54 protein-coding genes, 1 tRNA gene and 10 pseudogenes (1 of these 65 cut by a window edge) are annotated in these 56,332 nt (G+C 59.8%); 32 read left to right on the plus strand and 33 right to left on the minus strand.

Annotated features, from left to right (window positions below; translation table 11 throughout):
- Positions 1-61: 61 nt before the first annotated feature.
- The 5 genes and pseudogenes from AUQ37_RS13615 to AUQ37_RS05365 form a co-directional block, all read right to left on the minus strand.
- Positions 62-1,683: pseudogene (locus AUQ37_RS13615) on the minus strand (methylamine methyltransferase corrinoid protein reductive activase).
- Between the two features lie 154 nt (positions 1,684-1,837).
- Positions 1,838-2,584, minus strand: coding sequence for a hypothetical protein (locus AUQ37_RS05355; RefSeq protein ID WP_058747718.1), 747 nt, complete (start codon positions 2,582-2,584; stop codon positions 1,838-1,840).
- Positions 2,581-3,168: a GTP-binding protein gene (locus tag AUQ37_RS05360; protein WP_058747719.1), complete on the minus strand. Its 588-nt coding sequence runs from the start codon at positions 3,166-3,168 to the stop codon at positions 2,581-2,583. The genes AUQ37_RS05355 and AUQ37_RS05360 overlap by 4 nt, the downstream gene beginning before the upstream one ends.
- 164 nt (positions 3,169-3,332) lie before the next feature.
- On the minus strand, positions 3,333-3,575 hold the full coding sequence (locus tag AUQ37_RS12980) for a GTP-binding protein (protein ID WP_255354888.1): 243 nt from the start codon (positions 3,573-3,575) through the stop codon (positions 3,333-3,335).
- Entirely contained in the window at positions 3,497-3,919 is a 423-nt protein-coding gene (locus tag AUQ37_RS05365) for a GTP-binding protein (protein ID WP_058747720.1), read from the minus strand. The genes AUQ37_RS12980 and AUQ37_RS05365 overlap by 79 nt, the downstream gene beginning before the upstream one ends.
- 251 nt (positions 3,920-4,170) lie before the next feature.
- Between AUQ37_RS05365 and AUQ37_RS05370 the strand changes: the two genes are divergently transcribed.
- The 7 genes and pseudogenes from AUQ37_RS05370 to AUQ37_RS05400 all read left to right on the plus strand — a co-directional run bounded on the left by AUQ37_RS05370 (position 4,171) and on the right by AUQ37_RS05400 (position 11,268).
- Positions 4,171-4,971 carry a B12-binding domain-containing protein gene (locus tag AUQ37_RS05370; RefSeq protein WP_082662439.1) on the plus strand — a complete coding sequence of 267 codons (801 nt, stop codon included), beginning with the start codon at positions 4,171-4,173 and terminating at the stop codon, positions 4,969-4,971.
- Position 4,972: 1 nt separating this feature from the next.
- On the plus strand, positions 4,973-6,373 hold the full coding sequence (locus AUQ37_RS05375) for a methyltransferase MtaB domain-containing protein (RefSeq protein ID WP_058747721.1): 1,401 nt from the start codon (positions 4,973-4,975) through the stop codon (positions 6,371-6,373).
- 186 nt (positions 6,374-6,559) lie between these two features.
- Positions 6,560-7,704 (plus strand): annotated as a pseudogene (locus tag AUQ37_RS05380) (trans-sulfuration enzyme family protein).
- A gap of 51 nt (positions 7,705-7,755) precedes the next feature.
- Positions 7,756-8,666 (plus strand): annotated as a pseudogene (locus tag AUQ37_RS13620) (PLP-dependent cysteine synthase family protein).
- A 137-nt stretch (positions 8,667-8,803) separates the two neighbouring features.
- Positions 8,804-10,441, plus strand: a complete 1,638-nt coding sequence (locus AUQ37_RS05390) for an MATE family efflux transporter (RefSeq protein WP_058747722.1) — start codon at positions 8,804-8,806, stop codon at positions 10,439-10,441.
- Positions 10,368-10,784, plus strand: coding sequence for a hypothetical protein (locus tag AUQ37_RS05395; protein ID WP_058747723.1), 417 nt, complete (start codon positions 10,368-10,370; stop codon positions 10,782-10,784). Before AUQ37_RS05390 ends, AUQ37_RS05395 begins: the two co-directional genes overlap by 74 nt.
- A gap of 43 nt (positions 10,785-10,827) precedes the next feature.
- A complete protein-coding gene (locus AUQ37_RS05400; RefSeq protein WP_058747724.1) occupies positions 10,828-11,268 on the plus strand; it encodes a hypothetical protein in 441 nt (146 codons plus the stop codon).
- On the opposite strand, the gene AUQ37_RS09970 is transcribed toward AUQ37_RS05400, so the two are convergent.
- The 4 genes from AUQ37_RS09970 to AUQ37_RS05420 form a co-directional block, all read right to left on the minus strand.
- Positions 11,255-11,413, minus strand: coding sequence for a hypothetical protein (locus tag AUQ37_RS09970; RefSeq protein WP_157844297.1), 159 nt, complete (start codon positions 11,411-11,413; stop codon positions 11,255-11,257). The two genes, AUQ37_RS05400 and AUQ37_RS09970, sit on opposite strands and share 14 nt — an antisense overlap.
- 129 nt (positions 11,414-11,542) lie before the next feature.
- Positions 11,543-12,274, minus strand: coding sequence for a DUF4198 domain-containing protein (locus AUQ37_RS05410; protein WP_058747726.1), 732 nt, complete (start codon positions 12,272-12,274; stop codon positions 11,543-11,545).
- Positions 12,275-12,345: 71 nt separating this feature from the next.
- Positions 12,346-12,540, minus strand: coding sequence for a CooT family nickel-binding protein (locus AUQ37_RS05415; protein WP_058747727.1), 195 nt, complete (start codon positions 12,538-12,540; stop codon positions 12,346-12,348).
- Between the two features lie 4 nt (positions 12,541-12,544).
- Complete coding sequence (locus AUQ37_RS05420; protein WP_058747728.1) at positions 12,545-13,318, minus strand: ArsA-related P-loop ATPase; 774 nt, start codon at positions 13,316-13,318, stop codon at positions 12,545-12,547.
- Between the two features lie 84 nt (positions 13,319-13,402).
- Here AUQ37_RS05420 and AUQ37_RS05425 point away from each other — a divergent pair, with 84 nt between their 5' ends.
- The 7 genes from AUQ37_RS05425 to AUQ37_RS05455 all read left to right on the plus strand — a co-directional run bounded on the left by AUQ37_RS05425 (position 13,403) and on the right by AUQ37_RS05455 (position 21,605).
- On the plus strand, positions 13,403-14,236 hold the full coding sequence (locus AUQ37_RS05425; RefSeq protein WP_058747729.1) for a sirohydrochlorin chelatase: 834 nt from the start codon (positions 13,403-13,405) through the stop codon (positions 14,234-14,236).
- Between the two features lie 25 nt (positions 14,237-14,261).
- Positions 14,262-15,623 carry an MATE family efflux transporter gene (locus AUQ37_RS05430; RefSeq protein WP_058747730.1) on the plus strand — a complete coding sequence of 454 codons (1,362 nt, stop codon included), beginning with the start codon at positions 14,262-14,264 and terminating at the stop codon, positions 15,621-15,623.
- A 307-nt stretch (positions 15,624-15,930) separates the two neighbouring features.
- Complete coding sequence (locus tag AUQ37_RS05435) at positions 15,931-17,454, plus strand: hypothetical protein (protein ID WP_157844298.1); 1,524 nt, start codon at positions 15,931-15,933, stop codon at positions 17,452-17,454.
- Between the two features lie 162 nt (positions 17,455-17,616).
- A complete protein-coding gene (locus AUQ37_RS05440; protein WP_058747732.1) occupies positions 17,617-18,729 on the plus strand; it encodes an iron ABC transporter permease in 1,113 nt (370 codons plus the stop codon).
- Positions 18,730-18,736: 7 nt separating this feature from the next.
- Positions 18,737-19,693, plus strand: a complete 957-nt coding sequence (locus AUQ37_RS05445) for an ABC transporter ATP-binding protein (RefSeq protein ID WP_157844300.1) — start codon at positions 18,737-18,739, stop codon at positions 19,691-19,693.
- Between the two features lie 237 nt (positions 19,694-19,930).
- A complete protein-coding gene (locus AUQ37_RS05450; protein WP_058747734.1) occupies positions 19,931-21,382 on the plus strand; it encodes a sodium:alanine symporter family protein in 1,452 nt (483 codons plus the stop codon).
- 1 nt (position 21,383) lies between these two features.
- Positions 21,384-21,605 carry a hypothetical protein gene (locus tag AUQ37_RS05455; RefSeq protein WP_058747735.1) on the plus strand — a complete coding sequence of 74 codons (222 nt, stop codon included), beginning with the start codon at positions 21,384-21,386 and terminating at the stop codon, positions 21,603-21,605.
- Between the two features lie 267 nt (positions 21,606-21,872).
- Here AUQ37_RS05455 and AUQ37_RS11145 read toward each other — a convergent pair whose 3' ends face one another.
- From AUQ37_RS11145 to AUQ37_RS05465, 3 genes and pseudogenes are all read right to left on the minus strand, one after another.
- Positions 21,873-22,517: a SufD family Fe-S cluster assembly protein gene (locus AUQ37_RS11145; protein WP_201013781.1), complete on the minus strand. Its 645-nt coding sequence runs from the start codon at positions 22,515-22,517 to the stop codon at positions 21,873-21,875.
- Positions 22,478-23,092 (minus strand): hypothetical protein, encoded by a 615-nt coding sequence (locus AUQ37_RS11150; RefSeq protein ID WP_201013782.1) that lies wholly within the window; start codon positions 23,090-23,092, stop codon positions 22,478-22,480. Before AUQ37_RS11150 ends, AUQ37_RS11145 begins: the two co-directional genes overlap by 40 nt.
- Positions 23,089-23,814, minus strand: a pseudogene (locus AUQ37_RS05465) (ABC transporter ATP-binding protein). The gene AUQ37_RS11150 and the pseudogene AUQ37_RS05465 overlap by 4 nt, the downstream one beginning before the upstream one ends.
- A gap of 78 nt (positions 23,815-23,892) precedes the next feature.
- Between AUQ37_RS05465 and AUQ37_RS05470 the strand changes: the two are divergent.
- On the plus strand, positions 23,893-24,303 hold the full coding sequence (locus tag AUQ37_RS05470; RefSeq protein WP_058747736.1) for a hypothetical protein: 411 nt from the start codon (positions 23,893-23,895) through the stop codon (positions 24,301-24,303).
- A gap of 28 nt (positions 24,304-24,331) precedes the next feature.
- A complete protein-coding gene (msrB, locus tag AUQ37_RS05475) occupies positions 24,332-25,348 on the plus strand; it encodes a peptide-methionine (R)-S-oxide reductase MsrB (RefSeq protein WP_058747737.1) in 1,017 nt (338 codons plus the stop codon).
- Here the strand turns inward: msrB and AUQ37_RS05480 are convergent.
- Positions 25,312-25,572, minus strand: a complete 261-nt coding sequence (locus AUQ37_RS05480) for a GNAT family N-acetyltransferase (RefSeq protein ID WP_058747738.1) — start codon at positions 25,570-25,572, stop codon at positions 25,312-25,314. The genes msrB and AUQ37_RS05480 overlap by 37 nt on opposite strands.
- A gap of 52 nt (positions 25,573-25,624) precedes the next feature.
- On the opposite strand from AUQ37_RS05480, the gene AUQ37_RS05485 reads away from it, so the two are divergent.
- Entirely contained in the window at positions 25,625-26,632 is a 1,008-nt protein-coding gene (locus AUQ37_RS05485) for a uroporphyrinogen decarboxylase family protein (RefSeq protein ID WP_058747739.1), read from the plus strand.
- A gap of 85 nt (positions 26,633-26,717) precedes the next feature.
- On the opposite strand, the pseudogene AUQ37_RS05490 reads toward AUQ37_RS05485, so the two are convergent.
- Together AUQ37_RS05490 and gpmA are read right to left on the minus strand one after the other, a co-directional pair.
- Positions 26,718-27,127, minus strand: a pseudogene (locus tag AUQ37_RS05490) (DUF6951 family protein).
- Positions 27,072-27,869, minus strand: a complete 798-nt coding sequence (gene gpmA / locus AUQ37_RS05495) for a 2,3-diphosphoglycerate-dependent phosphoglycerate mutase (protein WP_058747741.1) — start codon at positions 27,867-27,869, stop codon at positions 27,072-27,074. Before gpmA ends, AUQ37_RS05490 begins: the two are co-directional and overlap by 56 nt.
- A 612-nt stretch (positions 27,870-28,481) precedes the next feature.
- Between gpmA and AUQ37_RS05500 the strand changes: the two genes are divergently transcribed.
- The 5 genes from AUQ37_RS05500 (at position 28,482) to AUQ37_RS05515 (ending at position 35,192) form a co-directional block, all read left to right on the plus strand.
- Positions 28,482-32,849 (plus strand): MucBP domain-containing protein, encoded by a 4,368-nt coding sequence (locus tag AUQ37_RS05500; protein ID WP_058747742.1) that lies wholly within the window; start codon positions 28,482-28,484, stop codon positions 32,847-32,849.
- Positions 32,831-33,481, plus strand: coding sequence for a hypothetical protein (locus AUQ37_RS05505; protein WP_162262203.1), 651 nt, complete (start codon positions 32,831-32,833; stop codon positions 33,479-33,481). The genes AUQ37_RS05500 and AUQ37_RS05505 overlap by 19 nt, the downstream gene beginning before the upstream one ends.
- Before the next feature lie 173 nt (positions 33,482-33,654).
- The gene (locus tag AUQ37_RS05510) at positions 33,655-34,590 is read left to right on the plus strand and encodes an SPFH domain-containing protein (RefSeq protein WP_235584965.1); all 936 of its coding nucleotides are present in this window, start codon (positions 33,655-33,657) and stop codon (positions 34,588-34,590) included.
- Positions 34,536-34,739 (plus strand): hypothetical protein, encoded by a 204-nt coding sequence (locus tag AUQ37_RS12395; RefSeq protein ID WP_235584966.1) that lies wholly within the window; start codon positions 34,536-34,538, stop codon positions 34,737-34,739. Before AUQ37_RS05510 ends, AUQ37_RS12395 begins: the two co-directional genes overlap by 55 nt.
- Before the next feature lie 3 nt (positions 34,740-34,742).
- On the plus strand, positions 34,743-35,192 hold the full coding sequence (locus AUQ37_RS05515; protein ID WP_058747744.1) for an NfeD family protein: 450 nt from the start codon (positions 34,743-34,745) through the stop codon (positions 35,190-35,192).
- An 8-nt stretch (positions 35,193-35,200) separates the two neighbouring features.
- Here AUQ37_RS05515 and AUQ37_RS05520 read toward each other — a convergent pair whose 3' ends face one another.
- Positions 35,201-35,650, minus strand: a complete 450-nt coding sequence (locus AUQ37_RS05520; RefSeq protein WP_058747808.1) for a nucleoside 2-deoxyribosyltransferase — start codon at positions 35,648-35,650, stop codon at positions 35,201-35,203.
- A gap of 303 nt (positions 35,651-35,953) precedes the next feature.
- On the opposite strand from AUQ37_RS05520, the gene AUQ37_RS05525 reads away from it, so the two are divergent.
- On the plus strand, positions 35,954-36,625 hold the full coding sequence (locus tag AUQ37_RS05525) for a hypothetical protein (protein ID WP_157844301.1): 672 nt from the start codon (positions 35,954-35,956) through the stop codon (positions 36,623-36,625).
- Here AUQ37_RS05525 and AUQ37_RS05530 read toward each other — a convergent pair.
- Complete coding sequence (locus AUQ37_RS05530) at positions 36,622-37,302, minus strand: TetR/AcrR family transcriptional regulator (protein WP_058747746.1); 681 nt, start codon at positions 37,300-37,302, stop codon at positions 36,622-36,624. The two genes, AUQ37_RS05525 and AUQ37_RS05530, sit on opposite strands and share 4 nt — an antisense overlap.
- A 188-nt stretch (positions 37,303-37,490) precedes the next feature.
- Between AUQ37_RS05530 and AUQ37_RS05535 the strand changes: the two genes are divergently transcribed.
- A tRNA-Ala gene (locus AUQ37_RS05535) sits at positions 37,491-37,567 on the plus strand.
- 121 nt (positions 37,568-37,688) lie between these two features.
- On the opposite strand, the gene AUQ37_RS11155 is transcribed toward AUQ37_RS05535, so the two are convergent.
- Positions 37,689-38,432, minus strand: a complete 744-nt coding sequence (locus AUQ37_RS11155) for an ATP-binding protein (RefSeq protein ID WP_058747747.1) — start codon at positions 38,430-38,432, stop codon at positions 37,689-37,691.
- Here AUQ37_RS11155 and AUQ37_RS12995 point away from each other — a divergent pair.
- The gene (locus AUQ37_RS12995; RefSeq protein WP_255354887.1) at positions 38,431-38,565 is read left to right on the plus strand and encodes a hypothetical protein; all 135 of its coding nucleotides are present in this window, start codon (positions 38,431-38,433) and stop codon (positions 38,563-38,565) included. The two genes, AUQ37_RS11155 and AUQ37_RS12995, sit on opposite strands and share 2 nt — an antisense overlap.
- Positions 38,566-38,568: 3 nt before the next feature.
- On the opposite strand, the pseudogene AUQ37_RS13625 reads toward AUQ37_RS12995, so the two are convergent.
- Positions 38,569-38,841, minus strand: a pseudogene (locus AUQ37_RS13625) (AAA family ATPase); the annotation flags it as partial.
- On the opposite strand from AUQ37_RS13625, the gene AUQ37_RS11160 reads away from it, so the two are divergent.
- The 7 genes from AUQ37_RS11160 to AUQ37_RS05580 all read left to right on the plus strand — a co-directional run bounded on the left by AUQ37_RS11160 (position 38,734) and on the right by AUQ37_RS05580 (position 46,436).
- Entirely contained in the window at positions 38,734-39,111 is a 378-nt protein-coding gene (locus AUQ37_RS11160) for a hypothetical protein (protein ID WP_201013806.1), read from the plus strand. The pseudogene AUQ37_RS13625 and the gene AUQ37_RS11160 overlap by 108 nt on opposite strands.
- Before the next feature lie 48 nt (positions 39,112-39,159).
- Positions 39,160-39,798 carry a TetR/AcrR family transcriptional regulator gene (locus tag AUQ37_RS05550; protein ID WP_058747749.1) on the plus strand — a complete coding sequence of 213 codons (639 nt, stop codon included), beginning with the start codon at positions 39,160-39,162 and terminating at the stop codon, positions 39,796-39,798.
- A 333-nt stretch (positions 39,799-40,131) separates the two neighbouring features.
- The gene (locus AUQ37_RS05555) at positions 40,132-41,283 is read left to right on the plus strand and encodes a hypothetical protein (RefSeq protein WP_058747750.1); all 1,152 of its coding nucleotides are present in this window, start codon (positions 40,132-40,134) and stop codon (positions 41,281-41,283) included.
- 17 nt (positions 41,284-41,300) lie between these two features.
- On the plus strand, positions 41,301-42,419 hold the full coding sequence (locus AUQ37_RS05560; protein WP_058747751.1) for an iron ABC transporter permease: 1,119 nt from the start codon (positions 41,301-41,303) through the stop codon (positions 42,417-42,419).
- 4 nt (positions 42,420-42,423) lie between these two features.
- Positions 42,424-43,200, plus strand: coding sequence for an ABC transporter ATP-binding protein (locus AUQ37_RS05565; RefSeq protein WP_058747752.1), 777 nt, complete (start codon positions 42,424-42,426; stop codon positions 43,198-43,200).
- 79 nt (positions 43,201-43,279) lie between these two features.
- Positions 43,280-45,238, plus strand: a complete 1,959-nt coding sequence (locus tag AUQ37_RS13195; protein WP_394325622.1) for a nitrogenase component 1 — start codon at positions 43,280-43,282, stop codon at positions 45,236-45,238.
- 28 nt (positions 45,239-45,266) lie between these two features.
- A complete protein-coding gene (locus AUQ37_RS05580; RefSeq protein WP_157844302.1) occupies positions 45,267-46,436 on the plus strand; it encodes a nitrogenase component 1 in 1,170 nt (389 codons plus the stop codon).
- On the opposite strand, the gene AUQ37_RS05585 is transcribed toward AUQ37_RS05580, so the two are convergent.
- From AUQ37_RS05585 to AUQ37_RS05635, 14 genes and pseudogenes are all read right to left on the minus strand, one after another.
- Positions 46,431-47,537, minus strand: a complete 1,107-nt coding sequence (locus tag AUQ37_RS05585) for an AAA family ATPase (RefSeq protein ID WP_058747756.1) — start codon at positions 47,535-47,537, stop codon at positions 46,431-46,433. The genes AUQ37_RS05580 and AUQ37_RS05585 overlap by 6 nt on opposite strands.
- Positions 47,538-47,617: 80 nt before the next feature.
- On the minus strand, positions 47,618-49,420 hold the full coding sequence (locus AUQ37_RS05590) for an ABC transporter ATP-binding protein (RefSeq protein WP_058747757.1): 1,803 nt from the start codon (positions 49,418-49,420) through the stop codon (positions 47,618-47,620).
- A gap of 1 nt (position 49,421) precedes the next feature.
- On the minus strand, positions 49,422-50,204 hold the full coding sequence (locus AUQ37_RS11165) for an ABC transporter ATP-binding protein (protein ID WP_201013784.1): 783 nt from the start codon (positions 50,202-50,204) through the stop codon (positions 49,422-49,424).
- Positions 50,201-51,178, minus strand: a complete 978-nt coding sequence (locus tag AUQ37_RS11170; protein ID WP_201013785.1) for an ABC transporter permease — start codon at positions 51,176-51,178, stop codon at positions 50,201-50,203. The genes AUQ37_RS11165 and AUQ37_RS11170 overlap by 4 nt, the downstream gene beginning before the upstream one ends.
- Positions 51,179-51,261: 83 nt before the next feature.
- Positions 51,262-52,097: pseudogene (locus AUQ37_RS09580) on the minus strand (aldose epimerase family protein).
- Complete coding sequence (locus AUQ37_RS11180; protein ID WP_058747759.1) at positions 52,040-52,759, minus strand: suppressor of fused domain protein; 720 nt, start codon at positions 52,757-52,759, stop codon at positions 52,040-52,042. Before AUQ37_RS11180 ends, AUQ37_RS09580 begins: the two are co-directional and overlap by 58 nt.
- 38 nt (positions 52,760-52,797) lie before the next feature.
- A complete protein-coding gene (locus AUQ37_RS05610; protein ID WP_058747760.1) occupies positions 52,798-53,205 on the minus strand; it encodes a tetratricopeptide repeat protein in 408 nt (135 codons plus the stop codon).
- A gap of 54 nt (positions 53,206-53,259) precedes the next feature.
- Positions 53,260-53,313 (minus strand): annotated as a pseudogene (locus AUQ37_RS13630) (hypothetical protein); the annotation flags it as partial.
- A gap of 38 nt (positions 53,314-53,351) precedes the next feature.
- A pseudogene (locus AUQ37_RS05615) lies at positions 53,352-53,795 on the minus strand (tetratricopeptide repeat protein); the annotation flags it as partial.
- Positions 53,708-53,977 (minus strand): annotated as a pseudogene (locus AUQ37_RS13635) (tetratricopeptide repeat protein); the annotation flags it as partial. The pseudogenes AUQ37_RS13635 and AUQ37_RS05615, both read right to left, overlap by 88 nt.
- 255 nt (positions 53,978-54,232) lie before the next feature.
- Positions 54,233-55,240 (minus strand): ABC transporter ATP-binding protein, encoded by a 1,008-nt coding sequence (locus tag AUQ37_RS05625; RefSeq protein ID WP_082662431.1) that lies wholly within the window; start codon positions 55,238-55,240, stop codon positions 54,233-54,235.
- Entirely contained in the window at positions 55,233-55,658 is a 426-nt protein-coding gene (locus AUQ37_RS11185) for an ABC transporter permease (protein ID WP_201013786.1), read from the minus strand. Before AUQ37_RS11185 ends, AUQ37_RS05625 begins: the two co-directional genes overlap by 8 nt.
- Positions 55,589-56,083 (minus strand): ABC transporter permease, encoded by a 495-nt coding sequence (locus AUQ37_RS11190; protein ID WP_201013787.1) that lies wholly within the window; start codon positions 56,081-56,083, stop codon positions 55,589-55,591. The genes AUQ37_RS11185 and AUQ37_RS11190 overlap by 70 nt, the downstream gene beginning before the upstream one ends.
- A 10-nt stretch (positions 56,084-56,093) precedes the next feature.
- A protein-coding gene (locus AUQ37_RS05635; RefSeq protein ID WP_058747763.1) for a hypothetical protein crosses the window boundary here: on the minus strand, positions 56,094-56,332 show its 3' portion. Its footprint extends 1,027 nt past the window's final position; only the last 239 of its 1,266 coding nucleotides appear in the window; the start codon falls outside the window, past its right edge — the gene reads right to left on this strand; its stop codon occupies positions 56,094-56,096.

Raw genomic sequence — 56,332 nt, forward strand, 5'->3', positions numbered from 1 at the left:
ATCTTAAAAAAAAAAAAAAAAAAGAAACGGTTTGCCGGGGGAGGCGGTGCCTCCCCGGCCCTCAGGCCTTCTCGGCCAGCCTCAGGGTGCCGTACTTGAACACCTTGGAGGGGCACTCGCGCTCGCACCTGTAGCAGGCGGTGCCGAGGCAGTTCTTGGTCTGCACGGTGGCCACTCCGTCGTCGGAGATGGTCAGGGCCTTCTCGGGGCAGTTCCTCTCGCACTTCCTGCAGACGGTGCAGCCGTCCATCTTCCCGACGAGCTGGGTCCCGATGTCGTGGATGATCGTGAGGCCGTTCACTCCGAGGTCCTGGATGTCCCTGGTGACCATGCGGTGGACGTTGGCGTGCCCGCGGGCCTTCGGAAGGGCCTGGATGCCCTCGACGGCGTTGTTCCTGTTGTATTCCTCGAGGCTCATGCCCTCCTCCCAGAAGGAGAGCTCCTGCATGTAGATCTGCTCGAAGACGTGGTCCGACGCGAACATGACGTGGTTGGCGCGGATGCCGTTGGCGATGTCCTGCAGCTTGTCGAGGAGCTCCGGGTCCCTCAGGACGTCCTCGGCGAGCGCCAGGGAGGTGTTGCCCCACTGGTAGATCTCGGTCGAGGTCGGGGGTATGAGGCCGACGTCGCGGGCCTTCATGGCATCCACATAAGTTCCGGACGCGCCCGCCATGTACATGGTGTGCATGTCGTCGAACTTGATACCGGCATGTTCCAGGAGGGTGAAATGCCCCGCCTCATGGCGCCAATGGCCTTGGCTGCCTCGGATATGTCGTGGGAATCGACGTAGATGCCGTCCTGGAGGTGCATCCTGCCGTCGGAGGTGGTGAGCTGCCCCTTCCGCCAGAGGTGCTCGTACTGGGCGACGGCCACGGCCGCGATGACGCCGGTCCCGGTGATCCCCTTCGCCTTGCCGTCCATCGGGCCCTTCTCCATCTCCTGCTCCAGGGCGAAGTTGATGAGGTCTCCGTCCTGGGGGGAGATGCTGTCATCGAGGACCTTGCATCTCCACGAGAAATCGTATTCGAGGTCGCTGATGGCGCCGGGGGCCGCCAGCATCCCGCAGCGGATGGACTGCCCCTCCATGGCCGGACCCGCGGCGGCGGACCCGGTGTAGATGTCGTCGCCGACCTTGAGGGCCATCTCGGCGTTGGTACCGTAGTCGGTGACCATGCAGTTGGCCTTCTGCTCCAGGAATCCGGACTTGTACATCATGGCGAGGGCGTCGGCACCGATCTCGTGCCTGATCGCCGGCGGGACGTAGAGCTCGGTGCCGTCGGGGACGTCGAGGCCGACGTCGACGGCGGAGAACACTCCCGCATCCCTCTTCTGCTCCTTGATCCCCCTGGCCTTCTTGGCGTTCTCGCCTGCGAAGGCGAGGTCGTCGACGGGGATCCCCTGGAACAGGGACATCTGGATCGGGTTGCCGCAGATGGAAACCTTCTCGATCTGGTGCTTGTCGATGCCGAGCGCGTTGATGACCTTGTTCTCGGTGTCGATGAGGATCTCATGGGCCACCTGGTTGCCGTTGTTGATGCAGAAGGTGAGATGGTCCATCACGTTGGCGCCAGGCAGGGGGTGGCATTCGGTCGTGACGGTTTTCAGCACTTTGTTGTTGGACAGGTCGATGGCGTGCGCTCTGCTGCCTGATGTTCCTACATCGATGGCGATTCCTATGCTCATAGAGACTCCTTCTTGATGTGCCGCCGGTTGGCACGGAAACGGTTTTCCCCCGCGGCCGGCGCAGAGCCGGCCGAAGTCGTTTAACACTACTTAGAGGACAGTTCATCCTATTTAGGATGTCTGGCTCTTGCGGACCTGATTAGGGACTTGGCTGTCACTCGTCATGATGCTTGTGGCAGCAGCACCCGTGATGGTGCTCTTCCTCATCATCATCGTCATGGTGGTGGTGCTCGTGCTCATCATGATGGTCGTGATGGTGGTCGGGCCTCAGCTTCCCGTTCTCGTCGAGAAGGGAGCTCATGTCCTCGTCATCATGGCAGCAGCAACCGTCATGGTGGTGGTGCCCGTCCTCATCATGGTCGTCGTCATCGTCATCATGGCAGCAGCATCCGTGATGGTGCTTTTCCTCATCATCGTCATGGTGGTGATGCTCATGCTCTTCGTCCTCATCATGGTCATCGTCCTCATCCCCGTCATGGTGATGGTGGTGATGGTGATGCTTCAGCGATTCCGGGTCGATGGCGTAGTCGAGCCCGGAATCATCGATGGCATGCAGCATGACATGGGTGAGTTCGTGCTCGTCGACGTCGAGGACGGCGCACATGAAGTTGAACTTGACCTCGTCCTGGCGGGCCATGGTGCCGTGGTGCTCGACCCCGTTGTCCATGTCGATGAGGTTCAGGGTTATCCCGGTGCCGTCGTCCTTGTAGACTGCGGCCTTGATGTGGCCGAGGAGGCAGCCCGACTCGCCCTGGACGTACTTTCCGACGGCCATCAGGGCATCGGCGAGCCTCGCTTCGGCGTCGGTGTTGAAGTTGAAGATCTTCCCGGTGAAGCCGGCGGCGGCGCCCCCGGCCTCCTCGATGGAGTTCTCGTGATGGTGCTCGTGCTCCTCGCTCATTCTATCATCTCGTAGACCTTGTCGAGGTTGTCCCCGGTCTTGACGGACACCGGGATGACCTTGGTCTCGGGGAAGCGCTCATGGAGCCAGGCGGAGGCCTCCTCGATCTGCCCGGGTTTCGCGAGGTCGGACTTGTTGATGAGGATGAAGTCCGAGGCGCGCATCTGGCCGGTGAAGAAGTCCTCCCTCTTGGTGACCAGGTCGTGGAACCTCTGCACATCGGCGATGCCGATGACGACGTCCTTGTCCTCGTCGATGCAGGAGGAGCGGACGAGGTTCTTGACCTTCCCAGGGAGAGCGAGCCCAGTCGGCTCGATGATGATGATGTCTGGGTCGATGTCGTTCTTGATGTTCCTGAGCGCGTTCTGGAGGGTCCCGGCGAGGGTGCAGCAGATGCATCCCTGCGGGAGCTCGATGGCATCGTATCCCTGGGCCTTGAGGGTCGCCCCATCGACGCCGATCTCGCCCGACTCGTTGACGACGATCGCGACCCTCTCCTTCTTCTGGCCGAGCATGGTGGCGAGCCTCATGAGCAGACTGGTCTTTCCGCTTCCGAGGAAGCCGCCGATGATGTAGACAATCATACCCGAAACTAATAAAAAGAAGTATAAATAGAGTTTTCTGACCGCATAACAGTGGTAGTACGGGATGCAGGACGGCCTGCGATCCGGCCGTACCTGGCTGTTCCCATACCTCCTATATTCTATTCTTATCCTATAAGTAGGGAGGAGGGGCAGGGCGGGACGGTTCAGGCCATCAGTTCATAGACCCTGCCGAGGTTCTCGCCGGTCTTGACGGACACCGGGATGACCTCGGTCTCGGGGAAGCGTTCTGACAGCCAGGCCATCGCGCTCTCCATGTCCCCGGGCCCTGCGAGGTCGGATTTGTTGATGAGTATGAAGTCCGAGCCCTTCATCTGCTCGACGAAGAATCCTTCTCTCTTCTTGATGAGGTCCTTGAACCTCTGAACATCGGCGATGCCGATGACGATGTCCTTCTCCTCCCCGGCGCTGTCTGCTCCGCCATCTCCTTTACCTTTCCAGGCATGGCGAGCCCGGTGGGCTCGATGATGATGACGTCCGGCGACCTCTCCTTCTCGATCTGCCTGATGGTGTCCTGCAGGGACCCCGCCAGGGTGCAGCATATGCAGCCCTCGGGGAGTTCATAAGAATCATACCCGCGCTGCTTCAGGGTCTCGCCGTCGACCCCGGACGATCCGGACTCGTTGACGATTATGGCAACGTTCTGCCCTTTCTCCGTGAACTGGGCGGCGAGCCTGATCAGAAGGCTGGTCTTCCCGCTGCCCAGGAAGCCTCCCAGGATGATTATCCGCATGCATCCGATTAGGCAGACCGATTATTAATCAGTTGACGGCGGGCCGGTGCCTGTCGTTATTTAACTGTTTCTGTTTCGAACGCAGTCCGAATCAATATACAATTTATGATTGGATGTATATTCCACTAATCTATTATTTAAATCTATTCTAAAAATACGGTGTTGGATATCCATTAGGAAATAGAATTAAATACCGAAATCAGCATGTTTTACACATCAGGACAAGAAGCGTCCTGTTGGAGGAAGAAGAATTGATCAGCATCGAAGGTGTGGATTTCTCTAAAATCCTGACCCGCTACGATCTCCAGCTGGAGAACGACCTCTCTCCCGAAGAGATGGCCAAGAAAATGCTCCCGACCGACCCCATACTGAAGAACGTGGCCGAGAAGGTCATGTACATGAAGTTCAAGGAGGTCATGCCCGCTGTGTCCGATGCTCTCGCCAAGGGCGTCGACCCCCTCGTCATCATCAACGACGGACTCGTCGCCGGTATGGACATCGTCGCCAAGCTGTACGCTGAGCACGTGTACTACCTCCCCGAGATCATGATGGCCGCCAAGACCATGGAAATGGGAATCAAGGTTGCCGAGAAGAAGATCCAGGGCGGAAGGCAGACCAAGGCCCTCTGCGTCATGCACGCTGTCGAGGGAGACCCCCACGACATCGGAAAGAACATCGCTGCCGTCATGATGAGGGCCGCCAACTACACCGTCGTCGACATGGGACGTGACGTTCCGATCACCGACGTCGTCGCCAAGGTCCAGGAGCTCAAGGACGCGGGAACCCCGCCCATCTTCGTCTCCGGAACCGCTCTGATGACCACCACCATGTCCGCTTTCCCCAAGGAGGCGGCCGAGTTCGTCAAGAAAGGCTGGAACATCCCCCTGATGGGATGCGGAGGAGCAGTCAACAGGGAGTTCGCGAACAGCTACGACCTCGGAATCTACTCCAAGAAGGCGCCTCAGACCCCGCTCATCGCCCAGAAGATCCTCGACGGATACGACTGGAAGAAGATCAGGGAAGACTGGGACAACATCGTGGGAGGAAACTGAAATGGCATCGATCAAATACACCTCAATGGCTTACAAGAACGCGGACGACATGGTCATGGGAACCGCCGTCCACCCCTCTCCCCAGGGATACGGCCTCAAATTCGGAGCCGGCATGGTCATCCCCGAGATCAACCACGCCCCCAGGCCCGGAAGGGAGAAGGATCCTGAGACCCTCAGGAAAGAGTACTGCGACTACATCACCACCGACGAGCTCAACAGGGCGATCACTGCCGGTATGCCTGCTCTCTTCATCGAGACCGAGTGGGTTTCCCAGATGTCCGACCCCAAGCTCTCCATCCCCGTCGTCGAGGGCCAGAACGAGCTCTGCGAGAAGTACCACGAGGAGTACGGAATCGCGACCGGAACCAGGCAGACCATCCCCGACAAGAGGGAGCACGACCACGGACTCAGGACCGGCATGGACACCGTCCACGCCTACCCCGAGGACTTCTGGTCCTGCTGCGACATCGCCTGCGAGAACGGTGCATCCAACCTCTCCGTCGAGTCCGTCGGCGGAAAAGAGTGCGCTGACTACGCCGTCACCCAGGGAGACGTCGTCGCCTTCCTGTACGGTGTCGGATACCTCGCCTGCTACGACATGGAGTACGTCTGGAACGGAATGGTCGACGTCGCCAAGAGGAACAGGGTCGTTCCCGGCGGAGACACCGACTGCTCCGGAGCGAACGTCGCCATGTTCATGGCCGGCGGAATGCTCGACCAGGATGTCCAGAAGACCTTCTCCGCGGTCACCCGCGCCATCTCCGCTTCCAGGTCCCTTGTGGCCCGCGAGTGCGGTGCGCTCGGACCCGACAAGGACTGCGGATACGAGGGAGTCATCTGCAAAGCGATCGACGGAAAGCCCATCACCTGCGAGGGTAAGAACTGCCAGTGCGCCCACTGCGACCTGCAGGGCAACCTGATCGCCGCCTGCTGCGACGCCTGGTCCAACGAGTCCGTCGAGTACCACCCCGAGTTCGGCGGATCCTCTGTCCAGTGCTGGCTCGGATCCCTCGGATACGAGTGCGCTCTGATGAACACCGCTATCCAGACCAAGCAGGCCAAGACCCTGAGGGACCTCTACACCATCACCGACCTGACCAGGTCGCCTGAGGCCTTCATCCTCGCCTACAACAACGCTTTCGAGATCGGAAAGGCCATCGCTGCCGAGGGCAACGACTACTACCTCAGGTCCAGGGCCGCTGCGCTCAAGGCCATCGAGCTCATCGAGGGCGGATACAACTCCAAGCTCCTGCCTCTCACCAAGAAGCAGTACGAGGTCCTCGAGAAGTGCAAGACGGACATCAACGCCCTGCCCACCGAGACCGACAAGTTCGCGGAGCAGTGCGCGGCCAAGTACGTCGGCACCATCCCCAACCTCAACCTCAAGAACTACGGGTTCTGAGCACTGAGCGAGAGTTGATTGCCAAAACCCTTTACCCCCGGCTCAGGCCGGGGGGCTGTTTTCTCCCCTTCTAAATCGGCCGTGTCATTCCTGCACGGCCGTTCCTGTCCCTGCTGCGGTTAATCTATTGTTAAATTATTAATATGATTAACAATTGATAAGCCTGAGGAAACTCAGGAGATCATATTGAGGGAAGATACCCAGCTGATCCACGGATACGGGAAGGAAGACCCCCTCACAGGGGCCGTGAACGTGCCTATCTACCAGACCGCCACATTCAGGCAGCCGGAGCTGGGGCGCTGCTTGGGATACGAATACTCGAGGACCGGCAATCCGACCAGGGCCGCGCTCGAGAGGGAGATCGCCGTTCTGGAGCACGGCACCGCGGGCTTCGCGTTCGCCTCCGGGATGGCGGCCATCGCCGCCGTCCTCTCCCTGTTCCGGAGCGGGGACAGGATCCTCATCTCCTCCAACGTCTACGGAGGAACGTTCCGCATCCTCGACAAGGTGTTCAGCAACTTCGGGATCACATACTCCATAGTCCACACCGAGGATGCGGAGAGGTTCGAATCAGAGATTACGGCAGATGCGAAGGCTGTCCTCATCGAGAGCCCCGCGAACCCGCTGATGACCGTCACGGACATCGCCGCGGCTGCGCAGGCGGCGAGAAGGCACGGGCTGCTGACCATCGTGGACAACACCTTCATGGGGCCCTATCTGCAGAAGCCCCTCGATCTCGGCGCCGACATCGTGGTCCATTCGGCCACCAAGTACATCGGAGGGCATTCCGACGTGGTCGCCGGGCTCGCAGTGGTAAAGGACAAAGGACTGGCGGAGCGCCTGGCGTTCATACAGAACGCTTCGGGAGGCGTCCTGGGACCCTTCGATTCCTACCTGCTCATCAGGAGCCTCAAGACCCTGGGGGTCAGGATGGAGAGGCACTGCTCCAACGCCCAGTACATGGCGGAGCATCTCGCCGCCGACCCGAGGATAGCCAAGGTCCACTATCCGGGGCTCCCGACAGACCCAGGGTATGAGGTGAACCGCCGCCAGGCACGCTCCGGCGGAGGGATGATATCGTTCGAGCTCGCGCCCGGTTACGATTACCGGAAGTTCCTGAACTCGGTGAAGCTCATCGCCCTGGCGGAGTCCCTGGGCGGGGTGGAGTCCCTCATCTGCCATCCTGCGAGCATGACCCACGCATCGATCCCGAAGGAGATCAGGGAGAAGGTCGGGATCACCGACGGGCTGGTCAGGCTGTCCGTCGCATCGAGGACAGGGACGACATCCTGGAGGACATCGGCCGGGCGCTCGATGCCTCGAAGATCTGAACTGTTTCGGAAACAGGAAGAGAAGGGGAGCATACGAGATACCTCAATTCGATACAGGACGGGATCGGGAACACCCCGATCCTGAAGATAAACAACTTCGATATCCCGAACGGGAACAGGATATTCGCCAAGATGGAGCTGTTCAACCCCGGAGGTTCCGTCAAGGACCGCGTCGGGATGCGCATGATCGCCGACGCGGAGGCGCAGGGGGCCCTGCACAGAGGGGACACCATCATCGAGGCGACCGCCGGGAACACCGGCATCGGCATCGCCCTCGCGGCGCTGAACCGCGGTTACAGGGTGGTGTTCGTGGTGCCCCTGAAGTTCTCCAAGGAGAAGCTGGCCATCATGAAGGCGCTGGGCGCGGAGATCGTCCACACGCCGAGGTCCGAGGGGATGCTCGGGGCCGAGCGCAAGGCCAACGAGATCGTCGCCGGGGACCCGGAGCATACCCACATGATGAAGCAGTTCCGGAACATGTCCAACCCCGCCGCCCACTATGCGACAACGGGGCCGGAGATCTACCGCGACCTCGACGGGCGCATAGATTACTTCGTGGCGGGCGCGGCTCCGGAGGGACCTTCACGGGCGTGGTGAAGTACCTGAAGGAAAGGAAACCGTCCGTCGAAGGGGTCCTTGCGGACCCGGTCGGGTCCACTATCGGCGGCGGGGAGCACGGCGACTACGACATAGAGGGCATCGGCAACGACTTCATCGCCGACACCATGGACATCAGCCTGGTGGACAGAGTGATCAAGGTCAGGGACTCCGACGCCATGGACACCTGCCGGGAGCTGGCGAGGCGCGAGGGCGTCATGGCCGGGTCGTCCTCGGGTGCGGCGCTCTGGGCCTCGCTGAAGCTCGCGGAGCAGGTGAAGGACAGCGACATCGTCACCATATTCCCCGACCGCGGGGAGCGCTATTTCTCCAAAGGCCTCTGGGGAGACCTGGACAGTGACTGAGGTCTGCGGCCATCGGCCCGTCCTCCGGGCCGGCCGCGCTCCCTGTCGCTCATGAAAAACGATATAGTTCCGAGCCCTTAGGTCTGCTGGAGGGACTCGAAACGGCCGAAAAACAACTGACACAGGATGCCAAGACCATGCTTGGCGACTACCGCAAAGCGATAGTGGCCATGGCACTGCCGATGTTCGTGTCCCTGATGGTGGCGCAGCTCAACACCTTCGTCGACACCTTCTGGTGCTCGTCGCTCGGCGAGACCGCTCTCGCCGCCGTCGGCATAGTGGCCTCGTTCTACCTGATCATCGTCGGAATCGGTTCCGGCGTCGGAATCGGAATTTCCTCTACCATAGCGGCCAAGATCGCCCGCAAGAACAAGGAAGGGGTGGACAGGGTGGCCACCGTGTCCCTGAAGTTCATGCTCGCGGTCGGCCTGATCTGCGTCCCGGTGTTCCTGCTGATCGGGGACCCCATACTCCAACTGGTCGGAGGGGACGATACCTATGCCGAAGGAAGCGACTACGGGTTCCCGTTCTACATCTGCGCCTGGATCCTCGTGATGCAGGGGGTCTGCGCCGGTATCCTGAGAGGGGAGGGCGCGTCCCGCAAATCGATGTACATCCTGGTCATAGCCGCCCTGCTGAACATAGTGTTCGACCCCCTGTTCACGTTCGTCTTCGACTGGGGGATCGCCGGCTTGTCCTGGGCAACCGTCATGGCCACCGCCATCTCGCTCATCCCGTTCATCTACTGGTACTTCGTCAAGCCCGAATCGGTCTATGCCGATGTGAAACTGAGGAAATACCCGGTGAAAAGGGACGACCTCGACGACTTCCTGGCCGTCGGCATCCCGAAGACAGTGGAGCTCGATGTGATGTACAGCGTCAACTTCCTGCTCAACTACTTCGTGGTCTACTGCTGGGGCTCGTACGGTTTCGCTGTCTATGTGACCGCGTACAAGTATGTCGACCTCATCCTGGTGCCGTCGGTGGCCCTGGCCGGCGCTCTGGTACCGGTGGCCTCAGCCGCATTCTCCGCCCGCAACTACGAGAAGCTCAGAGCGGCTTATGCCTACTCCATGAAGGCCGCTGCCGCAATCACGCTGGTCCTGGCCGTCATCTTCTTCGCTGCCATGGATTGGGCGGTGATCCTGTTCACCTACGATGACAGCACCATCGGCATGCGCGGGGACATGATCCACGTGGCCAGGATCCTCCTGGTGGTGGCGGTGCTGTTCGCCGGCATCAACATATCATCAGCGCTGCTGCAGTCCATAGGCATGGCGAGGGCCTCGCTGTTCAGCACCATCATCCGCAACATGCTCATCATCGTGGCATTCTGGTTCGGCGGGATGGTCCTGGTATCGCCGGACGCCATCTGGTGGGGGTTCGACCTCTGCGAAGTGTTCGGCGTGGCGCTCATGGCCGCCTGGGCCGAATACGGCATACGGCTGAGGACGGGGGGAGAAGGGCCCGGCGAACCATCATCACCGTATCTCGGAATGAACTTCGCCGGACGCTGTCCTGCAGATGTGCCAGATGTTGGATTCCAATCTGTTCCGCACATCCCCCGCCGGATGGCAGGGAGATTATCCATCTCCCCGCCGTGTGTTATCCGGAAGAATGCTGCGCAGCATGACCCAGCCGACATCTTGTTTATACACAGTTTTATAAACGGCGGTTACCTAAGGAACTCCGGAGAGCTATATGTCAGAGATTACCGAAGGAACATGGTTCGCATACCAGCTGACCGCATCCCGCGGCGGGAGATCGCACAATGAGCCCTCCATCGAGAAGTACACTGTCGCCAAGATCGACGGCGACAGCGTAACGGTCAAACTGGAGGTCAACGCTGTTCCCAAGGGAGAGCTCCATACCACCAAGGACTGCGGCTCCTACATCTTCAGCCTCGAAGGCCTGGAGAAGAAAGGCGCGGAGAACATCAAGACCCAGTTCGGGCATGTTTATGCCAACATCTACGAGTTCAACGGGGGTGGCAGGTCCGAGAGGGTCTTCCTCGGCAAGGACAACGTCGTCTTCAGGGATGTCAGGACCGTGATGCAGGAGGACGGTTCCCTGTACACGGAGAACCGCGAGCTCTGCTGGACCAGCATGAAGCTCTGAAAAGCGTCCGATGCAGAATACCCAGTATGCCGGACTGGCGGTTGTGGTCGTTATCCTGAGCATGGGGGTGGCGCTCATGGGGTACATGATGCTGTCGTTGACGGATGACGGCGATGACCCCGAGTACTCCCTGTCGGACACTGCGGTATATAACGGGACGGAAACCGCCTGCAGCGGCACCGTCGGGTACAAGAACTATAATGAATCCGACTGGGAGGACTTGATCGGATTCACGCTGAAAGCATCGTGCGGGGATGACTCGGTGGACGATGAGTACGTTATCATCATCAACGCCGAGAGCAAAGTGCCGGAGAGCGGCTATACCCAGATCGGCACCGACGGGAACCTCAGCATATGGACGGTATCGGACCCCTCGACAAGCAGCGAGGACGGCACCGCGACATACTGGGTCGATTCTGACGGAGCGGTCGCGAAGATGACTGTCCTGCACAATGGATACACTTACACTGTCAGCAGGGTATGAGAGGAGGCATTTGCTCCCTTTTTACGCCTGAGATCAGGAAGGTTCTCTTCAGCCAACCGTATTCTTCGTAGCGCTTCCGCTTGAAGACCTTCTTCTGTACATTTTTCAGGATCCAGACATCCGAGAAACCTGCTGCCTCCATCATGCGGAGGCCCTCGGCAGAGCGGCCCTCATTTCCAGACTGCAGTGATTTAGGGCCCCGTCGGCATTCCTTTCTTTCTTTGAAGTTTCTGTGTTGAAGATGCAGGAACGGGGGCATGGCCCCCGAGATGTTTCACTGGGCGTAGACGAGCAGGGTGATTTCGTAGACGGCCTCGTCGAACTCGTCCTCGACGGCCTTGGACGTATCGGCGTACTTGGCGGCGATCATGTAGGTGCCGGGGGAGTCCACAGGGAACTCGAACCTTCCGTCAGCGTCAGTAGTGAACTTCACTGTATCGGAGGCGCCCTTCTTCACGACGTTCACTCTGAGGTTCGCTTTGGGTTTCCCTTCATAGAATATCTGGGTCTTCACTTTCGAACCTGCCTTGGGCTTAGCGGTATCGACGGTGATGTCGAGGTCGGAGAAGAGCACATCGGGTGCTTTTCCATCATCCGAGACGATCGCCTTGCACGCCAAACTGTAGGCTGCGGAGTATTTCACGTTCCTGAAGTCCCTTTTGATACCGCGGGACCAGCCCTCGTCGTTCTCGATCCACGGCACGGAGTCCGAGGTGTAGTAGACGGTGTACGGACCGGCCCCGGCGTCGGGGAACTTCACGCGGAGGCAGTTGTCCTCCGGCCCCTGCTCATATTTGATGTCGGCCTTGCCTTTGGCGTCGAAGATGGCGACGTGCGCGTAGTCTATCGGCATATGCCTGTCGTTGACCATGTGGTGGCCGTAGTTGCCGTCTATGACGATCTTCCCGTCTTCTTTTCTAGGGTTCTCCAGCCAGGTCTCGTGGCCGTAGAGCATCCTGCACTGGCTTCTGACGAACTCTGGGTCTTGATCGTAATAGGGGTCCATGTGCGGTAATACTAATTTTGAATAAATAACATTCTTCGCTCCAGGCCGGGGCCCGGAGAGGAAGCAGTTTCTCAGGCCCTGGTCTGCAGCCAGAGCTCGGTCATGATGGTGTCAACCTTGGTGATCTCTGCGCTCGGGAACTTGTAGGTCTTCCCGGAAGTGTCCATCAGGGTGATGTGATCGGGTTTGGATGTCACTTTGATGACCTTCTCGGCCACTACGTTCTCATCATCATGTCCGTCCAGGTATACAGTGAACTCGCACATTTCCTCACATCCCTACAATGGATTCGATCCTCTTCTCGACGGCGGTCAGATCTTTCACGGCATTGCTGTTCGGATAGGCATCCAGCAGAGTCCTGTTGTCCCAGTCGGCCTGTATGACTGCGCGGTCGTAACTGATGCGGACGGTATCTTCAGGACCTACTCCGACCATTTCAGCCATCCTGGCGGCATCCGCCGGGTTCTCGGACTTGTTGACCACCAGCAGATTCCTTCTGACATCGAGGTCCCTGGCCAGTTTCATAACCTGCCTGGATACCTCGGCAGACTTCGGGGTGGGCTCCGACAGGATCATATTGAGGTCGAATTCCTTTGCCAGTCCGCGCCCGAAGATCTCCGGCCCTGCCTGGGAGTCGACGATGGCGATATCGTACTTCTCCTCGCAGGCGTCCGATTCGAGATAGTTCAGCAGGACCTTCACCAATGCTATCGCAGAGCATAGACACCCGCTGCCGCCCTCGGGTACGGCGCCCATGACCACCACTCTGATGCCGTCAGGATTCACCCGCGAATGCTTCTCTATGACTTCTTTCCCGATCGCTTCGGCACCCTCTTCTTCCAGTTCATCGCTGATCTCTGCCTTATCATCCGTTATGGTAGGGGTCTCCAGGAAGGGGATGCCCAGCGTCATCGCGAGGTTCATGCTGGGGTCTGTATCGAAGACGATGACCTTCTTCCCTGCACGGGCCATGATGGTGGCCACGGTCGACATGGTGGTGGTCTTTCCCACTCCGCCTTTCCCGGTCGCGATGATCTTCTTCATTGTCTCTGTCTGGTAATAATTATGATTAATTTAAAACATACTAATTGCGATTGATTTTTCAATTCGTAATCGATAGCGCCGCCGATGATTACAGGGGTCATGGTCCTGGGCTTCGATTCAGAGATACCAGAATGCCGCAGGGTCACGGAAGAGTGCGTTCGCAGATTGGCGGAAAGGGGGCATTCCAACGTGGTCAGGGCCTTTTACAGAGGGCATCCCTCGGAAACGGAAGCATTGGATGAGCTGACCGCCCTGCATGCGGACCCTATCGTCGTCCTGCCGCTGGTAGTTTCGGAGGGAGAGCTTTCGGTTCACAGGATGCCGAAGGCGATGGGAATGCCGGATAACTGCTGCTCGTTCACCTATGATTCCGAAGGGCACGAGGCGGCCGTCAGGTTCTCTACCTCATTCAACTGGCACATCAAGGTGACTGAACTGTTGGAGAAGAGGATAATGGAGGCCGGAGGCCGTTCCGGGGACGGAATCCTGCTGATCAGGCACGGTTCTTCCATGTCATACTCCGCCAAGGATTCCGCTAAGCATGCCGAGAGGCTGAGGGAGAAAGGGTACACGGTCGAGGAAGCGTCGCTGTCGGGGCCTGAGAGCATCGGGAAGGCTCTGAGCAGGCTTAGAGCGGAGGTTGCAGGCAGGATCATCGCAGTTCCGCTCACGATCGTATGGACGGAGCGCTCTGCACGGATACTTGTCGGAGCTTCGGAAGGGGAGGAAATGACGATGGCCGCCCCGCTCGGAGCGGACGGCCTTATGATAGAGGTCATGGAATCTAAGATCCCCGAAGGATGGCGACGGACTACCGGATATGCAGGAAAGGCATTGTGCCAGATCTTTGTGGAATATCTCGCTATTGCATTATACGGCGGCGATGATTGTTACGATTATTTGATTTCTTATTATTAAATACATGAAGCCGATACACAAAGGAATGGATGATCGCGATTCGAACCTTCAGCTGATGCTCGGCGAGCCGAAGAGGGCCATCCGCAGCATGTTCGTCGCCTTCATCATCGCCGAGGCGGTCATTCAGATAAACCAGTTCGTGGACACCTTCTGGGTCTCAGGATTGGGGACCGCATCCGCTTCCGCCGTATCGACCGTCGTGCCGATCTACAATCTGATGACGGCTGCGGGCATCGGCATCGCACTCGGCGCCACCACTACGATCGCCTTCCGTCTCGGCCGGGACGAAAGGGAGGCTGCAGAAAGGCTTGCCGGGGCCGCAGTGTTCTTGGGCCTGCTGCTTTCTCTTATTGCTTCGGTTCTCACAGCCGTCTTCCTCAAGCAGGCTGTCCGCTTCATGGGGGCGGAGGACGTCATGGATGAGGCCGTGCTGTACATGCTGCCTTACATCCTGCTCTCTCCGGTCCTGCTTTCGGAAGCGGTTCTGGGAGGGATCCTTAGGGGAGAGGGGGCCGCCCGCAAATCGACCCTCATGCAGATGAGCGCCGCCGTTTTCAACATGGCCCTCGATCCGCTCTTCATTTATGCTCTGGGATTGGACGTCATGGGAGCAGGCGTTGCAACTGTCGCCGCTACTGCGTTGTCCCTTTTGATCGGAATATACTGGTACAAAACCAGGAAGACTGTTGTGGGGATCTCCCGCAGGAGCATCCTGCATCCTGCCAAGGCCGATTTGAGGGAGGTCTTAGGGGTCGGCGGTCCGAAGACGGGGCAGCAGATCATCTCCGATCTGACCGATCTCCTGCAGAGAGTGTTCATCATCATCGCAGGCGGGACGAACGCCGTGATGCTGTACAATTATCCATGGAGGTACATGGGCCTCGCGCAGCTTCCCGCACACGCTTTGGACAGGTCCATGGTGCCGGTCTGCTCTGCCGCCTACGGCCAAGCGCAGACGGACAAGATGCGCGCTGCTTTCCTTTATACTATGAAACTGACGCTGTCGGTCTCGCTGGTGATGCTGGTGCTCATGTATGTGTTCGCGGAACCGCTGATGTCCGTCATGACCGTCGAGGAGTCCATGAGGGAAGTGCGCCCCGATTTCGTGAAGGCGCTGAGGATCTCGGTCTTCGTCCTCCCGTTCGGCGCCATGATGGGCATGGCCTCGTCACTGCTTCAATCGATGAAGAAGGCGAAGATCCCCATGGACTTCTACTTGGTATGGGGTTTCATCAAACTGGGGCTTTATGCCGTGGCGTGCCAGTATTCGATATGGGCGATCCTCTGGTGCATGGTGGCAGTGCACGTCTTCGGAGGGGTGTGCCTTATGATCATCGCGTATGCAGAATTCAAAAGGGTCTCTTCAGCGAAGCCCAGGCCGGAATGAATCGGCAGATCGGGAGGACTGTTCATGGCGATTGCGGACATTCGGGCGATGATCTGGACGGCTGCTGATTCAGAATCGTCACTGAACGGAGGACCGACAGAACCAGAATCAGCGGAGCAAGCAGCGGTCATCGGTCAATCGGGATTGGGTGTGACTCATTTTCCGTTGGTATGCGTAGCGTGTTACTATTTACAAGAAAGTATTATTAACGAGCGTCTGATACAAGGTCCCAGTTCGGAGAGGCCGCACGGCCGCATTTCCGCTGTATGCGCGGCTGCGGAAGGGGTGTCCCGAAACAGGTGAAATGATGGACAACAAAATTCTCGCGATCATCGCCGTGGCTGTGGTCGCTGTGGTGGCCGCAGGGGCATATTTTGCCCTCAGCGGCGACGACGATGACGACGGTGTTAACCTGAGCCTCGATGCCTACCCCGGCACGTATCTCACGGTCCTCGGCAACGCCGATCTCGATACCGAGTTCTCATCTGCAGATGCGACAGCCATCCAGAAGTTCATCGATGACAAGGTGGACGAATCGGACTCGTACAAGTATGAGAACTACTACATGTACGATGCCAATTACGACGGCAAGATCGACTCTGACGACGTGGACAAGGTCAATGCCATCCTGTCCGCCCTCACAAGCGGCGACTGGTCCGAGGTGGGCGAGGTCCATTACGTGAACGTCGACTACAATGTGGTGTCCTATGATATGACCCACAACAACAAGGTCATAACCCTTATCGCTCCTCCCCTGGACACTGTTCTCGCCATGGGCGGCCAGGATCTGATCGTCGGGACCGACAACAGGATCACCACCGGGAAGTACCATGAGGAGTACAAGAGCACTCTTGACTTCAGTAGCCTCGTCGACGTCGGCAGCTGCAATGAGCCAGACACCGAGAAGATCCTGAAGGCCTCCGATGACAACGGCGGCGTCAATGTTGTCTGCGGGACCGCGGACAGCTACGGCTCCAGCATGGAGACTGTGTTCAAGGGCACCGATGTCAGCGTCATCCGCATCGGCTCGTGGGAGTACGGCGCTACCCTCTACGGCCTTATGACCGCCGGGTTCCTGCTCAAGAAGACGGCCGAGAGCCAGTCGTACTATGAATGGTATGAGGGCGTCCACGATAAAGTGGTTGATATCGTCAACAGCGTCCCTGATGAGAAGAAATCCGCAGGGAAGATCGGATCCACTGCCTGCTACGGCTACCTCGACGAGCTGTCGATCCTCGGCGAATATTCCGGCGAGTACACCAACCTGATGGTTCTCGACCCTTACGATTCCACCGAAGCGTTCCTCAACGGAGGAACCACCGGGGGCCATGGGAACACGATATCTACGGAAGAGGTAAGCACTATGGTCGAGAAGTACAACCTCAAGCACCTGATCCTCATGATCGGAACGCCCTTCCAGGTCGTCACCAAGGCCACCGGGTCCGATAATTACCAGTCGTCCCAGGCATACATGAAGGAGATCTACAGCAAGTGGCTGGAGAGGATAGCCGGAACAGAATCCGCTGCGCAGGAGGAGTTCCTCAGCAAGTGCGACATATGCATCACCGGCTACTCGTTCAGCAGCGGTGTATCCGAGGTCCTGAACCAGCTCATCATGTGCTACTACCTGTACCCTGATGAGTTCAAGGCGTACTTCGGCTGCAGCGACGACGCGGCCGCCAAGGAGAAGATCGGGGAATACGTCGATGCTTACTGCCAGAAGATCGGTATCAGCGGCTCCTGGGCCTTCGAATCTTCCGACGGCGTCTACGGGATGAACCTCCTCTACTGCGGAGAGGATGATGCCAGGAACATCATGAACGGGATCTGAAACTTCCAAACTCCTTCAGAGGGGCCCGTGTCCATGCGGCACGGCCCCTCCTCTCGATATGGTCTATGGTCTGCCGGCGGGGACGAAGTGGATCTCGTTGCCCGCTGTACCGCGGGGAAATGCCGCGGACCGGAGCCGAAAAGCATGAAAGTATGGGAAAGAATGAAGATAATCAAGGAGAACGTGAGCCTATCGAGCATCTCCAAACGCGCAGTGAGCGAAGGCGATGCTCCTGCAGAGACTGCCTTCAAGCAGTACAAGGCATTCCGTTACACCAAGATGCTTTTCCTCATAGGGTCGGCGGTCATCCTGCTCTTCCTCATCGGGATCAAACTGGGGATCGGCTCCTACCCTATATCATTCGGCGATGTGTACAGCACCCTCTGGCACCATCTCAAGGGAGATATCGAGAACTATTCTTACGATAACGTTGTCTGGAACCAGCGCATGCCGAGGCTCCTGACGGCCATCTTCGTGGGCGTCGGTCTCTCGGCGGCCGGTGCGGCCATGCAGAGCATGATGAAGAACCCCCTGGCCGATCCGTACACCACCGGTATCTCCGCCGGCGCCCTGTTCGGCGCCACGCTGGCCATGACGATGGGGATCACCATCGTGGGCGGATATTACGGCCGCATCGTCAATGCCTTCGTGTTCGCTATGGTGCCGGCGGCAATAATCCTCATCCTGGCCAAATGGAGGAGGCCCACTCCTGCCATGATGATCCTCGTCGGGATATCAGTCATGTACATCTTCAATGCCTTCCAGGCGTTCATGATGCTCACCGCCGATCCCAACTCGGCATCTTCGGTGTACACATGGAGCGTCGGGAGCATCGGGATGACCACTTGGGAAGAGGTGCCCATGCTGGCCTGCATCGCCCTCCTGGGCGCGGTGGCATTGTTCTTCTGCACCAAGGTCCTCAATGCCCTCAACTCCGGGGATTCCTACGCCAAGTCCCTGGGGATCAATGTCGACCGCGTCAGGATCGTCATCATGGTCCTCGTCTCCCTGATAGCGGCGGGTACCGTCAGCTTCACCGGGGTCATCGGATTCGTCGGTCTGGTCTCTCCTCATATCGCGCGTATATTCGTGGGCTCGGACAACCGCATCCTCCTGCCCGCTTCGGCGATGATAGGTGCCAGCCTCATGGTGCTGTGCGATATCATCGGCTATACGGTCGCCGGCTACAGCCTGCAGATCGGCATCATAACCGCCATGATCGGAGGTCCGCTGTTCCTGATCCTCATCGTCTCGCAGAAGAAAGGAGCGTGGTGAAATGGTCGTGCCGATAGTCACTGAGGACCTGTCCGCTTCCTACGATGGCAGGACCAACGTCTGGAGCGGCATAAACATCACCATCGACCGTCCCGGTCTGGTGGGGATCCTCGGCCCGAACGGGGTCGGGAAATCCACTCTCATGTACACGATCAACAAGATAATCGACCCCAGCGGCGGCCATGTGTACCTCGGGGGCAGAGATATTGCCGAGATGGACTACAAGGATATAGCCAGGTTCGTCGCCTACGTCCCTCAGGTGTCCAACGAGACTTTCTCGATGAGCGTCATGGACACCGTCCTCATGGGGCGCTATCCGGTTTCCGGCTTCAACACCTCCGACGATGACATCAGGATCGCCGCCAACTGCCTCGATCTGATGCACATGTCGGAATTCGCGATGCGTCAATTCGACGAACTGTCGGCAGGGCAGCATCAGAAGGTAATGATCGCCAGGGGACTGGCCCAGGAGCCGGACATCCTTATGCTAGACGAGCCGACCGCGAACCTCGACGTGTACTACCAAATGTACGTCATGAAGATCCTCCGCGAGATCGCCCACAGGAACGGCATCATCGTGCTGACCATCTGCCACGACCTCAATGTGGCCTCGAGGTTCTGCGACCGCGTGATACTCCTGTCCGATGGGCATGTCCACTCGGACGGAACGCCAGAGCAGGTCATCACCGAGAAGAACATCCAGGATGTGTACGGGTCAGGTCGGAGGTCCGCAATGTGGACGGAAGGCCGTATATCATCTTCCACTCAGACGATGCGGCCGAACTTGACAGGGATCCCGGGACGATCTATCGGGTGGGGAACTACAAGGGGAAGGAGGCGAGGATATCGGATGCCAAGAATCATTCATCCGCCTTTCTCAGTGGCCGCTTCGGGAAAAGAACAGGACGCAGAGAAAATGAGGATGAAAGGAAGTAATGGCCTTCCTGCCTTGATTTTCAAATAAACTGCGGGGCGAATGCCCCGGGAATTGCAATTTTCGTTTCGGGATTACGCATTTTATCGTAAGTAATTCATTTTAGGCATGGCATAATATCAAAAATCTACGAAATCCGCAGCAATTTTTTCGGATACTTTTATTTACGAACATCTGTTTTGCCCATCCAGTCGTGTGATTGCATTCGACTCGACCTGCACGCTCTGACGCCGAGCGCTTGACGCGCAGGTTTCGGTGTGATAGCTAATGTCGGGATTAGATTCGTTTATTGACAGTTTAAGTGATAGCGTCAATGACGGCATAGCCTTCCTCAACGATTATTTCTGGGGAATTTCGTTCGTTTTCCTGATCGGCCTCGGCCTCATCTTCACCTATAAGCTGAAGGGGCTGCAGATCGCCAAGATCAGGGAGACGTCGAGGCTTGCCCTCTCTGGCGTCTCGGAGGGGAGGAAGACCAATAAGATCTCCTCATTCGAGGCCTTCTGCATAGGAATGGGCGCGCGCATCGGCGTAGGAAACATCGCCGGTGTTGCCACCGCAATAGTTACCGGAGGGCCCGGAGCGGTCTTCTGGATGTGGATCTTCGCCATCATCGGATCCGCGAGCAGCTTCATGGAGTCCACGCTCGCGCAGATCTACAAGGAGAGGAAGGGGGACGGCCACTTCTACGGCGGCCCGGCATACTATGCTTCTAAGGGACTGGGCAACAGGAATCTCGGTATCCTTGCCGCAATTCTCCTTGTGCTCACTTTCGGGATCGGCTTCGTCGCCGTCCAGTCCACGAACGCCTCCAATGCCCTCTGCGGGGCCTTCGAATTCGACAATAACCACATCGTGTTCGCGCTTATCATCGCGGCCATAGCCGCGCTCATCATCTTCCGCGGGCTCAAGGCCGCTGCCAAGTTCTCTGCGGGCGTGGTCCCTTACATGGCGCTCCTGTGGCTCGTCTTCGCCGTCGTTCTCATCTGCTTCAACCTCGGCGGAGTGCCCCACGCGTTCAAGATGATATTCGAGTATGCCTTCACCGTGCCCAGCGCTCTCGGCGGAATGATCGGGACAGTGGTCCTGACCGGGCTCAAGAGAGGAGTGTTCTCCAACGAGGCAGGTCTCGGTTCGGTCGCCAATGTCGCGGCCACCGCGGACGTGAAGCATCCCATCAAGCAGGGGATGATCCAGTCCTTCGGCGTTCTGGTTGATACCCTCATCGTGTGCACCTTCACCGCTGTCGTCATCCTCTCCTACGGGAACTTCGAAAGCATCCTCGCATTCGGCGAGAAGGGGTCCGTGCTCGTCCAGAGCATCGCCTCGGAGAGCGTTGGCAACGACATCACCAACTACATCATCGCGCTGTTCATGTTCATCTTCGCGTTCACCAGCCTCATCGGATATTACACCATGAGCGAGTCGAACGCCAGGTTCATCAAGGATGACAAGAGGGTCATCAACTGCATCAGGCTGCTCGTCATCGCGGTCGCATTCTGCGCCGCGTGCGTTGAGGACGTGTCCCTGGTCGACTCGTTCAGCGATACCTTCATGGCGGCCATGGCGGCGGTCAACATGACCATCGTGGCGCTTCTCAGCAGGAAGGTCTTCGAGGCCTACCGGGATTACCGGAAGCAGAAGGCGGAGGGCGTGGAGGAACCGGTCTTCCACAAGGATGCCCTGTCGGACAGCACCGGCGTGACGGAGTGGGATTGAGATGGGTTCCGAGCTCACGGCAGAGAAGTGCACCGCGTACATCCGCGCCTGCATCATCATCACTTTCATCCTGGGAGTGATAACGGGCTACCTGTACCACGGCGGCGAGAACAACGCGATGTTCGTGCCCCTCATCATCGGGTTCGTCTCGATCTCCTTCGCCTATTATTTCATAGAGAAGCGCGGAGACATCATCGCCGGCAAGAAGGTCGAGGAGGAGTGACCTCCTTCCTTCCGGCCGCGTAAACCTTTTCCGATTTTTCTCATCGGCCCGGAAACCCTCCGGGCCTGACCTTTTTCTTCAGTTCTCATCCCCGAATGCCGGCGTCGGCCGGCATCCATAAGTCCCAGGCAAGCCGGGGCGCATTCCACTTTGAGCGGAAGAACGGACAGGGCCTGCAGCGGCCGGATTCTCGAAGGGGTGCGCGACAGGAAAAGACCCAGATGTAGGAAAAAGCAATGGGCGGACCGGTTCCCGCCCGAAAAGGTTTCAGTTCCCGGCGCTGGCCTTGTCGATGGCGGCGTCGATCTCCTTCTGGAGGTTCGACGGCAGCCCTTTGATGCCGCCGACCAGGAAGCCGCGGACGATCATCGAGACCGCCTGGTCCTCGGTGAGGCCGCGGGACATGAGGTACTCGATCTGATCCTGGGCGATCTTTCCGACCGCCGCCTCGTGGGTCATGTCGACGTCGGCGCAGGTGGCGATCAACTCGGGGATAGCCTGGGTGGAGCCGCCGTCCTTCAAGATGATGGACTTGCACTCCAGGTGGGCCTTGGCCCCGGGCGCGTTGCCCTCCAGCCTCCCGCGGGCGATCATCTTGCCTCCGTAGGTGATGTTCCTGCTGAGGATCTCCGCGCCGGTGTTGGGAGCGTTCATGACCGCGCATCCCCCGGTGTCGATGTTGGAGTTGCCGTGCGCGATGCACATGGTGTTGAAGCTGCAGGTCGCCCCTTCGCCGTCGAGGTAGGCGGTGGGGAAGGTCTGCACGGTGCCGACAGGGTCCAGGACGATGTAGTTGTTGACGTACCTGGCGCCTTTCTTCAGCATGACGTTGGTCCTCGGCCTGACCGCGGTCTGGGTGTTCCAGCTGTGGATCATGGTGAAGGACATCGAGGAGTTCTCCCCGACGTACATCTCGGAGACGCGACGTGGAGGGCGTCGTTGGCGTGATGGACCGAGGTGCACCCGGTTATGATGTCGAGGGACGCGTTGTCGTCGACGATGATGATGTTGTGCAGGTTCTGTATGGACTTGTCCTGCCCCAGCATCATGCAGGTCTGGACGGGGTATTTGAGGTGGTATCCCGGCTTGACGTAGATGAAGTACCCGTCGGAGTCCTCCTCGTAGGTCTTGGCGGTGTACTTGTCCTTGGCAGGGTCGACGGCCTTCCAATAGTAGTCCTTGACCCAGGGGTAATGCTTGAACGCCAGCCTGGTGGGCTCGATGATGACCCCCTCCTGCGCCCTGTTGGAGCAGTGGGTCATGCCGTTGTCCATGAACAGGATGGTCCCGGAGCGGGCGGAATCGTCGGTGTCCACGCCGACGTTGATCATCTTGAGCTTGAGGTCGTCGGGGGCATCGGCCAGGTTCTCTATCGGGGCCGCCTTGTCCCTCTCGCCCTCTTCGTAGCGGTCCAGGTCGATGTCCGATCCGAACGCGGCCTTCTTGCCGAGTGCCTTCTTTATCTCAGAATCATCGCGCTGGGTCATTCGTCGTCAACTCCGTATCCGTTCTTCTTGATCTCGCCGAGGATCTTGTCGGGGTCGCCTTCGCGGACGACCTTCCCGTGGATGAGCACGAACGCCCTGTCCGCGCTCATGTAGTCGAGGATCTGCCCGGTATGGGTGATGACGAACGCCGAGACCTTCCTCTTGCGGACGATGCCTGTCTCCGTCCCGTAGATGAGCTCATGGACCTTCCTGCCGATGAGGCCGATGTTCTCCAGGTCGACCCCGGACTCCGGCTCGTCGAGCATGACGAAGTCGGGCTCCTGAGCGGCGAGCTGCAGGAGCTCGGACCTCTTGATCTCCCCTCCGGAGAACCCGACGTGACGTCCCTGTCCATGAAATCGGACATGCGGAACTCCTTCTCGCGCCCCGTGGTCCCCTTCCCGTTGGCGGCGGTGGCCTCCACGAGGGTTCCCAGCTTGACGCCGATGACGTTGGGGGGCCTCTGCATCATGATCCCGATGCCGAGTTTCGCACGCTGGTCGACGGTCATGTGCGTGATGTCCTTGCCCTTGAATATGATGGCCCCGCGGGTGACCGTGGTCTGTCCGAATCCCATGATCGCGCTCATGAGGGTCGATTTCCCGGAACCGTTGGGTCCGAAGAGGACGCAGGTCTCTCCCTCTTCGACCGACAGGTTGACACCTTTCAGGATCTCGCGCTCCGGCGGAGACATGCAGGTCCTTGATCTCAAGAAGTGGCATGTTTGAGTGAATTTCGGTCATCCCTAAAAATACTTCTATCGCCACGCGGACTTTTTGTCATCGGCATCAAGCGAAACCATGATTACCGCGGCCGGCATAGGCTGGGTCATGGAAGGGGAGCGGTCCTGCATCAGCGGCATGCCGGCGGATTCCGTCCGCACGCTGATCTCGCCCGGGGGCAGGGGGCGCATCCTCCTCGGCAGGCGCAGGGTGCCCAAGGAGGAGCTCCTCGCCGAGGTGAGGGACAGGATCGCGCAGGAGGCTCCGGGCCTCCCGACGGCAATGTGCGGCCGGGGCCACCCGTTGGAGGAGGTCCTGGCAGGTGCAGAAGGCCCGCTGGCCGTCTGCGTGGAGGACCCCGCCTGCCTGCTGGGCGAGGAGCGGTTCATCGCCTCGTTAGACGATTCCATAATGGTCTTCTGTTGCCAGGAGCTCTGCCATCAGGTCCCGGTCGTCTTCAGGGTCCGCCGAGACGGGACGGCAATGTAATTATCGCCGGCAGACGGTACATCGTCCGATGGAGAAGGAGATCTGGTTCGCAGGGGGCTGCTTCTGGGGGACCGAGAAGCTGATGTCATCCGTCCGCGGCGTCGTGTCCACCGAGGCCGGATATGCCAACGGGGACCCGTCCGTGGAGCCCACCTATGAGGCGGTCTGCCGCAGGACCACCGGCTACCGGGAGACCGTGCACGTGGTCTACGATCCCGCCGAGGTCAGCCTGGACTTCCTCGTCTACGTGTTCTACTCGTCCATAGACCCGACCCTGAAGGACAGGCAGGGCGGGGACTACGGGCCGCAGTACCAGTCATGCATATTCTGGAAAGAAGGGGATCCTGAGTCGGAGGAGACCGTCCGCAGGATATCGGCGGTCGAGGCACGGAGGCACAGCCCGTTCATGACCGTGCTCGAGCCGCTGAAGAGGTTCGTCCGCGCCGAGGAGTACCACCAGAAGTACCTGGACAGGAACGAGCACGGCTACTGCCATGTCGAGCCTTGGACCATCGATGCGGCCGCGGGCAGGAAATTCGATCCGGGCGATTACCGGCGCCCCTCCGAAGAGGAGATCAGGGAGAGGCTCACGCCGGAGCAGTACGAGGTGACCCAGCATGCCGCGACCGAGCCTCCTTTCGATAACGAGTACGATGCTGAGTTCAGGCGCGGGATATTCGTGGACAGGGTGAGCGGGGAGCCCCTTTTCGTATCCTCGGACAAGTTCAACTCCCACTGCGGATGGCCGGCCTTCTCGCGCCCGATAGACCCGAGCGCGGTCGTCATCCGCGAGGACCACTCCCTCCCGGTGACCAGGCTCGAGGTCCGCGGGAGGGTCTCCGACAGCCATCTGGGACATGTTTTCTACGGCGACCGCTCATCGCCCAACGGCGTGAGGTACTGCATGAACAGCGCCTCCCTCATGTTCATCCCGATCGAGGACATGGAGAGGAAAGGCTATGGGAAGCTCATCCCGCTCGTCGGCCCGAAGAGGGAGATGTGGCGAGTTTACTTCCCGCCGTCCGCCAGCCTCTTCGCCGCGTAAGAGCACGAGGCCGTCAGCTTCAGGCCCTCCTCGGCGGCGAACGATTCAGCGCGGTCGACCATCATGCCGGCTATGCCTTGCCCCCTGCATGCGGGATCGACCACGGTATGCTCGATGTCCATCCTGCCGTCTTCGATGGAATAGGTGAGGTATCCGACCTCCTTCCCGTCCGTCATCGCCGAGATGCGGCAGCGGCAGCGGTCCTGGGTTATTTCAGGCTCCATGGCAGAGGATGGCATGCGGAAAAGATAAGCGTTTCAGAAGCGTCCTCTGTTCATGGAACCGAGGGAGCGCATCATCAGAGCATTTTCGGACGGGGACGGAGAGCGGCCTCCTGCCGCCATCTTCACCCAATCGGCGACCGTCTCCCAGATGGACAGGTGCGGGGCCGCCTGGCCGGAGGCCAACTACCGGGCCGATCTTATGGCGAGGCTGGCGCTGGAATCATCGATGTCGTTCGGGTTCCCGACCGTCCGCGTGCCGTTCTCCATCACTGCGGAGGCCCAGTCGCTGGGATGCGGGATAAGGGACTGCGGGAAGAGCAGCCAGCCGATGGTCGTCGGATCGCCTTACAGGGACAGCGGGGCCGTCCCGGACGTGCCCGACATGCCTTCTCCGGAGGAGTTCGCCGCCTCTCCCCTGATCAGATTGGCGCCGGAGGCCCTGCGCCTGGCCGGGAGGGAGCGCCCGGACCTCTTCTCCGTATCCGGCGTCGCCGGGCCGGTGTCCGTCGTCGGCCTCCTGCTGGGCATCGAGAACCTGGTCATGGGGACCATGTCCGACATGCCGCTGATCGGCAGGTGGATCTCGGCGGTGCAGCCGCTCATAACCGCGGAAGCGAAGCTCTGCGCCGAGGCCGCCGACTGCGTGCAGGTGACGGACGGCCTCGCATCCCCCGACATCCTCCCCCCGGATGAGTTCGATGCCGTGTGCGGGGACCGCCTGCGTCCGATATATTCGTCCCTGAGATGCTACAAGACGCTGCATATCTGCGGGGACTGCACGGAGACCGTCGGCAAAATGGCCCGCATCGGCGCCGACGGGATATCGATCGATGTGCAGACCGATACCGCAACGGCGGTCAGGGAGGCGGAGGGAAGGACGGCCCTCATCGGGGGCGTAGGGCCCGTCAGCCCGCTGTACACCGGGACACCGGAAGAAGTGAGGGATGAGGCGCTTGCATCGGCGGAGGCGGGATACGGGATCATCGCTCCGGGGTGCGGGGTGCCGCCGTCGGCGTCCGATGAGAACCTCCGCGCTCTGGCACATTACCCGGATGCGTGACGGTCCTTCCGCCTGAAGGCGCGGCGCCGTTCAGAATAAAAAGTTGAAAAGCAGGGCGCATGTGGTAAGGCGCCCTGCCGGGAATTCATTCGATCTTGAACTCCACGTTCCTCTTGAGGCCGAGGTCGGCGGCCACTTCGAGGGCCTTGTTGAAGGCGCAGGGGACGGGGCATGCGGCGTGGGGCAGCATTTGGCCGCCGCCTGGTAGAAGGGGTTCTCCAGCATGTTCTTGCCCATGACGTCCATGTACTCGACGGACTTGACCTCCTGGGCGAGCTTGTTTATGTGCGGGCAGGCGGACTCGACCTGGAAATCCACATGCATCATGTCATCGCTCATCTTGGCGTTGATGACGGTGCCGAGCTTGCATACTCCGGGGTCGACAGTGACTTTGACATCGCTCATATGAACACTTCGGATGCCCATCCATGAACGCAGGTTATATAATGTTCGCAGCCCGGGTCGGCATCGTGTGGCCCGGACCATGATCCTCATTGTTTTTGCCCTGAGCGGCGACGGCCGCCTGCTTGGCGGCCAGCGCCTCCTGGTCCCCGAGGTACCTCTTCGAGACAACCTTCATCGCATCGTCGAATGTGTAGACGAGCGGCACGCCGGTCGGTATGTTGACCTTGGTGATCTCCTCGTCGCCCATGCCGTCGAGGTACTTGACCAGGGCGCGGATGGAGTTCCCGTGGGCGAAGACCACGACCTTCCTGCCGTTCTCGATGTCCTTCTTTATCCTGGACTCGTAGTAGGGGACCGCCCTCGCCACAGTATCGGCCAGGCTCTCGGTGAGCGGATGGCCCTCGGCAGGAGTGCCAGCATACCTGGGCTCGCGGGCTGGGTTCCTAGGGTCGTCCTCGGCCAGGGCAGGCGGCCTCACGGAATAGGAGCGCCTCCAGATCCTGACCTGCTCCTCCCCGTACTTCTCCGCGGTTTCGGACTTGTTGAGCCCCTGAAGGGCGCCGTAATGGCGCTCGTTGAGCCTCCAGGACTTCTCCTCCTCGATCCACTCGAGGTCCATTTCGGCAAGTGCCAGATGTGCGGTGTGGATCGCCCTTTTCAGGTATGAGGTGTACACCTTATCGAAGGCCATGCCCTCTGCCTTCATGAGACGGCCTGCCTCGGCGGCCTCTTTCCTTCCCTTCTCGGAAAGGTCCACGTCGGTCCAGCCCGTGAAAAGGTTGAGGCTGTTCCACTCGCTCTCTCCGTGTCTGACAAGCACAAGCTGCTTCATGGTACTTCCTGCCCGCGGGGGCTACGGAAGAGCGATGGTCTGCTTTTAGATAAACCAAGCTATGAGAATACTGCGAGAATAAGAGGATCAGAAGGGCTGTCCGGGAACCGCCGGCGGGCCCGATATTGATCTCTTGCCTGTATTGTTCCGACCGCAATCATGCCGCAGAAAGGAATCAGCGATACGGGAAACGGCATTCATGCGCGGTTTCAGGGGAAGTTCCGGGGATGTCGCAGATCTGTGGAGATGTACTGGTTTACAATTGTTTATAGGGATAAATTGCTTAGAAAAATATGGCGATTGTAAACCGAATTATAACTTCTGGATGTTATCCGTCGAAATATTAAATTACTCTAGGTTAGATACTTTTGCCAGGTAGAGGCCGAAGAGCCGCTGGCCTGTTCGTTCAGTTTCTCTGGGTTCGGGAGGCGGCTGAGTCCGACCGCAGGCCGACAAAGGCCTGCAGCCTACCTTGAAACAAGGAATGGTCGTTTATGGGGACTGACTGCCGCAATGAATCGTTCGCATGCGCGATGGCTCATGCGGTAGCGGCAGGCTGTGTTACCTCAGACCTTTATTCAACACCTGAAGAGCACCTGTACATCTTCTGTGATGGGCGGGAAAGGCAGGAGATGCTCCGAAGATGCAGAGTATGATAATATGAATGCGAAGAAACTAGCGATCCTGTCTGCGATCGCCGCGCTGGCGATGGTTTTCGCCGCGGCTGCGGTCGTACAGGGCTCTGAGGATTCAGCTGCAGATGATGCATACCAGACCCTCGTTGTGGGCGACGGGGACGGAGAGTATGTGACCATCGCAGCCGCTCTCGAGAAAGCAGGGAATGGAGACCACATACTGCTTGCCAAAGACGTCGAAGAAGACGTAACGATCGCTGCTGGCAATGTGGTCCTCGACCTCAACGGCCACAAGCTGACCAATGTTTCGTCCGATACGATCACCGTCGCGCTCGGGGCCGAGCTTATCATCACGGACAGCTCCGATGGCAAAGGGACCGTGGACAACGTCACCGACGGCAAGGCCGCTGTGTTCAACAACGGCACCGTCACGATCCAGAACGGCAAATTCATCCGCTCCCTCGAGACCGGGGTCTCTCCCAAAGAAAAAGGAGACAACAGTTTCTACACCGTCCTCAACCATGGGATTATGACCGTCGAGAACGGAACCTTCGAGAACAGCGGAAAGTTCTCCAGTCTATTCGAGAACGGCTACTATACTTATGCCAGCACCGATTCCAGGAGCGGTTATGTCGAGAGCACCAACCAGACCGCGCCCTCGCTGACAATCAACGGCGGTTCGTTCTCCGGCGGAGTCAACGCAATCAAGAACGATGACGGAGGAGTCCTCGAGATTACCGGCGGCACCTTCGAGAACGTGACGCAGTTCTGCGTCATGACCTACTCGAACGCCTCTATCACCGGAGGAACCTACAAGATCTCCGATTCGGCCTCGGCAGCCATCTACTGCGAGGGCGACAAGACCGCTCCCACCGACCTCGGCAAGCTGGGGATCTCCGGAAACCTCGGTAAGATCATACTGGCGAACGACGCCGACGTTACCCTCTCGGGAGACGTCACTACCGATGTGATCGTATGCGGCAGCGGCGCCGCCACCATCGACCTGAACGGCCACAAGCTGACCAACGCCTCCGATGACACCATCACAGTGGCGCTCGGGGCCAGCCTTACTATCACTGGGAACGGCACCGTCGACAACCTCACCAACGGGAAGGCCGACGTCTTCAACAACGGCACTGTCGTCATCGAGAACGGCAAGTTCACCCGCTCTCTGGAAGCAGGCACCATCGGCGAGAATCACACCAACGGTTCCGCCAACGGCAATTCCTACTACACCGTCCTCAACCACGGCATCATGACCATCGAGAACGGCACCTTCGAGAACAGCGGAAGCTTCTCCAGCCTCATCGAGAACGGATACTACAATTACACCAGTACCAACTCCAGGGAAGGTTATGTCGAGGGCATCAACGCGGCTAACCCCGAGCTGACCATCACCGGAGGCTCATTCACAGGCGGTAAGAATACCGTCAAGAATGACGACGGAGGAATCCTCAAGATTGCCGGAGGAACCTTCTCCAACGTCGCCCAGTACTGTGTCATGACCTACGGGAATGCTTCGATCATTGGAGGAACCTACAAGGTCTCCGATTCGGCCACGGCCGTTATCTACTGCGAGGGCGACAAGAACGAACCCACAGACCTCGGCAAGCTGGAGATCTCCGGGGCTATCGGAAGGATCATCCTGACGGACGACGCCGACGTCACCCTCTCCGGCGACGTCACTGCCGACATCATCGTGGCCAAGGACTACGGAGGCTCTGTCACACTCGACCTCAACGGTTACAAGCTGACCAATGTATCGTCCGACACGATCGCAGTAGCGTCCGGGGCCGAGCTCACCATTAAGGACAGCTCGAACGGCAAAGGAACAGTGGATAACGTCACCAACGGCAAGGCCGATGTCTTCAACAACGGCACCGTGACCATCCTGAACGGTACTTTCATCCGCTCTGCAGAAGCAGACAACACGAAAGAATCCGGCAATGGCAACTCGTACTACAACCTGGTGAACCACGGCTCTATGACAATCATGGATGCCACTGTCTACTCCACTGGGCACTTCTCGAGCCTCATTGAGAACGGATACTACGACTACCCCGCCACTGATTCCAGGAGCGGTTATGTCGAGGGCACCAACCAGGCCGCTCCCTCGCTGACCATCGCCGGCGGTTCGTTCTCCGGCGGCATCAACACCGTCAAGAACGACGACGGCGGGGTCCTCGAAATCAACGGAGGAACCTTCGAGAACGTCACGCAGGCTTGCGTTCTGAACCACAACATTGCAACCATCACCGGCGGCATCTTCGATGCGATCGCAGACGACGGCAAGGTCTACCGCGCAATCATCAATTGCGGATGCGATGCTGCCACCGATATCGGAAAGCTGACGATTTCGGGCGGAGATTTCAAGGGCTACTTCCTCAGCGTTTCGGATGATAATGGCACCATTGAGATCAACGGCGGAACCTTCAGCGAATATCCGATTCAGTACGATGGCAATGCAACAATGAGCAAGGCCGCTGATGTGAAGCTGCCTGCTCCTATCGGCTATTCCTGGAACGATGACGGAAAGCTCGTCATCAACCAGTACAAGGTCATCTACCTCGTCAATGGCGAGGCAGTCGGCGAGATTGAGAACTACGATTACAAGTCAGAAGTTTCAGTCCGCGAGGCTCTTGAGGAAATCGGATATACGATCACCCCGTGGTCCACCGATGATATCGAGGTCACTGACGGCAAGTTTATCATCGGCGCTTCCGATGTCACTTTCAAGGCCACTAAGACTCCTAACAAGTACGGTTACACCATCAACTATCTCGACAAGGACAATAATGTTCTTGCTGAGGCAGTCAGCGGCACCGCTGATTTCGGTGCGACTTTCGAAGCCCCTCTTGCGGCTGTTGTCGGTTATACCGCGCCTGAGATTCAGAGCCTTACCATCACGGCTGACCCTGAGAGCAACGTTGTGACCTACGTCTACACTATCAACACCTACGGGTACACCGTGAAGTACGTGGACGCCGACGGCAACGAGATTGCTCCTGACTTTACCGGCAAGGCAAACTATGGAGCCACCGTCGAAGCGCCTATCATCGCTGTCGATGGCTACACTGCGCCTACGGTTCAGGTAATCCTCAAGATTACTGAGAATGAGGCCGACAATGTCTTCTCTTACCCATACACCATCAACAGCTACGGTTATACCGTGAAGTACGTGGATGCTGACGGCAAGTCCATCAAGGACTCGACCGCTGCAGAAGCTGTCTTCGGCAGCATTGTTACTCCGGAGATCCCTGCAATCGACGGATACACCGCGCCCGCACAGACCCAGACGATCACCATCGCCTCCGATGTCTCGAAGAACGTCGTGACCTACACCTACGCCATCAATAGCTACAAGGTCACCTATCTGGTCGACGGAGTGGCTCTCGAAGGCGCAGTCTCCTACGACTACAAGTCCGCGGTCGCTGTCGCCGAGAAGTATGCGAAGACCGGCTACACCGTCTCCGATTGGTCATCCGACGATGTCGCCATCGAGGACGGCAAGTTCACGATGCCCGCGAAGGACGTCGAGATTGAGGCTACCACCGCCGTCAACCAGTACTCCTATACTGTGAAGTACGTGGACGCCGACGGAAACGAGATCGCCGATGCCGCCACCGGCAAGGCAGACTACGGAGCCACCGTCGAAGCGCCCATCATCACTGTCGATGGATACACTGCGCCTGCAACTCAGGGATCCGTCAAGATCACTGAGGTCGAGGCCGAGAACGTCTACACCTACACCTACGCTATCAACAGCTACGGATACACCGTGAAGTGCGTGGACGCCGACGGCAACTCCATCAGGGACGCTGTCGCTGCAGAAGCTGTCTTCGGCACCGATGTCACCCCCGAGATCCCCGCGATCGACGGATACACCGCGCCCGCACAGACCCAGACGATCACCATCGCCTCCGATGAAACGAAGAACGTCGTGACCTACGTCTACACGATCAACAGCTACGGTTACACTGTGAAGTACGTGGACGCCGACGGCAATGAGATCGCTGATGCCGCCACCGGCAAGGCCGTCTTCGGCACCGATGTCACCCCCGAGATCCCTGCGATCGACGGATACACCGCGCCCGCACAGACCCAGACGATCACTATCGCCTCCGATGAGACGAAGAACATCGTGACCTACACCTACAGCATCAACAGCTACGTCCTCACCTACCTCACGGCGGGCGATGTCCTACTCTCCGAGCTCACCGTCGAGTACAACTCCTCTGTGACCGCGCCCGCCGACCCCGTCAGGGAAGGCAGCTACGTCTTCGCAGGATGCTCCTCAACGGCAGTGCCTGCACCTTCCCGTTCGAGATGCCTGCCCACGATGTGACCCTCGTTGCAACTTGGGACGTTGTCATTCCCGATGCCGACAGTGAAACTGACATCATTTCCGTCAATGTTGACGCGGATGGTGCTCCGATCTCCTCCGACAGCATGCAGGCGATCGTCAGCTCCGCCGAATCCGACGAGAACGTTACCCTGGAGGTCTCCATCGGCAGCGGCATCACTGTTGTGTTCGACAATGCGGCCATCAGGAACTTCGGTACCGGGGCTGCAGAGCTCACTGCCGATGAGATTCCCACCGACGAACTGACCGATGCGGTCAGGAACATCGTCGGAGACGGAACTGTGTACAGCATCAGTTTCGGCTCCAACACCAACTTCGGTGAGGGAACCGCGACCGTCACCCTCCCCTACGCCCTTGCCGATGGAAGGGACGCAGCCGGCCTATACATCGCATACATCTACGACGGACAGGTGGCTGAGACCTTCGACTGCGACTACTCGGATGACGGAACGGTTACCTTCACCACCGGCCACTTCTCGACTTACGCAATCATGTACGAAGAGCCCTCCGACGACAATGATGATGAGTTCATCTTCGCGCTCATCGTCGCGGTGGTCATTGTTATCGCCGTCTTCGGAGCGGTCTTCCTCGCACAGCGCAGCGGGAAGTACTGATCAAACCTTTTAACCGGGAGCGGGGGAAACCCCGCCGGCCCCGGGATTCCCGGGGCCCGGCCATCTCCCTTTTTGTTCATCTTCCCCATGATGTCAATCATCGGATCGCCGGTCCGTAACATCGAATCAGTATAATATGCGCAGATGCATACATTTCCATAGGTGTTTAACCGATGGACGCAGCGACCGTAATATCGATTGCAATCGTGATCCTCTTCGCCATTGTCGTGGCAGTGGCGAGCGGAGTGAAGATCGTGCAGCCCTATGAGCAGGCGATATACATGCGCCTGGGGAAGTTCGTGCGCGTACTGAACCAGGGACTGAACTTCGTCTGCCCCCTGATCAACCAGGTGGTCAAGCTGGACCTCCGCACAGAGGTCCTGGACGTCCCCAAGCAGGAGGTCATCACCAAGGACAACTCTCCTGTCTCCGTGGACGCAATCATCTACATCAAGGTCATAGACCCGGAGAAGGCGTTCTTCGAGGTCACCGACTACCACATAGCGACTGTCAACCTCGCTCAGACCACACTGCGTTCCGTCATCGGCCAGATGGAGCTTGACGAGATCCTCTCCAACAGGGAGAGCATCAACGTCCAGCTCAGGGACACCCTCGACGAGGCCACCGACAAGTGGGGCGTCAGGGTCGAGAACGTCGAAATCAAGGAGGTCGACCCGGCCGCCAAGGTCAAGGACTCCATGGAGGAGCAGACCTCCGCAGAGAGGAAGAGGCGCGCAGCCATCCTGGAAGCGGACGGCCAGAAGAGAGCCGCCATCCTGGAGGCCGAGGGTAAGAAGAAGTCCAAGATCCTCGAGGCCGAGGGTACCAGGCAGTCGATGATCCTCGAAGCGGAAGGCAGGAGGACGGCGACCATCCTGGAGGCCCAGGGAGAGGCCCAGAAGCTCAGGATCATGTCTGTCGGTGCCGCCGCCATGGACTCCAAGGCCTTGTCCGTCCTGTCGATGGACACCCTGAGGCCGTCGGCGAGGGCCAGTCGTCGAAGTTCTTCTTCCCGATGGAGCTCACCAGGCTGGTCGAGGGGATCTCCGATTACATGGGGTCCGCCCAGAGGGTCCCGGACCGCGCCGTGTCCGACACCGACAGCGTGAAGAAGGCCGTCGGCGACCCGGACGAAGTGCTTGGGCCTATCCCGACCCAGGAGGACATCAGGCACGAGACCGACTCCTTCAAGAAGAACGTGCAGGACGACCTTGACGAGTCATCCGCCATGGCCGCGCCTGAGATGCCGAGGGTGTGAGCCATGGAGGAACTGGTCGTCGCCGCGGCCATCCTGGCCTTCGGGCTGATCCTCCTGACAGCGGAAGCGTTCTTCCCGGGAGGGTACCTGCTCATCCCGGGCGGAGTGCTCGTCATCGTCGGGGTGTTCGGGCTGGCCGACCGGGACGACCTGTTCACATGGGTCACCGCGGCGGTGGCCATAGTCGCGGCCGTGCCGGTGACCGCCGGCACGGTGTACCTCTACAAGCGCCTGGGGGCCCCGGTGCCGCCGTCGACGACGGTCTCCGAGTCCCTGATCGGGAAAGATGGCGTCGTGACGGCCGAGGTCACTCCCGGGAACATCCGCGGCAAGGTCAGGATCGGCTCCGATACCTGGAGCGCGGACTCTGACAGCCCCATCCCCGTCGGGACCGAGGTCACCGTCGTGAGTTCCGAGGGCGTCCACGTGCATGTGGCCCCCAAGAAGGGCTGATAAACCTCTTACCTCGGGGCCTCAGGCCCCTCTTTTTCAATAAGTGCCAGGAGCTCTCCGACGCTGCGGGCGGTGCGCCCGGCCAGGGGCCCCGATATCATCATGTTGTCCGTCCCGTACTCGGCAGTGCGGACATCGGTCTTGATCCCGAAGCAGGGCTTACCGCGCGCCAGTGCATAGCCGAGCTCGACGCATGCCCCCTCATCGGGAACCCTCCCGTCGAGGTTCAGCACCAGTCCGTCGCAGGATTCCAGGAGCTTTATGTCCTCGCGGAACACCTCGGCCGCCTTTGAGGAGGCGTATTCTGCATCCGCCATGCGTGCCGGGTCTATCTCCGCCTGGCATTCCTGGGGGAGGACGAGCTCGAGGCCTTCCTCGGCGAACGCCTCCCTGAGCTTCAGGTTGTAGGTCCTCTCAGAATTGCAGAACAGCGGCCCGGCCAGGTAGAATCTCTTCATCGGTATTCCCATTCCATATCTCCGAACATGGGTATAGACATTTGCGGAGACTGGGCTTTCCTGCAGTCTGGCACATATCAGGGCTTCTTTCAAGGGCTCGATCTCTGCAGATCCGTACCGATGGATGGCATATGCCTGAGCATTCGTTTTCAATTCATAAGTGCCAGACATTCTTTTCATCACAGGCGGTCAGTTTCCATCTCCTTTCCTGAAACATGCAAAGCTATATTTATCAGACATAGTGTTGTGCAAATCGCACAACACAGTGTTGCATAAGTTGATCGCAACAAGCGAGTGATCTTCATGGAAAGCGAATTCAAACACTACGTCAAGAGGTATTTTCTGAGGCTGCGCCCGATAATCGCAGTTTCTCTGATAATGGGCTGCTTCCTCTGCCTGTTCGTGAACAACATCGCAGTGTCGATGACGAACTACAATGCCGGTATGGGGTCCATGTACAGCCGGATGTACTTCAAAGCCACAGGAGTGGTTCCGGCGATGATCTGCGGGTTTGGGTCTGTGGCGTTTCTCGAGATCATACCGAGGATGAGAGGGCGGCATGTGGTTGCAGACAGGACCAAGTACAGGCTGGCTGCCATCGCCCTTGCGGCAGCAATAATAGAGACCGTCCTGCTGGTCGTTCACACGGTGCTTGTCCTTCTGAAGAACGGGGACCTGGACGGGTATGCGTTCCTTCCTGTAGGATACATGGGGATGTTCCTCCTTGCGATGGGATTCGCGAGCATCGCATATCTGGGGGTGAGCCTGTTCTCAGAGCCGAAGAAGATGCTGATGTTCGGCGGAGGGCTGTCGGCATTGAGCATCCTGTCATCGATGCTTGGCATCCTCAGTTTCCCGACGATGGTCATGGCAGGAGCAGGCGCGGATTGGTGCGATTACTTCTATTGCTTCTCGCTGACGGGATTCGTGGACATAGACTCCCTGGTCAGCATAGGGACATCTTCCCCGGATTAAGGATGCTTAATCGGATACGCGGGGCTGCTGGCGTTCTCGGCCGTGCTGCTGGCTGCTGCGCACTTCATCTCAGTCAGGAAGAATTCTCCTTCATCGCCCGGAGCTCGATGGCCGTTCTTGATGTACTGCCCGATGCCGTTGAGCATGAGCCCGTGGGCCTTTCTGAACATGGCGGAGAGATCGGTGCCGGAGCTGATGTCGAAGAGGTTGTAGGACGCACCCATGAGAGCGGACATGATGAATGACATGATGAGAAGCTCATCCTCTTTGGGGCATTCGATTTTATAAATTTCGAAGACCAGCGGTTTGAGCGTGTCCCTGAGCTTCGGAAGGAACTCGGGGACAGCGCCGCTTCCGATGAGGAATATGACTTTCCTGCTGAACTTCTGGAAGAACTTCGTGATGAATTCCTCGAAGCCCGGAGGCTCGGCCATGATCTCCTCCTCGATGATCTTCTTCCCCTCCTCCCTGATGAAGGCGAGGATGTCCTCCGAAACCTTCTCCATAAGGTCCTGGATGCTGTCGAAGTGCTCGTAGAACGTGGAGCGGTTCATGCCTGCGCGGGCCATGACCGTCCTCACGTTCGCCGTGTTGAGGCCCGACTCGAACACAATGCTCCAGAAGGCGTCGATGATCTTCTGCCTCGAGATCTCCGTGAGCTCCGCGTTGGTGGCCATTATCCTTTCTCCCGCGAAGCATGAAGGCACCGGGGGAAATAACTTTATTGAAACTTTCTGCGGCCGTCTCGTTCGATTCTAAGAACTGCAGCTGGCACTTATGGGCCGGCTGGCAGTCAGATCCCGTTTGCCTGATTGAAAGTTTTATATCCTTTGCTCTGTTAGCAGGCTTCGCCGGGATTTTCCTTGGGCAAGTAGATCAGCCCGGTAGATCGCTGCCTTCGCAAGGCAGAGGCCGCGCGTTCGAATCGCGCCTTGTCCACCATCATATCGCTCCGACCGAGCACATCTCCGAGTTCCTGTATTATCGATCCTCTGCGGCGGATCGCTGCATATTGAGATGTGACTGAAAATCCACTGCAAGTTGCAGCGGATTTTCATTTGCTTTACAGCGCGGACATGATGGTCTCGTCCAGCAGGAAATCCCTGATCCCAACGATGAGGATTCCGTTGTCATCGGTCCACGGACGGACGTCGTCTCCGACGACCAGTATCCTTCTGAATGTGTCGGGAACCTTTCTGAACGGCCTGATCTCCTGTTCCATCTTATCGCCGTCGGGGATACCGTAGGCTGATTGGATATACCATCTGGAATCGGCCCTGTTCACAACGAAATCGATCTCCAGCTGACGGTATTCCTGTTTTCCGCCGACCATCGTCCTGGATTCGACGACGCCCACATCCACGCTGTAGCCCCTCGACCTCAGTTCATTGTAGATGATGTTCTCCATCAGACGGGTAGGTTCCTGCTGTCTGAAGTTCAGTCTGGCATTCCTGAGGCCGACATCTGCTGCATAGTACTTGCACGGCGTATCGAGGAGTTTCTTTCCCTTTATGTCATATCTTTCTGCCCTCTCGAAAAGATATGCGTTGCACAGCAGATCGATATAACGCCCGACCGTGTTGTTGGCCATTTTTGAACGGTTGACCGTTGCCATCATGTTCTGGATCTTCGTCGGATTGGTCAGAGATCCGACTGAGGAGCACAGAAGATCGAACACCGCGGAGAGTTCTCTCGGCATCTTCACCCCGTCGTGCTCCCCGATATCCTTCAGATAGACTTCCCTGACGAGGCTGTCGAGATAGGATGCCTTCTGTTCTTCGTCCGGTCTGCTGAGGAGTTCGGGCATGCCCCCGAATGTCATGTACTCCTTCCAGAGAGAATCGATGCTCCTGTTCGGATATGCTGAACGGAATTCTCCGAGGCAGAGGGCGGACGCGGATTTCGTCGCCTCTTCCGCGGAACTCGGTGAGGATGTCTGATGAGAGGAATTTTGAATTGCTGCCGGTGATGTAGATGTCCGCATTGTCCAGGTGCCTCAGGCCGTTCACCGTATCCTGGAAGCCCGGGACCATCTGGATCTCGTCTAACAAGATGTAGCAGGGCCCGTTGACAGATCTCATCTCGGAGACTATGTGATCGTACAGGGATTGAGCATCACGGAGATGTTTGTTCGAGATGTCGTCCAGGGCGATGCCTATGATGTTGGATTCAGGGACGCCCTCGGACAGGAGATGATCTTTGAACAGTTTGAACAGAAGATAGGACTTGCCGCACCTTCTGATGCCGGTTATCACCTTCACGGAACTGTTCCATTTCCTTTTGATCACTCTGTTGAGATATCTGTCGCGATTGATTTCCATGACGGCCATCCCCAAATGAAAACCTACTGCAAGTTGCAGTGCATTTTCAGTAGATTATCATTGCGGCGGCAGTTGACGGGCCTCGGCCTGCCATCTATCAATCATGCGATTGCGCATCATCCCGCTGCGTCTATCGCAGTACGGGGCGGAGCTGCATATTCATAATCCCTGTCCCGTTACGTTTTTATCTCTATCAAACTAATCTGTGCCCCGATGAAGGATTTCATCCGTGCTAGGACTGCTGAGCAGATCGCTGAGAGGCGTAACGAGATCGTCAACGCCTGCGAGCAGATCTACATGGAAGGAGGATTCGATGCGGTGACCTTCAAGGCCATATCGGAGAAGACGTCCTTCACCCGTCCGTCCATCTACAACTATTATGCGACCAAGGAGGAGGTCATGCTCGACCTCTTCGAGCGCTATTTCGTCAGATGGTACGGCGAGATCTTCGCGGCCACTGATTCCGCGCCTTCCCTGACGGCGAACGCCCTCTGCAAGATCATAACGGATGTATCCGACCGCTATCAGAACCTGTTCCTCATGTTCAGCGATCTGAGGAACATCGAAGAGGGCTGCAGGATCGAGAGGATAGCGGCCTTCAAGAAGAAGTACTTCGAGTTCAACGACCGCGTGGCGGACCTCATCGCCCGCAGGTTCCCGAACACGTCGGCGAAGGTCGCGTGCTGCTTCATCGAGGGGCTGCTCATCCTTTTCCACGGAACATATCCGATAAGCTATCTCTCCGATAAACAGAAGGAAGCGATCAAAGCGGCCGGCGGCACCGTCCCCTGCAGGACGTTCAGGCAGATATTCTACGGCCAGATGGTCCGTCTGACCGGCATGCTCGAATGATACGCCCGCTCCGATCCCCTGTTGTCTTTTCCTGCCCTCAGCATCCTCGGGGATGTCTTTCCAATCCATTGCTCCCGTCTTCTGTAATTGTTTTACTCTTCGGATTTCGTTTTAATAATTGGATGAGTCATCCAATATTGGTGGTATAATCCAAAGCAAATCATCATCGCCGCGGCCGCCGCGGTCATAATCGCCGTTGCCGGGATAGCGGCCATCGCCGTCCTCGGGAATGACGACGGCCAGGATAAGACGTTCAATCCCTACGACTCGGACAGCGTCCGCCTCAAGATCCTCGGCAACGCCGACGGAAGCGACGCCATCGACTCCGATGATGTGGACCTGATAAACAGGATCATCGAGGCCAACAGCGACGAGGATGAGACCAAGCACATCGACTGGAAGACCCAGTACCCGTTCGCCGATGCCGACAACGACGGCGATGTGGATGCAGACGATGCAGCGCTCGTCCAGAAGTTCATCAACAAAGAATCTGCGAAGATGTATTATCTCAACTACTACGGGAATGTGACCTACGTCAATTATCCCATCGGGCAGCACATCGGGGCGGAGTACCTCCAGCTGCAGATCCTCCCCATCATCCATTCCTACAGCATGCTGACCGCTATCGATACCACGACGCCCACCATGTACGGCGACAGCATGTTCCCCGGTATCACCAAACTGGAATCCCTCGGCAACTGGAGGGAGATCACCGTCGAGACCATGACCAAGCTCAACAGCGAGGGCAAGCTGGACACCCTTCTCCAATGGACCGGAGGCCAGAACAGCGATTACCTCTGGGACAAGGCCTATGAATCGGGCATAGCCGATAAGGTGTCGATCGTCATCGTCCCCTGCCAGGGGCCCAGGTGCATCGAGGGGATCCTCGAGGTCGCCTGCATGCTCGGAGACCAGTCCCTCTCGGACGACTACCGCGAGTGGTACGACAACATCATCGACAGCTTCAGCGGCATCACCGAGAAGAAGACGGTGACCGCGGTCAGGGGATACAGCACGGACCAGAGCACCATCGCCGCTTTCGGGTCCGATCAGGGACCTGCTCTCTGGTTCAACGAGATCATCAACTTCCAGGAAGCCTACGTCGGGAAGACCAACTTCACCAGCCTCGGCTACGAGGGATTCTCGTCGAGCGCGACTGATGAGGTCATCGTCATGTTCCAGAAGCCGGCGAGCGTCACCTACGAAGGCTTCAACAGTTATGTCGAGGAGATATACAAGGCACTGTTCCCCGAGACGAGCCAGTACAAGAACCAGACCCTGTACGCGATCTCGTTCGAGATCATGCCTTATGCCGCCGGGCCGGCAGGATGCTACATCCTCGCCTCGTACCTGTACCCCGACATGTTCGACACCGAGAAGGCCCTCGACTGCCTTCAGGAGTACCTGGACAGCTTCGGAATCCGCTCGGGAGCGGACGCCAGGCAGGGATACACGTACACCGGATCCGGATACGGGACCTCCTGAGGAGATGACGGCGGGGCATGGACATGTCGGACGACGACCCGGTGGTCAGATCGGCCAAGCTCTGGTGCGACGGCACCGGGGAAGCTGCGGACATCTTCCGGGCGGTGAAGGAATACCGCACTTCGGCGCTCAGGAAGCTCGGCTTCATGTTCGTCTGCGTCGCCGCGGCCGTAGCGGTCGCCGGGCTCTCGCTCGGATACGGGACGATGAAGATCCCGTTCTCCGAATGCTACAGCATCCTCTGGGACCACATCACGGGGGACATCGGGGACACGCAGCTCGACTACATCGTGGTGAAGGAGCGCCTGCCCCGCATCGTCACCGCCCTGGTGACCGGATGCGCCCTGGGGGTCTCCGGATGCGCCATGCAGACCCTCCTGAAGAACCCTCTGGCCGACCCTTACACCACAGGCATATCGAGCGGGGCCGGCTTCGGCGCCACCATCGCGGTGGTCGCCGGAGTCTCCCTGGTGGCGGGGGACTATGCGATAGTGGTCAACGCCTTCGTGTTCTCCCTCATCCCCCTCGCTGTCATACTGACCATATCCAAGATCAAGGGCGCGGACCCGACGACCATGATCATGGCGGGGATCGCCGTCATGTTCATTTTCAACGCGTTCACCACCCTGTTCAAGCTCAACGCCGACCCCGACTCCCTGGCTAAGATCTACGCCTGGACGGTCGGAACGGTCAGCGACGCCAAATGGAACAGCATAGCGCTGATGGCGGCCGTGACCGTCGCAGGCGTCGCAGTCACCCAGATGTGCGCCGCGAAGCTGAACATCCTCTCCGCCGGCGACGACTCGGCCAAGTCCATGGGGATAGACGTCGAGGACTTCAGGATCGTCCTGCTCCTCGTCGTCTCAGTGATGGTCTCAGTCGTGGTGAGCTTCACCGGCCTCATCGGGTTCGTCGGATTGGTCTCGCCGCACATCTGCAGGATATTCGTGGGGGCGGACAACCGCTACCTCGTGATCTCCTCGGCGATGTTCGGCGCGGTGCTGCTGGAGGTCGCCGATTTCGTCGGCAGGACGATAATCGCGCCTGCTGAGCTCCAGGTCGGAGTGGTCACCGCTCTCATCGGCGGCCCCATGTTCCTGTACCTGATCGTCAAGCAGCGCAGGAGGGCATGGTGATAAGATGCAGGTGAAGATGGAGGATGTCGACATCGGCTACGGCGGGAAAGCGATCGTCCGCGGCGCCGATTTCACGCTCGAGGGCCCGGGGCTGAACTGCATTATCGGGCCCAATGGGGTGGGGAAGTCCACCCTGGTCAAGTGCATCGACGGGCTCCTCCCGCCGATGAAGGGGAAGGTATCGATCGACGGCGCCGACCTGTCCTCGCTGAGCAGGAAGGATATCTCCGCCAAGATCGCCTACGTCCCGGTGCAGGCGGAGGACCTCTTCTCGATGACGGTCTTCGACACCGTGATGATCGGCCGCTCCAACAAGTACCGCTGGAGGGCGAGGGCGGAGGACATCGCCAAAGTGAAGACGGTGCTGGAGGTCTTGGGGATCGGCGATCTGGCCCAGTGCAGGTTCAACGAGCTCTCCGCGGGACAGCGCGAGCTTGTCGCCATCGCGCGCGGTCTGGTGCAGGAGACCGAGATAATCATACTTGACGAACCCACTGCGAACCTTGATCTGGGTCATCAGCTTTTCGTCACCTCTCTGCTCCATGAGATCGCGATGAGGAAGGGCGTCATGGTCATCATGATAAGCCACAACGTGAACATCGCCTCGATGTTCGCCGACAGCATCCTGCTCATGGCCCCGCCCGGGACGGTCAAGAAGGTCGGGACTGTGGGGGATGTCATCGAGGAGAGGACGATCTACGACACCTACAGGGTGAGGTCCACGGTCATCACCCACGAGGAACGCCCGGTGATCCTCCTAAACCGCCGCCTGGAGCCGTGAACATGCCGTCCGCAGGATTCTCAGTGGCCGTCTACGGCAAGGGCGGGATCGGCAAATCGACCGTCTCATCCAATCTGGCATATGTCCTGGGGAAGAGAGGGGAGAAGGTCACGCTGATCGGGTGCGACCCGAAGCACGACTCCTCCCGCTCCCTCCTCTCCGGGAAGGGCCTGCGCACGGTCGTGGGCTACCTGGCCGAGACCGCCCCGCAGGACAGGCGCCTGGAGGACGTTTCCGCCGTCGGGGACGCGGGCGTGACCTGCATAGAGGCGGGAGGCCCGGACCCGGGGGTAGCTGCGCCGGGAAGGGAATAATCATGATGTTCCAGGCGCTGGAGATGATGGGCGCCGACAGGTCGGGGATCACCATCTACGATGTCCTCGGGGACGTCGTCTGCGGAGGCTTCGCGGTCCCCATGCGCAGAGGGCGCTCGGACGCCGTCTACATCGTGACATCCGGCGAGGCGATGTCCCTCTATGCCGCCAACAGCATACTCCGCGGAGAGAAGCGGTTCGAGGAAGGAGGAGGCAAGATCGCCGGCCTGGTCCTCAACCGCAGGGGTGTGCCGGGGGAGGATGCCCTGGTCGATGCGTTCGCCGAGGCTGTCGGCGTCCCGGTGGCCGTCCGCATTGGCCGCTCGCAGCTGTTCGCCGAGGCAGAGAGGGCCGGGAAGACTCTCTGCCGCATGTTCCCCGGATCGGAGGAGGCGGCGGAGTTCTCCGCACTGGCGGACGACCTGACAGCCCTCTCGTCCGGGCGCAGGGCGCTCAGCACGCCTTCGCCTTTGACCGATGCCCAGCTCGACAGGCTGCTGTCGGAAGGGAGGATCGAGGGGAGGGGGGAGTACGTCCCGGCGGCCGCGAAGGCTCCCGCATCCGGGATCCGGATGGTGCCTCCGAGGATCGGAAGAGGGCCGATGTCCGCGGTGCTCGAGGCCGGCATGGTGTCCGACATCCCGGCCGTGGTGCACGGTCCGCGCGAATGCTGGGTCTCTATGATGGGCGAGTTCAGGGGCCGCCGGCTGTACGGAGGGCCCCCTGCCTCCGGAGGATGGAACATCATCTCGTCATCGCTGTCGTCCGCCGGCCTCGCCCTCGGAGGCGCGGACAGCCTCAGGGCGACCTTGGACGGGCTGGCGTCCGAAGGATATCCTGCCGCCATCGTCCTGACGACGTGCCAGACCCAGATGTCCGGGGATGATGTCGCTGCCGTTGCCTCGGAGACAGAGAGGGCCCATCCCGGCATGCATGTCATCATAGCCGACGGCGGGGCCGCCAAGACCGAAGGGGACGCCCACATGGACGTCCTGAGGGGCCTGGCGGACCTCATCGATGCCGACGTATCGCCCGACATGTCATTGCTGGCGGTGATGGACGACACTTTCGAGAGGCTCGGCAGAGGCGACAACCTCCGTTTTGCGGACCGCATCATCGCAGGCACCGGCATCAGGCGCACGGCGGGCTTCCTGGAGGACTGCAGTTCATACACAATCAGGAACCTGAAGCGCGCAGGCATCGCGGTCATGGGGGAGGACAGGACCGGATGCAGGGAGCTCCGCGGGATCCTCTCCGCCAAAGGCATCCGTTTCATGGACGGTGCCCTGCCCAGCGGGTTCTCTGAGACCCTGCGGTGGCTGGATTCCCTGGAGAGGTTCTCCGGGCATGATACCTCTGTTGCAGCCTCGAGAGCGGAGAAGGAGTACTCCGGGGCCCTGGAGAGTTTCGGGAAGGGGGTGTCCGGGCGCAGGGTTGCCGTCGCCACCGGCCACAGGGACGAGGTCTCCTGGATCGCCGAGGCGCTCTCCGACGCCGGCGCGACCCGCTCGTGTACCTCGCAGGCTCGGGAGGGACGGGGGACGGAGGGTTCGCAGGGAGCCCGGAGCAGATCAGGGAGCAGATCGCGGCGGATGAGCCGGACCTCGCGGTCTGCCCGTTCTGGGCGCGTCCCGGAGCGGGGATACGCACCATGGGCCTTCCGGAGACGTTCGTATCGCATCTCGCCTCGGCAGGATTCCTGGAACGTGCCGGGAACGTACTGAGGGCGGAGACAGATCTCGGATGGAGGAGATGGAGATGACAGACGGATTGGGAGGGGCCGGAGGATGCGCCCCGGGAGCGTACGTCGGAGGGGTGATGGCCGCCCAGGGGATACCCGGAGCGGTGCTGGTGCTGCACGGGCAGAACGGATGCAGGAAAGGGCTGTCGCTCTGCAACCGCCTTTATCCGAGGAAGGACTCGCCGAGGGGCCCGGACGGGCACCGCTCCGTAGAGTTCACGGGGGTCACTGCAGCGGATTATACCAATGGGGCCTCCTACAGGAAATTGGAGGAGAAGCTCTCCGCGCTCAGCGGAAGGTACGGGATGTACCTGCTGTTCACGTCGCCGGGGCTTTCGATAGTCGGCGACGACTGCCTCCGGGCGGCCCGTGCGGCCGGAACGGGGGACAGGGTGGTCTCCTTCGATCCCGATCAGCTCGGCACCGGATGCCCGGAAGGCTTCGACACCGTCGTGAGGGAGGTCCTGAGGCGTACCGTGCCGGACAGGGAGGAGGCGATCCCCGGAACGGTCAACGTCCTCGGGCTGAGCATCATGCACAAGGACTGGAGGTGCGTGAAGCAGGAGGTCGGGCATCTTCTCGGGAAGGCGGGGCTGAAAGTGCTGAGCTTCCCGGGAGCCGGCAGCTCCCTGGAGGAGCTGCGCGCATCGGCATCGGCCGAGTTCAACATCGTCCTCTGCCCCGAGCACTGCGCGAAGACCGCCGCCTTCTATACGGAGATGTTCGGGACCCCGGCCGTATCGTCCGGGGAGTCGCCCGTGGGGTTCGATGCCTTCGAGAGGTTCTACTGCCGGGTCTCGGATGAGACCGGGCATGAGACCGAGCACGGCTTCCAGATGCTGAAGAACTCCCGCCGCCGGGCCTACGAGTGCATACTTGCCTCCGACACGGACCTGACGGGGCTGTCTTACAGGATCGATTCCGTTCCGTCCACGGCGGATCCGCTGGGCAGATGGCTGGAATCGTCCCTCGGCATGGTGCCCGCCGCCGGCAGGCCCGACGTTCTCTTCGCGCCGGGGGATGACGCCCTCTTCGCCGAGCGCTCCGGGCGTTGCGGGACGGGCATCGACATCGGGTTCCCGTCATCCGCGTATGTGGACTTCTCAAAGGCCCCTGTGATGGGCCTCGACGGCGCCATGTACATCCTCGGGTCCCTGTTCAATAGGGCCGGGCGCTCATGATTTGTCGAACTCGCCTTCCCTGAGCATCTTCAGGAGGTTGTTCCCCCTGCGGATGCTCTTATCGGTGAGGCTGGCGAGCGATCTGAGCTCCCCGTCCTTGAGCAGGAAGCAGCAGTCGGGGCGGACGTCCTCGCCGGCGATTATCTCGGGGTTGTGGGTGACGAATATGCACTGGGTCTTGTTGCCGGCGATTATCCTCTCGATGAAGCTGTCGGATGTGCGGTAATCGAACAGGTCGTCGAAATCGTCGAGGAAGACGAAGCCCCCGCGCCCGCGGGAGCGTTTCCACCAGCAGTACAGGCGGCAGATCAGGGCGGTCCCGCGGGACGCCGTCTCGAAGAACGGCAGCCTCTTGCTGCCTTTGACGATGTACAGCCTCCCTCCGTCGGAGACGAGGTCGGCCTCTATGGCGCACACGTCCCTGAGGAACGACCGGAAGTCCCCGACGAGGCCGTTGGAGATGATGTACTCCTCGTTGTCGTTCTCGGTGCCGGTGAGGCCGAGATGGAAGTCGTGCTTCCACATGGCCATGTAGTACATCGAGCTCCGGGCGGTCTCGCGCATCCCCTCGGTGACGTCGTCCCTGCTGAGGGAACGGTCCAGGATCCTCCTGAGCAGGGACTCGGAGCCGTCCAGGCCTTCTGTGCTCACGTTCCCGGCCCCGATCGACGCCAGGCTGAACGAATTGCCCGAAGGGTCGTCGAGATCGTAATCGAAGACCGTCCTCCCGTTCACAGAGTACATCTCGGAGGCCAGGAGCGACGGGGATTTCCTCGAATATTCATAGACCGCGGTGGACCCGCCGAAGGCGAACTCGTAATGGAAGACCGCCCGGTCTGACGTTCCGTAGCCGTTGATGAAGCAGTCCGGGTCCTTCTGCCCGACATTATTGTCGAGTCCCGTCAGGGTGGTTATGATGTCGCAGAGGGCATACCCGAAGCTCGATTTCCCGGACCCGTTGTTGCCGATGAGCACTATCTTCCCGAGAAGGTCGCCGCGGACGTACATCTTCCCGAAACGGTAGTTCTTCTTGTCGGTGAAGTCGAGCTTCGCCCTCCCGCGGAAGCAGCGGTAGTTCTCGACCCAGAACCTGATCAGCATCCGAAGCCCATATGAGGTAGGTGTTTTTAGCCGTTATTGGGCAGATGACCCAGTTGGATTCATCTGCGCAGCGGACGGCCTCAGTCGCACCCTTCGAACTGGCTGTCGTAGAGGCTGCGGTAGAACCCGTTGAGGGCCATCAGCTCCGAATGGCTTCCCTTCTCCACGATGCTCCCGTCCCTCACCACGAGGATGATGTCGGAGTTCACGATGGTCGACAGGCGGTGCGCGATGACGAACGACGTCCTTCCGCGCATCAGGTGGTCCATCGCATCCTGTATCCTGCGCTCGGTTATGGTGTCCACCGAGCTGGTTGCCTCGTCGAGGATGAGCAGCGGCGCGTCCTTGGCCATCGCCCTGGCGATGGATATCTGCTGCCTTTGGCCCGAGGACAGCGATGAGGCAGCTATCTTCGCATCCAGGCCGCCGGCGTGCGACTCGAGGAACGGTCCCAGGCCGACGTCTCCGAGGATCTCCTCCAGGCGGGAATCCGATACACCGCCGCATCCGTAGGCCACGTTCTCCCTTATCGTCCCGTCGAAGACCCAGGAGTCCTGGAGGACCATGCAGAACAGGGAGCGCACATCTTCGCGCTTCATGTCGTATATCGAGACGCCGTCTATCCTGATGTCGCCGCTGTCGGCGTCGTAGAAGCGCAGCATGAGGTTCGCAAGAGTGGTCTTGCCGGCCCCCGTCGGGCCGACGATGGCCACCTTCTCCCCCGGCCTCACGGAGATGTTGAGGCCGCGGATGACCTCCCTCCCGGGCACGTAAGAGAACCTGAGGTCATCGAACTCCACCTCGCCCCTGACCTTCCCGGGGCGGGCGGTCTTGGTGGACTCGTCGGGCATGTCGGGGGTGTCCAGGAAAGCGAAGATCCTGTCCGCCGATGCGGACACGGACTGCATCGAGGTCAGCGATTCGGACAGCATCATGAGAGGCCTCGAGAGCATGCCGGAATAGACTATGAAGGCGACTACCACCCCGTACCCGATCTCGCCCTCGACGACCAGCATCGAGCCGAAGACGCAGACCGCTACGTACGAGATGTTGGAGGCGAAATTGATGGCGGCCGGCATTGTCCCGCCCATGGTCCTGGCCAGGAAGGAGCTCCTAAACAGGTCCCTGTCGACCTCGGCGAAGCGCTCCATGGCGCCCGCTTCGCCGTTGTAGGTGCGGACGATCTCGTGCCCGTAGTAGTTCTCGTCCACGATGCCGTTTATGAGGCCCAGGTCCCTGCTCTGCCTGCTGAAGTACTTCCCGGAATGCCTGATGATGAACAGCATGAACAGCAGGCCGGCGGCCGTGGGGAGGGCGGAGAGGGCGGCGAGCTTCCAGTCGGTGTACAGCATCATGATCACCGCGCCGACGGCGATCGTCACCGAAGAGACCGCCTGGGTTATGCAGTCGGCGCTCTGGTTCCCGATGATGTCGGCGTCGTTGGTCATCAGGCTCATGACGTCGCCGGTCGTGCGGCCGTCGTAGTAGTTCAGGGGGACGGTGTTGATCTTCCTGCTCAGGTCCCTCCTGACCAGGTTGGCTATCTTCTCGGAGGCGGCCGGGATGAGATAGTCGCTGGCGGTCATGAACAGCATCGACAGGGCGTAGACGGCCAGCAGGAAGAAGGCGGTGCCGGCGATGAGGTCCGTGTCGATGTCCCTGCCCCCGAGCACGGCGCCGGAAATCTCATCGGTTATGGCCTCGAGGTACTGGGGCCCGATGAGAGAGAAAACAGTGGACAGCACCGAGAATGCTATGCCTGCGTACACCTCGCGGCGGTAATCTCCCATGTAGCCGATGAGCCGGCGCAGGGTCCCCCGTATGTTCTTCGGCCTCTCGCCGGAGGCCGCCCACCTCGGCGCGCTGCCCGGGTTCCCCGGCACGTCAGGCCCCTCCTGCGAGCTGCGATTCAGCTATGCTCCTGTAGATGGGGCAGGATTGCATCAGCTGGTCATGGGTGCCGAGGCCCACGATCCTCCCGCCGTCCACCACGGCGATGCGGTCCGCGTCCATGATGGTCCCCACCCTCTGCGCGATGATGATGCGGGTGGCCCCCTCGGTGCTCTTCCGGAGGGATTCGCGCAGAGCTAGGTCCGTCTTGAAATCGAGCGCCGAGAAGGAATCGTCGAAGACGTAGATCTCCGGGCGCATGCACACGGCCCTGGCGATGCAGACCCTCTGCTTCTGCCCGCCGGAGATGTTCCTGCCGTACTGGGATATGCGGGTATCGAGGCCGTCGGGGGAGGCGCTGACGAACTCCGACGCCTGCGCGATGTCCAGCGCCTCGCGTATCTCTGCTTCTGACCTCTCCCCGCCGTTTCCCCCATACCCGACGTTCTCCCTTATGGTCCCGGTGAAGATGACGGCGTCCTGGGGCACGTAGCCTATCCTGGAATGCAGGGCGGTCTGCCGGAACTCCCTGACGTCCGTCCCGTCCACCAGCACCTGCCCGGAATCAGGGTCGTAGAGGCGCGGGATGAGCCTCGCGATGGAGCTCTTCCCGCTCCCGGTGGGGCCGATGAAGGCGATGGTCTCCCCCTTCCCGACGGAGAAGCTCACATCGCTCAGGGCGGCCGTGTCAGAGCCGGGATAGGTGAAGGTGACGTGCCTGAACTCGACGGTGCCCTCCCTGCCCGGCTCGCCGGATTCCCTGGGCCCGTCCTTCACAGAGGCTCGTGGCCGATGACCTCCTCCACGCGCCGGGACGCCACCATGGCGCGGGGGAACATCCTGACCACGCCGTTCATCATCATGAACGCCGAGATGATCTGCGATGCGTAGGAGGTGAAGACCACCATGTCGGAGAACTCGGACATCTTGGCCGCCGTGCCGGACGACGATGCGATTATCCCTGCTCCGATCCAGTAGATAGCCAGGGTCAGGAAGTTGCTGACCGAGCTGAATATCGGGTGCATCGGGGCCATCGCATGGACGACGGAGAGGTTGTTGTCCAGGAGCTCGTCGCTGGCCCTGTCCAGCTTCTCCCTCTGGACGGCCTCCGTACCGTAGGCGCGTATGGTGCGCAGGCCCTCCAGCTCTTCCCTGGCGGCCCGGTTGACCCCGTCGGTGAGCCACTGGATCCGCTTGAACCTGGGGACTATGAAGTACGTGGTGAAGACAGTGACGCAGATCAGGACGGCGACCGCGGCGGCGGTGGCGGCCGTCCATTCCCAGTGCTTGCCGGAGATCATCACGATGGCGAAGGCCGCGGTGAGGGGCGCCTTTATCATCAGGGTCAGGCCCCTGGCCGTGAACTGCATCAGCTGGTAGACATCATTGGTCGAGCGGGTGGCCAGGCTGGCGGCCGAGAAGGTGTTCATGTCCTCCTCGGAGAAGGACTGCACCTTGGCGAACTCCAGACGGCGGAGCGTGCTTCCCAGGGATGCGCCGATGCGGGCCGCGACGGTGGAGGAGAGGACGGCCAGGATCAGGCTGAGGAGGGCGGCGGAGACCATCTTGATGCCGTTCTCGGTGACGGCGGAGTTCGAGGTGTCCCCGGACACCACCTGCTCCTGGATGGCGTCGGTCATGTCGTTCATGTAGCCGGGGATGCTGATGTCCAGGTACGCCTGCCCCATTATCAGGCATGCCAGGACGGCGATGAGGGCCCACCCTCCTTTCCCCAGGTATCTGAAAATCATGAAACGCCCTGCCGGTTCGGTCGGGCATCGCCCTGCCGATAATTATCCTTTCACAGGAACAACAGGATTGGATTGGAAAAACCTCATCTGAAGGAGAAGGAGGCGTAGTGGCGGTACTCCTCGCCCGCATGCAGGACGCAGGAGGGGAAGTTCCCGTGGTTGGGGGAGTCTGGGCAGAACTCGGTCTCCAGGCAGAGGCCGCTGCGTCTCCCGTAGGAGGCCCCGTCCTTCCCGGTGCAGGGCTTCAGCCCCTCGGCCGTGTAGAACTGCAGCGCCGGGAGGTCCGTCCTCAGCTTCATCGTTATCCCGGTGTCGCCGCAGGAGACCTCGGCCGCATCCTCCCCGTCCAGGAGGTAGCAGCAGTCGTAGCCCCCGTACTTGCGGAGCCTGGCCCCCAGCGAGCGGGGCTCCCGGAAGTCCATGGGCGTTCCGTCCACGGCGACGATCTCCCCGGTGGGGAGGGAGCGGTCGCCGGACGGGAGGTAGCGGGAGGCACTGATCCTCAGAGTGTGGCCGGAGACATCGCCGTTCCCCTGGCCCGCGAGGTTGAAGTAGGAATGGTTGGTCAGCGAGCAGACGGTGTCGGCATCGGAATGTGCCAGATAGTCGATCCTGAGCCCTTCCTCGGAGACGGTGTAGCGGACCGAGGCCTCCAGGTTCCCCGGGTAGCCCTCCTCCCCGTCAGCGCTCCTTATCGAGAGGACGGCGTGATCCTCCCCCGACTCATCGATGTGCCAGATCCTCCTGTCGAATCCCCTGAACCCGCCGTGGATGTGGTCCGGGCCGCGGTTCTCGAGAGCTCCACGGTCCTCCCTTCGAAGGGGAACCTGCCGTCAGCGATGCGGTTGGCGAACCTTCCGATCACCGCCCCCATCCGGCCGTGCCTGTTCTCGTATTCCGAGGCCGTCTGGTACCCCAGGGCGACGTCGGGTGTAGAAGCCTTCGCGGTCGGGAACGGTCAGCGACTGCAGGGCGGCCCCGTAGGTGATGACCGAGCAGGATACCTCCCCGGCCTCCAGGTCTATCTTGTCCGCGGGGCCCTCGGAGGTCATCCCGAAGGGGGAGATCATGCGCCTCTCCTGGCCAGGAACATCTGCGGGCGGACGCGTCGTGGGGATAGAACCTCTCGTAGAGGGCGTCCCCGAGGTCGGCCTCGGAGGCGGTCACGGGCATCACCTGCAGGAACGTGATCGTTTTCCCGAGGCCCAGCCGCAGCTGGAGGATATCCGTGTCCTCTATGGCCTCCGGGAACAGCAGGGTGGCGGCGCTCATGGGCTGGGTGCGGTCCTTGAAGTCGAGGATGTCGGTGGCGACCACGCCGGTCTTGTTGAGCTGCGCGAACGAGGCCGCCCTCCACAGGTACTCGGCGTACCAGTGCCAGCCGTTCTTCCCCTCGCTGAAGTCGATGCCTGGGGGGACGAACATCATGTACTCGTTGTGGAAGCTGGCGGTCTCCCCGTAGCGCACGCCTTCGCGCTTCGGCATCTTGTAATCGGAGGCACCGACGGTGCAGATCTTCCAAAAATCATACTTCCGGTCCGGGGCGTAGATGAGCATCCCGTAGGACGGATCGCTCCCCACCGTCGTCTTCCTCTGCGGCTCCGCCCCGAAGCAGTCGTTCAGGTGCTCTTCGATCTTCCTCGCTGTGCCTCCGTTCGTTCTCTTACCTCCTTACCGTACATGGAGACGTCCTTCCCCATCTTCCTGAGCTCCTCGACCGCCTCGGGGCAGCCCTGCTCGGCAGATTGGCGGTAGTATCTCTCCGCAGTCTCCGGGGACTTCTCCACGCCCTCCCCCAGGCGGTACATATCGCCCAGGCTGCAGGTGGCTAGCCCGCTCCCGTGCTCGGAGGCGATGCCATACAGCTTCTTGGCGACTTCGTAGTCCTTTTCGATGCCCCGGCCGTTCTCGTACATGTCGCCGAGGTTGCAGACGGCGTCGCTGCTCCCTCCGATGGCGGCCACCCAATACCATGAGATGGCCTTGCCGTAGTCTATCCCGACGCCGACTCCCGTCTCGTAGGCCACCCCGACGTTGAACTGAGCGTCGGTGTTGCCGTTGTCGGCGGCCTTGCTGAACAGCTCGAACGCCTTGGCCTCGTCGATCGGGACGCCTCCCCGTCGGAGTACATGCAGGCCAGGAAATACTGCGCATCAGGCAGGTCCTGATCCGCGGCCTCCGTGAAGAGCTCGAACGCCTTGGACAGGTCGCGCGGGACGGTGTCCCCCGAATAATACAGCAGTCCCAGACGTTCCTGGGCGGGGCCGAACCCATCCTTCGCGGCCCTGCTGAGGAGCTCGGCGGCCTCTCCGCGGGCAGGCCCCTTCTCCTCCTGCAGTATGAGCTCGGCGAGCAGCAGGGCGGCCTCCGGGAGGCCCTGCTGGACAGCGGACCTGTACCAGGCCTTGGCCATCGCGGTGTCCTTCTCGGTCCCGTAGCCGTTCTCGTACATGATCCCCAGCTGGGCCTCGGCGCGGTCGTAGCGTGGTCGGCCGCTTCCTGCATCAGGTCGAAGGCCTTCTTCCGGTCCTGCTTGACGCCTTCGCCGTAGAGGTACATGATGGCCAGGTTCAGCCTCGCAGTGTCCATCCCTCCTGCCGCGGCCTTCGTGTACCACTTGGCGGCCTTCGCGTAATCCTGCTTCACTCCGTTGCCATCATAGTACATCAGGCCGAGGTTGAACATGGCTTCCGCCACGTTGCGGCGGGCCAGCCTCCTGAAGATGCGCCCTGCTCTGCGGTGATCGCCTTCCGTGATGTACTTCACACCCTCGGACAGCTCCTGGTCGGCGTTCTTCATGGTATGTTCTATTGCGAGCACCGATAAGATGGTATCGAACGGAACGTCGGAAAACTGGAGAAAGGGGTCCGAGCGTGCGCATACCTTGGACGAAAAGACTGCGTCCGTCCGGGCCCGAAATGATGCTCACACCGCTTGGCTATATAACGGTTGCCAATCGAAAGCCGCAGCGAGCCCAGAATCGATGGAAAATAGTCCTCTCCCGCCGATGGCGGCGGACGGGAGAGGCTATTTGGTAAAATGTTTCGCAGGGTTTCAGTTCTGTTTTTCATTCAGACTCGGATCTGTCGCGGAAGTTGCACTTTCGGAGCTGACCTTCGGCTCTTCCTTGCTCTTGAACATGCTGAGGCCGAATCCCTTCTTGGGCTTCTTCCTGCTCACGATGCCCGCGTCGTCGGACATCACGTTCTGGTTCTCCAGGTAATCGAGGATGTCCCGCCTGAGCTTGGTGAACTCCGGAGACGCTCTGTCCCTGGGTCTTTCCCACGGGACGTCGATGACCTTGTAGACCGTCGAAGGCCTCTTGGTCAGGATGACCACGCGGTCGGACAGGAACAGCGCCTCGTCGACGGAGTGGGTGATGAAGATGATGGTCCTCTCGCTGTGCATGAGGATCCTCGTCAGCTGCTCCTGCATGATGTTCCTGGTCTGGGCGTCGAGCGCTCCGAACGGCTCGTCCATGAGGGTCACCGCCGGGTGCATGACCAGAGCGCGGGCGATGCCCACCCTCTGCTTCATGCCTCCGGAGAGCTCATAGATGCGGGAGTCCGCGAAGTCCTCCAGGCCGACGGCCTTGATGTACCGCATGGCCCTCTCCTCGCGTTCCGCCTTGGGGACGCCTGCGACCTCCATCCCGAACTCGACGTTCTGCTTCACGCTCCTCCAGGGGAAGAGCGCGAAGTCCTGGAACACCATCCCGCGGTCGGAGCCCGGCGCGGTGCACGGCTTCCCGCCCATGGTGATGGTCCCGGATGTGGGCTGCAGGAGCCCCGCGATGCATCTGAGGATGGTTGTCTTCCCGCATCCTGACGGACCTACGATGGAGACGAGCTCCCCCTTCTTCACGTCAAGGCTGAAGTTCTCCACCGCGGTGGTCTCCGACTCGTCGGTCTTGTACACCACGTGCAGGTCCTTGATGGACATCAGGGTCTCGCCCTCGGGGATGTCCTTGTAAAGCAGGTCGGTGCGGTCCGCTCTCACACGGTCCCTGGACCTGTACCTCGGGCCTCTGTCTTTATCCCGTCGTTGGCAGCCATCAGACATCCATCCCCATTCTCTTCGATATGTACTTGTGTATGTAGTCGGCGAGCCCGGAGGTGAGGATCCCCAGCACTGCGATGATGACGATCGCGGCGTAGGCGGAAGGCCAGAAGCCTGCTGTCGCCTGCTCGGAGAGGTAGAACCCGATGCCTCCGAGAGGAGAGGCGTACAGCTCCGCGGCAACGATGCACATCCAGCCGATGCCGAGCCCGACCTTGATCCCGTTCATGATGTAGGGAACGGTGGACGGTATCATGACCTTCACGAAGATCTGGGCGTCGGAGGCCCCCAGCGTCTTGGAGGCATCTATGAGGTTCGGCTCGATCTTCGAGACCCCGAAGATGACGTTGGTCAGCAGAGGGAAGAAGATACCGACGAAGACGACCAGCATGGGCCCGGTCTCGTAGTCGATGGCGACCATGAAGATAGCGCCCATGCGATGGGCGCGATGGGCCTGAGGACCTCGATCATCGGAGTGGCGAACTCCCTCAGGGTAGCGAACTTGCCGAGGACCAGGCCCAGGGGTATGGACACCACCAGGGCGAGGATGAATCCCTCCAGGTAAGTGGACAGCGATGAGCTGATGTACGACCACATGGACTTCCCGCCGGACATGGTGTCCCCGTTGCTGTAGAAGTCCACAAGGGCGTCCCAGGTGTCCGCGGGGTTGGGGATGGTGTACGAGTTTGCGATGATGGATATGACCCACCAGGCCTCCACGAACATCACCAGCGATATCGCGGTGATCAGGAGCTTCCTTCCTGCCCGGTGGTATTTGTTGTGTTTGTCGTATTTGAAATGCAGGACCGCGTCCGCGATCCCGCCTTCCCTGAACTCCAGTGCCAATCTATCGCCTTCAGACCGTCACGAGCTGCCCGTTGACGCAGGTTATGGTCGCAGGGGGAGCTCCCATGAACCCGAAGTCCGCAGAGCCGTTCTGCATGGCGACTGCAACGCCGGCGCCGTTCGACTCGTTGACCTGCTGGATGTTGATCCCGTAGTGTGTGAAGAATCCCTGCGCCACTCCGACCTGGAGGGCGATCTGGTGGATGTCTCCGGAGATGACGGCGACCGTCACGGTGGTGCTGGTCCCGT

Origin of the sequence: Candidatus Methanomethylophilus sp. 1R26, assembly GCF_001481295.1 — an archaeon.
Lineage (GTDB): Archaea > Thermoplasmatota > Thermoplasmata > Methanomassiliicoccales > Methanomethylophilaceae > Methanomethylophilus.

Coding starts and splice junctions, on each gene's coding strand:
- AUQ37_RS05375 (WP_058747721.1), top strand. CDS start 4,973: ATGGCATCGATCAAATACACCTCAATGGCTTACAAGAACGCGGACGAC.
- AUQ37_RS09970 (WP_157844297.1), bottom strand. CDS start 11,413: ATGATGGAGGCAGCAGGTTTCTCGGATGTCTGGATCCTGAAAAATGTA.
- AUQ37_RS05425 (WP_058747729.1), top strand. CDS start 13,403: ATGATTACAGGGGTCATGGTCCTGGGCTTCGATTCAGAGATACCAGAA.
- AUQ37_RS05485 (WP_058747739.1), top strand. CDS start 25,625: ATGGAACCGAGGGAGCGCATCATCAGAGCATTTTCGGACGGGGACGGA.
- AUQ37_RS05430 (WP_058747730.1), top strand. CDS start 14,262: ATGGATGATCGCGATTCGAACCTTCAGCTGATGCTCGGCGAGCCGAAG.
- AUQ37_RS05530 (WP_058747746.1), bottom strand. CDS start 37,302: ATGGCCACCAACGCGGAGCTCACGGAGATCTCGAGGCAGAAGATCATC.
- AUQ37_RS05435 (WP_157844298.1), top strand. CDS start 15,931: ATGGACAACAAAATTCTCGCGATCATCGCCGTGGCTGTGGTCGCTGTG.
- AUQ37_RS11155 (WP_058747747.1), bottom strand. CDS start 38,432: ATGCCCGAACTCCTCAGCAGACCGGACGAAGAACAGAAGGCATCCTAT.
- AUQ37_RS11170 (WP_201013785.1), bottom strand. CDS start 51,178: ATGATTTTCAGATACCTGGGGAAAGGAGGGTGGGCCCTCATCGCCGTC.
- AUQ37_RS05510 (WP_235584965.1), top strand. CDS start 33,655: ATGGACGCAGCGACCGTAATATCGATTGCAATCGTGATCCTCTTCGCC.
- AUQ37_RS05395 (WP_058747723.1), top strand. CDS start 10,368: ATGTCAGAGATTACCGAAGGAACATGGTTCGCATACCAGCTGACCGCA.
- AUQ37_RS05440 (WP_058747732.1), top strand. CDS start 17,617: ATGAAGATAATCAAGGAGAACGTGAGCCTATCGAGCATCTCCAAACGC.
- gpmA (WP_058747741.1), bottom strand. CDS start 27,869: ATGAAGCAGCTTGTGCTTGTCAGACACGGAGAGAGCGAGTGGAACAGC.
- AUQ37_RS05625 (WP_082662431.1), bottom strand. CDS start 55,240: ATGTCTGATGGCTGCCAACGACGGGATAAAGACAGAGGCCCGAGGTAC.
- AUQ37_RS05360 (WP_058747719.1), bottom strand. CDS start 3,168: ATGATTGTCTACATCATCGGCGGCTTCCTCGGAAGCGGAAAGACCAGT.
- AUQ37_RS05505 (WP_162262203.1), top strand. CDS start 32,831: ATGCCTGCCCACGATGTGACCCTCGTTGCAACTTGGGACGTTGTCATT.
- AUQ37_RS05420 (WP_058747728.1), bottom strand. CDS start 13,318: ATGAAGAAGATCATCGCGACCGGGAAAGGCGGAGTGGGAAAGACCACC.
- AUQ37_RS05565 (WP_058747752.1), top strand. CDS start 42,424: ATGCAGGTGAAGATGGAGGATGTCGACATCGGCTACGGCGGGAAAGCG.
- AUQ37_RS05455 (WP_058747735.1), top strand. CDS start 21,384: ATGGGTTCCGAGCTCACGGCAGAGAAGTGCACCGCGTACATCCGCGCC.
- AUQ37_RS05470 (WP_058747736.1), top strand. CDS start 23,893: ATGATTACCGCGGCCGGCATAGGCTGGGTCATGGAAGGGGAGCGGTCC.
- AUQ37_RS05515 (WP_058747744.1), top strand. CDS start 34,743: ATGGAGGAACTGGTCGTCGCCGCGGCCATCCTGGCCTTCGGGCTGATC.
- msrB (WP_058747737.1), top strand. CDS start 24,332: ATGGAGAAGGAGATCTGGTTCGCAGGGGGCTGCTTCTGGGGGACCGAG.
- AUQ37_RS05580 (WP_157844302.1), top strand. CDS start 45,267: ATGGAGATGACAGACGGATTGGGAGGGGCCGGAGGATGCGCCCCGGGA.
- AUQ37_RS05450 (WP_058747734.1), top strand. CDS start 19,931: ATGTCGGGATTAGATTCGTTTATTGACAGTTTAAGTGATAGCGTCAAT.
- AUQ37_RS05550 (WP_058747749.1), top strand. CDS start 39,160: ATGAAGGATTTCATCCGTGCTAGGACTGCTGAGCAGATCGCTGAGAGG.
- AUQ37_RS05525 (WP_157844301.1), top strand. CDS start 35,954: ATGGAAAGCGAATTCAAACACTACGTCAAGAGGTATTTTCTGAGGCTG.
- AUQ37_RS05415 (WP_058747727.1), bottom strand. CDS start 12,540: ATGTGCGAGTTCACTGTATACCTGGACGGACATGATGATGAGAACGTA.
- AUQ37_RS11150 (WP_201013782.1), bottom strand. CDS start 23,092: ATGACCCAGCGCGATGATTCTGAGATAAAGAAGGCACTCGGCAAGAAG.
- AUQ37_RS05560 (WP_058747751.1), top strand. CDS start 41,301: ATGGACATGTCGGACGACGACCCGGTGGTCAGATCGGCCAAGCTCTGG.
- AUQ37_RS05410 (WP_058747726.1), bottom strand. CDS start 12,274: ATGGACCCCTATTACGATCAAGACCCAGAGTTCGTCAGAAGCCAGTGC.
- AUQ37_RS12395 (WP_235584966.1), top strand. CDS start 34,536: ATGGGGTCCGCCCAGAGGGTCCCGGACCGCGCCGTGTCCGACACCGAC.
- AUQ37_RS11185 (WP_201013786.1), bottom strand. CDS start 55,658: ATGGTCGCCATCGACTACGAGACCGGGCCCATGCTGGTCGTCTTCGTC.
- AUQ37_RS05390 (WP_058747722.1), top strand. CDS start 8,804: ATGCTTGGCGACTACCGCAAAGCGATAGTGGCCATGGCACTGCCGATG.
- AUQ37_RS05480 (WP_058747738.1), bottom strand. CDS start 25,572: ATGGAGCCTGAAATAACCCAGGACCGCTGCCGCTGCCGCATCTCGGCG.
- AUQ37_RS05500 (WP_058747742.1), top strand. CDS start 28,482: ATGGGCGGGAAAGGCAGGAGATGCTCCGAAGATGCAGAGTATGATAAT.
- AUQ37_RS05355 (WP_058747718.1), bottom strand. CDS start 2,584: ATGAGCGAGGAGCACGAGCACCATCACGAGAACTCCATCGAGGAGGCC.
- AUQ37_RS05365 (WP_058747720.1), bottom strand. CDS start 3,919: ATGCGGATAATCATCCTGGGAGGCTTCCTGGGCAGCGGGAAGACCAGC.
- AUQ37_RS05585 (WP_058747756.1), bottom strand. CDS start 47,537: ATGCTGATCAGGTTCTGGGTCGAGAACTACCGCTGCTTCCGCGGGAGG.
- AUQ37_RS12995 (WP_255354887.1), top strand. CDS start 38,431: ATGCCCCCGAATGTCATGTACTCCTTCCAGAGAGAATCGATGCTCCTG.
- AUQ37_RS11145 (WP_201013781.1), bottom strand. CDS start 22,517: ATGTACGTCGGGGAGAACTCCTCGATGTCCTTCACCATGATCCACAGC.
- AUQ37_RS05520 (WP_058747808.1), bottom strand. CDS start 35,650: ATGAAGAGATTCTACCTGGCCGGGCCGCTGTTCTGCAATTCTGAGAGG.